The sequence below is a fragment of the Armatimonas rosea genome, assembly GCF_014202505.1.
Taxonomy (GTDB): Bacteria; Armatimonadota; Armatimonadia; order Armatimonadales; family Armatimonadaceae; genus Armatimonas; species Armatimonas rosea.
In genome coordinates this window covers 1-56,981 of the sequence record NZ_JACHGW010000007.1, presented here as the reverse complement: position 1 = coordinate 56,981, position 56,981 = coordinate 1, and the positions used below count along the sequence as shown (strand labels likewise).

General features: G+C 62.7%; 50 protein-coding genes and 1 pseudogene (1 of these 51 running past the window's edge). 23 read left to right on the top strand and 28 right to left on the bottom strand.

Annotation, left to right across the window (positions count from 1 at the left end; all coding sequences use genetic code 11):
* The 3 genes in view from HNQ39_RS26305 to HNQ39_RS26295 are tightly spaced (at most 16 nt apart) and all read right to left on the bottom strand, a layout consistent with a single transcriptional unit that may run on beyond the window.
* Window positions 1-1,333: the 5' portion of a hypothetical protein gene (locus HNQ39_RS26305; protein ID WP_184203580.1), read on the bottom strand. 68 nt of this gene lie to the left of the window's left edge; 1,333 of the gene's 1,401 nt are visible here — the first part of the coding sequence; it begins with the start codon at window positions 1,331-1,333; its stop codon lies off the left edge, out of view.
* Entirely contained in the window at window positions 1,308-2,813 is a 1,506-nt protein-coding gene (locus HNQ39_RS26300) for an amidohydrolase family protein (protein ID WP_184203579.1), read from the bottom strand. Before HNQ39_RS26300 ends, HNQ39_RS26305 begins: the two co-directional genes overlap by 26 nt.
* A gap of 16 nt (window positions 2,814-2,829) precedes the next feature.
* On the bottom strand, window positions 2,830-3,759 hold the full coding sequence (locus tag HNQ39_RS26295) for a S66 peptidase family protein (RefSeq protein ID WP_184203578.1): 930 nt from the start codon (window positions 3,757-3,759) through the stop codon (window positions 2,830-2,832).
* 36 nt (window positions 3,760-3,795) lie between these two features.
* On the opposite strand from HNQ39_RS26295, the gene HNQ39_RS26290 reads away from it, so the two are divergent.
* Complete coding sequence (locus HNQ39_RS26290; RefSeq protein ID WP_184203577.1) at window positions 3,796-4,566, top strand: creatininase family protein; 771 nt, start codon at window positions 3,796-3,798, stop codon at window positions 4,564-4,566.
* A gap of 65 nt (window positions 4,567-4,631) precedes the next feature.
* Window positions 4,632-5,075, top strand: coding sequence for a hypothetical protein (locus tag HNQ39_RS26285; RefSeq protein WP_184203576.1), 444 nt, complete (start codon window positions 4,632-4,634; stop codon window positions 5,073-5,075).
* A 48-nt stretch (window positions 5,076-5,123) separates the two neighbouring features.
* Here the strand turns inward: HNQ39_RS26285 and HNQ39_RS26280 are convergent, their stop codons facing one another.
* The 6 genes from HNQ39_RS26280 to HNQ39_RS26255 all read right to left on the bottom strand — a co-directional run bounded on the left by HNQ39_RS26280 (window position 5,124) and on the right by HNQ39_RS26255 (window position 8,880).
* Window positions 5,124-5,552, bottom strand: coding sequence for an EamA family transporter (locus tag HNQ39_RS26280; protein ID WP_184203575.1), 429 nt, complete (start codon window positions 5,550-5,552; stop codon window positions 5,124-5,126).
* A gap of 3 nt (window positions 5,553-5,555) precedes the next feature.
* Window positions 5,556-6,554, bottom strand: a complete 999-nt coding sequence (locus HNQ39_RS26275) for an ROK family protein (protein WP_184203574.1) — start codon at window positions 6,552-6,554, stop codon at window positions 5,556-5,558.
* 48 nt (window positions 6,555-6,602) lie between these two features.
* Window positions 6,603-6,776 carry a hypothetical protein gene (locus HNQ39_RS26270; protein WP_184203573.1) on the bottom strand — a complete coding sequence of 58 codons (174 nt, stop codon included), beginning with the start codon at window positions 6,774-6,776 and terminating at the stop codon, window positions 6,603-6,605.
* A gap of 23 nt (window positions 6,777-6,799) precedes the next feature.
* A complete protein-coding gene (locus tag HNQ39_RS26265) occupies window positions 6,800-7,813 on the bottom strand; it encodes a Gfo/Idh/MocA family protein (protein WP_184203572.1) in 1,014 nt (337 codons plus the stop codon).
* A gap of 88 nt (window positions 7,814-7,901) precedes the next feature.
* On the bottom strand, window positions 7,902-8,369 hold the full coding sequence (locus tag HNQ39_RS26260) for a PilZ domain-containing protein (protein WP_184203571.1): 468 nt from the start codon (window positions 8,367-8,369) through the stop codon (window positions 7,902-7,904).
* 16 nt (window positions 8,370-8,385) lie between these two features.
* Window positions 8,386-8,880, bottom strand: a complete 495-nt coding sequence (locus HNQ39_RS26255; protein ID WP_184203570.1) for a GNAT family N-acetyltransferase — start codon at window positions 8,878-8,880, stop codon at window positions 8,386-8,388.
* A 237-nt stretch (window positions 8,881-9,117) separates the two neighbouring features.
* Between HNQ39_RS26255 and HNQ39_RS26250 the strand changes: the two genes are divergently transcribed.
* From HNQ39_RS26250 to HNQ39_RS26180, 15 genes and pseudogenes are all read left to right on the top strand, one after another.
* Window positions 9,118-13,758, top strand: a complete 4,641-nt coding sequence (locus HNQ39_RS26250) for an FtsX-like permease family protein (RefSeq protein WP_184203569.1) — start codon at window positions 9,118-9,120, stop codon at window positions 13,756-13,758.
* A 13-nt stretch (window positions 13,759-13,771) separates the two neighbouring features.
* Window positions 13,772-15,841: an OPT family oligopeptide transporter gene (locus HNQ39_RS26245; RefSeq protein WP_184203568.1), complete on the top strand. Its 2,070-nt coding sequence runs from the start codon at window positions 13,772-13,774 to the stop codon at window positions 15,839-15,841.
* 6 nt (window positions 15,842-15,847) lie between these two features.
* Window positions 15,848-16,831, top strand: a complete 984-nt coding sequence (locus HNQ39_RS26240; RefSeq protein ID WP_184203567.1) for a hypothetical protein — start codon at window positions 15,848-15,850, stop codon at window positions 16,829-16,831.
* Complete coding sequence (locus HNQ39_RS26235) at window positions 16,828-17,253, top strand: PqqD family protein (RefSeq protein WP_184203566.1); 426 nt, start codon at window positions 16,828-16,830, stop codon at window positions 17,251-17,253. Before HNQ39_RS26240 ends, HNQ39_RS26235 begins: the two co-directional genes overlap by 4 nt.
* Complete coding sequence (locus HNQ39_RS26230; protein ID WP_184203565.1) at window positions 17,250-17,885, top strand: ABC transporter permease; 636 nt, start codon at window positions 17,250-17,252, stop codon at window positions 17,883-17,885. Before HNQ39_RS26235 ends, HNQ39_RS26230 begins: the two co-directional genes overlap by 4 nt.
* Window positions 17,886-17,897: 12 nt before the next feature.
* Entirely contained in the window at window positions 17,898-18,653 is a 756-nt protein-coding gene (locus tag HNQ39_RS26225) for an ABC transporter ATP-binding protein (RefSeq protein ID WP_184203564.1), read from the top strand.
* Between the two features lie 23 nt (window positions 18,654-18,676).
* Complete coding sequence (locus HNQ39_RS26220) at window positions 18,677-20,113, top strand: M28 family peptidase (RefSeq protein ID WP_184203563.1); 1,437 nt, start codon at window positions 18,677-18,679, stop codon at window positions 20,111-20,113.
* Window positions 20,114-20,155: 42 nt separating this feature from the next.
* On the top strand, window positions 20,156-20,905 hold the full coding sequence (locus HNQ39_RS26215; RefSeq protein WP_184203562.1) for a glycoside hydrolase family 16 protein: 750 nt from the start codon (window positions 20,156-20,158) through the stop codon (window positions 20,903-20,905).
* Window positions 20,902-21,936, top strand: coding sequence for a methionine synthase (locus HNQ39_RS26210; RefSeq protein WP_184203561.1), 1,035 nt, complete (start codon window positions 20,902-20,904; stop codon window positions 21,934-21,936). The genes HNQ39_RS26215 and HNQ39_RS26210 overlap by 4 nt, the downstream gene beginning before the upstream one ends.
* Before the next feature lie 4 nt (window positions 21,937-21,940).
* Window positions 21,941-22,498 carry a Uma2 family endonuclease gene (locus tag HNQ39_RS26205; RefSeq protein ID WP_184203560.1) on the top strand — a complete coding sequence of 186 codons (558 nt, stop codon included), beginning with the start codon at window positions 21,941-21,943 and terminating at the stop codon, window positions 22,496-22,498.
* A pseudogene (locus tag HNQ39_RS26200) lies at window positions 22,495-23,199 on the top strand (pseudouridine synthase); the annotation flags it as partial. The gene HNQ39_RS26205 and the pseudogene HNQ39_RS26200, both read left to right, overlap by 4 nt.
* Window positions 23,200-23,239: 40 nt before the next feature.
* Window positions 23,240-23,605 carry a cyclic-di-AMP receptor gene (locus HNQ39_RS30750; RefSeq protein ID WP_343075989.1) on the top strand — a complete coding sequence of 122 codons (366 nt, stop codon included), beginning with the start codon at window positions 23,240-23,242 and terminating at the stop codon, window positions 23,603-23,605.
* 4 nt (window positions 23,606-23,609) lie between these two features.
* The gene (locus HNQ39_RS26190; RefSeq protein ID WP_184203558.1) at window positions 23,610-25,475 is read left to right on the top strand and encodes a hypothetical protein; all 1,866 of its coding nucleotides are present in this window, start codon (window positions 23,610-23,612) and stop codon (window positions 25,473-25,475) included.
* A gap of 9 nt (window positions 25,476-25,484) precedes the next feature.
* Entirely contained in the window at window positions 25,485-26,444 is a 960-nt protein-coding gene (locus tag HNQ39_RS26185) for an acetylxylan esterase (RefSeq protein WP_184203557.1), read from the top strand.
* Between the two features lie 9 nt (window positions 26,445-26,453).
* Entirely contained in the window at window positions 26,454-27,311 is an 858-nt protein-coding gene (locus HNQ39_RS26180; protein WP_184203556.1) for a sugar phosphate isomerase/epimerase family protein, read from the top strand.
* Window positions 27,312-27,448: 137 nt separating this feature from the next.
* Here the strand turns inward: HNQ39_RS26180 and HNQ39_RS26175 are convergent, their stop codons facing one another.
* From HNQ39_RS26175 to HNQ39_RS26105, 15 genes are all read right to left on the bottom strand, one after another.
* Complete coding sequence (locus tag HNQ39_RS26175) at window positions 27,449-28,189, bottom strand: phytanoyl-CoA dioxygenase family protein (RefSeq protein WP_184203555.1); 741 nt, start codon at window positions 28,187-28,189, stop codon at window positions 27,449-27,451.
* A complete protein-coding gene (locus HNQ39_RS26170) occupies window positions 28,167-29,213 on the bottom strand; it encodes a hypothetical protein (protein ID WP_184203554.1) in 1,047 nt (348 codons plus the stop codon). The genes HNQ39_RS26175 and HNQ39_RS26170 overlap by 23 nt, the downstream gene beginning before the upstream one ends.
* A gap of 102 nt (window positions 29,214-29,315) precedes the next feature.
* Window positions 29,316-30,200 (bottom strand): PEP-CTERM sorting domain-containing protein, encoded by an 885-nt coding sequence (locus HNQ39_RS26165; protein ID WP_184203553.1) that lies wholly within the window; start codon window positions 30,198-30,200, stop codon window positions 29,316-29,318.
* A gap of 82 nt (window positions 30,201-30,282) precedes the next feature.
* Window positions 30,283-30,933 carry a response regulator gene (locus HNQ39_RS26160; protein WP_184203552.1) on the bottom strand — a complete coding sequence of 217 codons (651 nt, stop codon included), beginning with the start codon at window positions 30,931-30,933 and terminating at the stop codon, window positions 30,283-30,285.
* 1 nt (window position 30,934) lies between these two features.
* Window positions 30,935-32,626 carry a GAF domain-containing sensor histidine kinase gene (locus HNQ39_RS26155; protein ID WP_184203551.1) on the bottom strand — a complete coding sequence of 564 codons (1,692 nt, stop codon included), beginning with the start codon at window positions 32,624-32,626 and terminating at the stop codon, window positions 30,935-30,937.
* Between the two features lie 5 nt (window positions 32,627-32,631).
* Window positions 32,632-34,575: a sodium/solute symporter gene (locus tag HNQ39_RS26150; protein WP_184203550.1), complete on the bottom strand. Its 1,944-nt coding sequence runs from the start codon at window positions 34,573-34,575 to the stop codon at window positions 32,632-32,634.
* Window positions 34,572-34,853 (bottom strand): DUF485 domain-containing protein, encoded by a 282-nt coding sequence (locus HNQ39_RS26145; RefSeq protein ID WP_184203549.1) that lies wholly within the window; start codon window positions 34,851-34,853, stop codon window positions 34,572-34,574. Before HNQ39_RS26145 ends, HNQ39_RS26150 begins: the two co-directional genes overlap by 4 nt.
* Before the next feature lie 55 nt (window positions 34,854-34,908).
* Entirely contained in the window at window positions 34,909-36,720 is a 1,812-nt protein-coding gene (locus HNQ39_RS26140) for a hypothetical protein (RefSeq protein WP_184203548.1), read from the bottom strand.
* Between the two features lie 28 nt (window positions 36,721-36,748).
* Window positions 36,749-37,534, bottom strand: coding sequence for a hypothetical protein (locus HNQ39_RS26135; protein ID WP_184203547.1), 786 nt, complete (start codon window positions 37,532-37,534; stop codon window positions 36,749-36,751).
* A complete protein-coding gene (locus HNQ39_RS26130) occupies window positions 37,531-41,739 on the bottom strand; it encodes an amidohydrolase family protein (RefSeq protein ID WP_184203546.1) in 4,209 nt (1,402 codons plus the stop codon). The genes HNQ39_RS26135 and HNQ39_RS26130 overlap by 4 nt, the downstream gene beginning before the upstream one ends.
* An 85-nt stretch (window positions 41,740-41,824) precedes the next feature.
* A complete protein-coding gene (locus HNQ39_RS26125) occupies window positions 41,825-42,985 on the bottom strand; it encodes a hypothetical protein (RefSeq protein ID WP_184203545.1) in 1,161 nt (386 codons plus the stop codon).
* Between the two features lie 40 nt (window positions 42,986-43,025).
* Window positions 43,026-43,568, bottom strand: coding sequence for a c-type cytochrome (locus HNQ39_RS26120; protein WP_184203544.1), 543 nt, complete (start codon window positions 43,566-43,568; stop codon window positions 43,026-43,028).
* Window positions 43,552-44,700, bottom strand: coding sequence for a PQQ-dependent sugar dehydrogenase (locus HNQ39_RS26115; protein ID WP_184203543.1), 1,149 nt, complete (start codon window positions 44,698-44,700; stop codon window positions 43,552-43,554). Before HNQ39_RS26115 ends, HNQ39_RS26120 begins: the two co-directional genes overlap by 17 nt.
* Window positions 44,701-45,131: 431 nt before the next feature.
* Window positions 45,132-46,154: an oxygenase MpaB family protein gene (locus tag HNQ39_RS26110; protein ID WP_184203542.1), complete on the bottom strand. Its 1,023-nt coding sequence runs from the start codon at window positions 46,152-46,154 to the stop codon at window positions 45,132-45,134.
* Between the two features lie 77 nt (window positions 46,155-46,231).
* Entirely contained in the window at window positions 46,232-48,076 is a 1,845-nt protein-coding gene (locus tag HNQ39_RS26105; protein WP_184203541.1) for a transketolase, read from the bottom strand.
* 360 nt (window positions 48,077-48,436) lie between these two features.
* Between HNQ39_RS26105 and HNQ39_RS26100 the strand changes: the two genes are divergently transcribed.
* From HNQ39_RS26100 to HNQ39_RS26085, 4 genes are all read left to right on the top strand, one after another.
* Entirely contained in the window at window positions 48,437-48,823 is a 387-nt protein-coding gene (locus tag HNQ39_RS26100) for an AAA family ATPase (protein WP_184203540.1), read from the top strand.
* Window positions 48,824-49,120: 297 nt separating this feature from the next.
* Window positions 49,121-49,735, top strand: coding sequence for an AAA family ATPase (locus HNQ39_RS26095; protein WP_484476954.1), 615 nt, complete (start codon window positions 49,121-49,123; stop codon window positions 49,733-49,735).
* Window positions 49,732-50,553 (top strand): HNH endonuclease family protein, encoded by an 822-nt coding sequence (locus HNQ39_RS26090; protein WP_184203539.1) that lies wholly within the window; start codon window positions 49,732-49,734, stop codon window positions 50,551-50,553. Before HNQ39_RS26095 ends, HNQ39_RS26090 begins: the two co-directional genes overlap by 4 nt.
* A gap of 96 nt (window positions 50,554-50,649) precedes the next feature.
* Window positions 50,650-51,297, top strand: coding sequence for a hypothetical protein (locus HNQ39_RS26085; RefSeq protein WP_184203538.1), 648 nt, complete (start codon window positions 50,650-50,652; stop codon window positions 51,295-51,297).
* A gap of 93 nt (window positions 51,298-51,390) precedes the next feature.
* Here the strand turns inward: HNQ39_RS26085 and HNQ39_RS26080 are convergent, their stop codons facing one another.
* On the bottom strand, window positions 51,391-52,518 hold the full coding sequence (locus HNQ39_RS26080; RefSeq protein ID WP_184203537.1) for a thiolase family protein: 1,128 nt from the start codon (window positions 52,516-52,518) through the stop codon (window positions 51,391-51,393).
* A 32-nt stretch (window positions 52,519-52,550) separates the two neighbouring features.
* Between HNQ39_RS26080 and HNQ39_RS26075 the strand changes: the two genes are divergently transcribed.
* Window positions 52,551-53,612: a serine hydrolase domain-containing protein gene (locus HNQ39_RS26075; protein ID WP_184203536.1), complete on the top strand. Its 1,062-nt coding sequence runs from the start codon at window positions 52,551-52,553 to the stop codon at window positions 53,610-53,612.
* Between the two features lie 166 nt (window positions 53,613-53,778).
* On the top strand, window positions 53,779-54,183 hold the full coding sequence (locus tag HNQ39_RS26070; RefSeq protein ID WP_184203535.1) for a hypothetical protein: 405 nt from the start codon (window positions 53,779-53,781) through the stop codon (window positions 54,181-54,183).
* Between the two features lie 42 nt (window positions 54,184-54,225).
* Here the strand turns inward: HNQ39_RS26070 and HNQ39_RS26065 are convergent, their stop codons facing one another.
* From HNQ39_RS26065 to aroA, 3 genes are read right to left on the bottom strand one after another with little or no spacing between them, the layout of a single operon-like run.
* Window positions 54,226-54,909, bottom strand: coding sequence for a lysophospholipid acyltransferase family protein (locus HNQ39_RS26065; RefSeq protein WP_184203534.1), 684 nt, complete (start codon window positions 54,907-54,909; stop codon window positions 54,226-54,228).
* The gene (gene cmk / locus HNQ39_RS26060; protein WP_184203533.1) at window positions 54,906-55,565 is read right to left on the bottom strand and encodes a (d)CMP kinase; all 660 of its coding nucleotides are present in this window, start codon (window positions 55,563-55,565) and stop codon (window positions 54,906-54,908) included. Before cmk ends, HNQ39_RS26065 begins: the two co-directional genes overlap by 4 nt.
* Window positions 55,550-56,845, bottom strand: a complete 1,296-nt coding sequence (aroA, locus tag HNQ39_RS26055; RefSeq protein WP_221290348.1) for a 3-phosphoshikimate 1-carboxyvinyltransferase — start codon at window positions 56,843-56,845, stop codon at window positions 55,550-55,552. The genes cmk and aroA overlap by 16 nt, the downstream gene beginning before the upstream one ends.
* Window positions 56,846-56,981 lie beyond the last annotated feature (136 nt).

The following is a 56,981-nucleotide window of genomic DNA, read 5'->3' as shown; positions in this document are numbered from 1 at the left end:
CACGTCGCCCGGCATCTAGGTCCAGGACGATATCCTTTTGCGGGTCTCCCCCGTTGTCTTTCCCATCGGGGCCGACGCTGTAGAGAACGGGTGCCTTCCAGTGCAGTGGTTTCCCTGAGAACGGGTCAGTAACCAGCGGGGCACCGGGGAGTGCTTTGAGAGTGTCTGGGTAGGTCCCCTGTTGCTGGCGGTAGTGGCCCAGTGCCAGTGCGAGCGGCAGGAGCTCCTGGTTGAGGCGCATCACCACCAGTTGGGCAGCCACACCGCTGTAGCGCTGGGGATACCAGTAGCCATTAAAGGCCTTGGCACGCCGCTCCTCCGCGGTATCCAGCGCCGCAAGCACCCGCCACTGGGCCGTAAGATCCTTGTCGTTCACGGTGGCGAGTGCGTTCTTTACCTCCCGCCAGTAGCGCAGGTTGATCACCTCCGAGGCATCGGCATAGAGCTTCCACCCCAGCAAGTGATCCAGTCGGTCCAGCTCCCGCCAGAGCGGGTTGTAGTCCAGAAACGGCGCATCGTCCGTTTTGTAAGGCTTGGTTCGGCTCTGGCGTGCATCGGCTTGTTCTTTGATGCACTGCACCCACCAGGCCCGCTTCAGGATGCCCACAGGCGGCTCCCAGGCCCGCAGCGCCTCTTCGCACACCGGCTGCAGCGTGGGCTCACGCGACGCCAGCTCGTAGAGGGCATTGGCGACGAGCCCCGCATGGTAGCCTCGGAGCTGCCAGACCAGTAGTCCAGGTTCCTCGGTGAGGTGCCGCGTGAGGTGCTCGACACGGGCGAGGTTGCTCAATTTCTCCGTAGGATTTTTCAGGGCACGTCCCTGCACCAGCAAAAGCCGGGCGAGCCGATCACAGCCCATCAGTACCTCCCGCCGCTGCTTCCACTCGTCGTCGGTGAGGTCGGTGTCCCAGCCAAAGTTGCAGTGTGGTCGGAGGACACCCTGGAGCGTGAGCGCCAGCGCGGGCTGGGCAGCGCGGACGAGTTTTGAAAGGCGCTTGGTATCGCTGGCACTCAGGGCCGTGCTCCGGCCCAGTGCCCGCTGAATTGTTGCACGGTCTTCCGGTGTCCACTCGGGCAGGACATTCACCGCCTCCCGGTAGAGCAGCGCGGCGTTCTCGGCGGGGAGGAGTGGGGGGCGCTTGGGGAGCTCGGCCATCTTCCGGGGGAGCCCTGCATGGCTTGCGCGCTCGCGCTCGTCGGGGAGAGTCAGGGCGAGCTTGGGCAGGCGGCTATCGCGCTCCGCCATCAGAGCCAGCACCCATGCCGTGGTTCCGAGCGCGGCAACCACGAGCAAGCCAAGCGCGCCTCTAGCCCACTTTCTGGCCCGCGACATAGACCTGCTCCGCTTTCAGAGTGAGGAGGTTCTCCGGGCTCGGGGGCGCGGAGAGAGCGACAAAGTCCGCAAGATAGCCTGGTGCGATCCGGCCCAGCTGGTGGTCGTTGTGGAGGCTATAGTGACTCCCGACCGTGTAGTCGTAGAGGGCTTCGTCCACGGTCAAGCCCCCCTCGGGGCTCCACGGATGGCGATTGACCGCGGCGTGGAGGCATAAAAAGGCATCGAGCTTCTCCACAGGGCAGTCCGACCCCAGCGCGAGGGGAATCCCCGCAGCGCGCATGGCGGCGAAGGGGTAGGCATGACGTGCTCGCTCCGCCCCGATCCGCTCCCCGGTCCAGGTGTCGGAGGTCACAAACTGCGGCTGGATCGCGGCGATAACCTTCTTTTGGGCCATCCGTGCCTGCAGATCGGGGGGCAGGATCGACGTGTGCTCGATGCGGTGACGGTGGAAGGCATTGTCTTCGTCGCCGAGGGCAAACTCAATCGCATCGAGGCTCTCGCGCACGGCCTGGTCTCCAATGGCATGGATCACAATCTGGAAGCCCTTTTTCTGGAGCTCGGCGCAGCGCTGCTTGAGGACCTCGGGGTCGTAGATGCGGGTCCCGCACTCGCCGGTCGCGTCGTAGGGCTCGGCCATGAGGGCGGTGTAGGCCCCCAGGGAGCCATCGGAGAAGAACTTCGCCCCGCCCAGCTTGAGCCAGGAGTCGCCAAAGGTCGTGCCGATCCCGTGGGCATGGAGCGTGTCGCAGCTCGCCTGAGGGGGCATCCCCGTGACCCGGATCGGGAGCTGTCCCCGCCGATGAAGGCGTGCGTATGCCCCGAGCTGCTCGGGCGTGTCAAGAAGTGTCCCCACACTGGTAATCCCACTCGCAAGCGCCACCTGGGCCGCGTGAAGCACGGCCTCCTCGCCCTCCGCCTCGGTCAGCGGGGGGACGAGCTGATAAAACGGGGTGATCGCGGTCTCGGTGTAGAGGCCCGTCTCCGGGTCGCCCGCCCTGCGCTCGGCGTCGGTGACCAGCGCCAGCGCCGCGGAGTTCACCACCATGGCATGGCCACAGATGCGGGTCAGCAGGAGCGGTCGTGTGGGCGAGAGCGCATCGAGCTCCTCTCGGGTGGGAAAGCGCCCCTCGGCCAGCTTGCTCTGGTCAAAGCCACGTGCGAGCAAGAAAGGGCCGTCGTAGCGGGCGGCGTGGTCGGCGAGCTTGGCGAAGAGCTCGCCCAAGGAGGCAACTCCCATCACATCCGCGGTTCGCAGGAGCCCCGCGCCGTACATGTAGAGGTGCAGGTGGGAGTCGCAGAAGCCAGGGACCAGGGTCTTTCCCCCGAGATCGACCCGCTCTGCATCCGGCCCCGCATAGGCAAGTGCGTCGGCGCTGCTCCCGACAAAGGCGAACGCACCCTCACGCACCACAAACGCCTCAGCGCGGGCGCTGGGAGTGGTCATCGTGTGGACAGTGGCATTAAAGTAGACAGTCACGTAGGGATTGTACCCCTTAGCGCGTGATCGTCAGCGTGCTCTTCGGTGCATGCAGTGTCGCCGTCACGCCCATTGGAAGTGTGAAGCGGCGGGGAATGTGGCCGTAGACAAAGCCGGAGACCACGCCGACTTGCTCTGGGGCGGCTTCGAGAGCGAGCTCGGGAACTCCATGGAGCAGCACGGCATCGCGCTCGTCCTTGAAGCCATTAAACGAGCCGATGAGGATGCCTGCCAGCCTCTCCAGGACGCCTGCGAGCCGGAGCTGGTTGAGCGCTCGGTCGACGGCGTAGAGCTCCTCGTAGACATCCTCGATCAAGAGCAGCCCTCCGGTCATGTCCGGGACATAGGGCGTGGCGATCAGCGACTCTAGCAGGCTCAGGCAGACCGGGAAGAGCGGCCCGGTGAGGGTGGATGCGCCGCGGTGGACAAGCAGCGGGGCATCGGTGGGCTGGGTGAAGACCGGATCGCTCTGGGTGACGGCCTGGAAGAAGCTCGCCTCCGAGAACGGGTCTAGGGTATCCTCGCCAAAGCCATCGCCCGCCGTGGCCATGATCCCTGAGTACGACACGACGCCCTTGCTCGCCAGCGCGAGGTTGAGCGCCGTGATATCCGAGTAGCCCACCAGCGGCTTGGGATCGGCACAGAGCGCCTCGTAGTCGAGCCCATCGAGCAGCTTCCCCGCCCCGTAGCCCCCACGGGCCGCCAGGATCAGGTCGATCTCCGGGTTGCGAATCAGCCCGTTAAGATCGTCGAGGCGCTGGGCTTCGGTGCCCGCGAGGTAGTCGAGGCGCGGGTGATGAGCCGTCGCATGGGGCGCGACCACGACCTTGTAGCCACGCTTTTCGAGGGCTTGCGCGCCACGCTCGACCGCGCCCTCCGGGGACGGCCCCGCGGGGGAGCAGATACCAATGGTGCCACCGGGGCGAAGAGGACGTGGCCAGTTCATAGAGGAATTGTACCCCGCTTTGGTGAACAGGCCGCCATGCAACTTGGCACAAAAACCTGGACCGAGATCCCCGGGCTCACCGAGCGGGTCGTGGTCTGTCCCATTGGCGCACTGGAGCAGCATGGGCACCACCTCCCCCTCCTCACGGACTCGTTTATCGGCGGCGAGATCGCGCGACGAGTCGAGGCAGCAACCGAGGAGATTGCCCTCTTCACCCCCATGCTCTGGGTCGGGGCGAGCCACCACCACCTGAGCTTCCCCGGGACGGTTAGCCTCTCGCAAGCGACCTACCGTGCCGTGATCGAGGACATGGCGGAGAGCCTGATCTCGGCGGGGTTTCGCAAGCTATTTTTCCTCAACTCCCACTCGGGCAATATCGTCCCCACCCAGTCCGCTTTGCTCGAAGTTCAGCTCCGCTACCAAGAGACGCTGCCCGAGCTCTATCTCTCGGTGGGCTCCTGGTTCGAGCTCGCCCTCCCCGAGCTAGCGGCCCTGGGGCTGGTGCAGAAGAAGGTGATCCATGCCTGTGAGTGGGAGACCAGTGTCATTCAGGTCACCCACCCCGAGCTCGTCAAAGACAGCCGCCCGGCATCACGGCGGGATATCGACTCGGCGTTCTGGAGCCCGGACCACATCAAGAACAATCGTCTGGCGGTCCTCCGCACGATGAAGCAAGGCAGCGAGACCGGCGCATTTGGCTTCCCCGACGACGCCTCGCCAGAGAAAGGCGAGCTTCTGATCCAGACCGCCACCGACGTAATTGTCAAGTTTGTGAGAGAATACGCAACCTGGCCGACCGTGCCTTAGCATCTCTACAGAACTTTTTCATCTTTTGGCCGTATAACAAGTCCTACAAGGAGTATGAAACTACCATGAAAGCAACCGCACTCGCCCTCGTGGCACTTTTGGCCCTCGTGGCCCCGTCTCTCGCCCAAGGAGGCCCTGGTCGTCCTGGCGGTCCCGGAGGCCCGGGCGGACCGGGAGGCCCTGGTGGACCGGGGGGTGGACGCGGCGGCAACGATCGCATCATCGCCGAGCTTGGGCTCACCGATGCGCAAAAGGCGAAGGTGAAGGCTCTCCAAACCAAGCAGCGCGAAGAGTCGCTTGCACTGCGCAAGAAGCACTTGGAGCAGCTCACGGCCCTCCTGACCCCGGAGCAGAAGAAGAAGCTGGAAGAGGCCCGCAAGAACGCCATGGGCCGCACCTCACGGCCGGGCGGCGGCGCTCCGGGTGGTCCCGGAGGACCTGGTGGCCCCGGGGGCGGCGCTCCCGGGGCCACCGGGGGGGCACCTGGAAAGTCCGGCAAGAAGGGCTAGGAACCTGCAGAGCCCCCTCCTGAGAGTCTCACTCGCGGGAGGGGGCTTTTACTTTGTGGGGCTGTAGAGGGTCAGCAAAACCCCCGCGACAATCAGCAGGCACCCCAGCGCCAGCGGCCAGGTGAGCTTCTCCTTGAGAAAGACCACCGCCAGGATCGCGGCGAGCACAAAGCTGAGCTTGTCGATAGGCGCGACTCGTGAGACAGGGCCAAGTGCCAGGGCTTTAAAGTAGCACAGCCAGGACGCGCCGGTGGCGAGGCCCGAGAGGACAAGAAAGAGAAGGGTCTTTTGGGGAAGCGCGGTCAGCTCTCGTGCCTCGCCGCGGGCCAGCACCAGCCCCCAGGCCGCGACCAGCACGACACTCGTGCGCACCGCCATGGCTAAGTTGGAGGGAATTCCCTGAATACCGACCTTGGCGAGGATCGCGGTCAGCGCGGCGAAGCAGGCTGAGAGAAGCGCCCAGCCTGCCCAGCTCACGGGTTAAACGGCGCTCTCAAGCGCATCGAAGACAAGCCCTGCCCCGCCGTAGATCCCGGCATCGTCGCCCAGCTCCGCCGCGATAATCGGGCAGTCCTTGATGAGCGTGCTGGACGAGTTCGCCCACGCGGTCCGTCGGATCGGCTCAAAGAGAAGCTCGCCTGCACCCGAGACGCCGCCCCCGATCACGATCTTCTCCGGGTTGAGGAGCATCACCACAGACGTCACCCCAAGACCAATGTAGTAGCCGGTCTCTTCCAGCACCTCCCGCGCGACCGCATCGCCTTCGTTGGCAGCATCGGCGATATCTTTGGGGGTGATTCGGTGCCAGTCGTAGGCACAGCGTTCCGCCAGCACACTCGGTCGTCCCTGGCACAGTTTGCGGGAGGCACGCTCGCAGATCGCCGCGATCTGGGCCATGGACTCCAGGCTCCCGTAGGCAGCCGCCCCGCCCCGGTCTCCCGCCGCGATAATAATGTGCCCCAGCTCACCCGCACCGCCCGTGAAGCCGGTCCAGAGCTTGCCGTCCAGGATCAGCCCGCCACCAACACCCGTCCCAAGGGTAAACATCACCATGGTCCGCGTGCCGCGCCCCGCGCCAAAGCGGAACTCGCCCATGGCCGCGACATTGGCATCGTTGCCCATCAGAACGGGAAGCGCAGTCGCCTCCGCAATGGGATCGCCCAGGGAGATATTCCGGTAGGGAAAGCCATCCTCGTAGAAGTTCGGAGCCCAGAGAACCTTCTTGCCCGTGGGGTCGATATGGCCCGGCACTCCAATGCCAAGCCCCCCGATCTCGGCCCGGCTGACGCCCGCCTCAGAGATGGCTTCGTCAACGGCTTGTTTGATCTGTGCAACCGTGCGCGTCGCGCCCTCCAGCGCCAGCGACGGGCGTTTCCCGTGGCCAAGCATCTTGCCTTCGCGATCTAGTACCGCCGCGCGAATGTTGGTGCCACCCAGATCCGCTCCCACCACATAGCGGGCTTCCCGATTCCAACTCAACGTGTCCTACCTCCCAAAATCATCGGGTCAGTATAGCACGTCCAACCGTTATTTTCCGCTGGTGAGGGCATCGTTTTCCTGGACACGTTTCTGGGAATCTTTCTGGATCGCATCGGCCTGGTCGATCGTCCGGCGTGCGGTTGCCGTGGCTTCCTGGGGGGTCGCCTCACGCTCACAGCCACAGAGGGCTCCCAGAAGAAGAAGGAGTACGAGATACTTCATACCCCTATCTTCGGCGCGAGAGCCTATTTTCGGTAGCGTGAGCCCATCACGGCCTCGGTGGCGCGGCGGGCGATCCGGGTCACCCGGAGGCCCTCGCGCGCCGACGGCAGCGAGCCGAGCTTGCCGGTGTGGAGGGCATCGCGCCAAGCGGCGTACATCCCGTGGAAGTCCTTCTCGCTCGCGCCAGGGAGCTGGAGGGTTCCCTGGGAGTTGCGGACCTCAAAGAACCAGCCATCACGGACATAGCGGATGAGGCCATCGGTGCCGATCAGCTCGTAGGTGAAGAGATCGTAGGGGTTCTGTGCGGTGTGGGTGTAGGAGTAGCTAATCTCGACACAGGTGTGGCACTGGTTGGCATGGTCCATGTGGAGCCACATGTGCCCGGGGGCATCGTGCTCCTCGATCCAGGCGGCGGCGGCTTGCTGGCGCACGAGCTCCGAGCCGCTCCACCAGAGCGCGAGATCGATCTGGTGCACGCCGCAGTCCACCATCGGGCCGCCCTCTTCAAAGCGCCCGATGCGCCGCGCCGATTCGTAGTGGTTGCCGTGGTTATCGCGCTCCCACTTGCCGTGCAGGTTCCAGACATAGATCAGGCGCATCGCCCGGATATCGCCGATCCAGCGCTCCTCGACCATCTGCTTGATCTTCTGGGCGACCGGGCTAAACCGATAGCAGAGCGCGGTGGCGAAGAGAATCCCCGCCCCCTCGGCGATCCCGATCATCTGCTCGATCTCGGTCTCGGTCATGGCGAGGGGCTTCTCACAGAGCACGTGCAGGCCGTGGTTGGCCGCGCCGCGTAGGTTCTCCAGATGGTAGGGAGCCGGCGACGTGATCGTGACCGCATCGAGCCCACTGCGGTAGAACGCCTCGGCATCGGTGAAGGCCTGCGCCTCGGGGTAGCGTCCCGCCAGCCGCGCGAGTGCCTCGGGGTTGGGGTCGTAGAGCGCGGCCAGCGTCAGGCCATCGGTCTGGGCGACCGCGTGGGAGTGGCCGTAGTCGGCGACCACGCCGCAGCCCATGAGTCCAATTCGTTTCATGTTCTTCCTACCCCCTAGCCCCCGCCAAGCGGGGGGACAAAGAGGAAATTCCTTGTATTCCCCCCGCTTGGCGGGGGTTAGGGGGCTATTAGCTCACCGCGTGCCGTGCCAGGAGCGCATCGATCAGCCCCCCCGACCAGTTCTCACGCTCGTCTTCGTCGCGGAACTCAAAGCGAATCCCCGCACGACCGTCGTTGTCTTTCCACATCACATCGCACAGCACGAGCACGGCCTGCGACGCCGGAGCCTTGAGCCGGGCGGGCGTGGGGCCATCGGCGAAGGCAGGTAGGACGTTGAGCCGAGCACCGCCCACTCCCATGTCCAGCACATCGGCGGTCCTCCAGCCGTTGCTATCGTGGAGCTCCAGGGTCACGCCCTCGGGAATCGGCCAGCGGCGGAACTCCCGGCGGCGTGCGCCCTGCTGGTCGGCCTTGGGGCGGCGAAACGGCTCGGCGGCGCGCAGGCGCTCCAGCAAGGCCATGGCCTCGTCCTGTCGGCGCAGGATCGCCTCGACATCGTCGGGGATCTCAAACTCTTCTTCGTCTTCAAATGGCATGGTTGTATTATCGTCTCTAGCGGGCAGCTTCTTCACCATCGGCGTCCAGCATGTCCACGTAGACACCAGGCTCCGAGCCGGGGATCACCGTGGCACCGCAGCACTTCTCGTAGAAGGCGACCGGCCCGGCCCCGGCAATTATACCGTAGCCGTAGCCCAGCTCTTTGAGTCCATGGAGCGCGGCAAGCAAGAGCGCCGCCCCCACTCCCCGGCCACGAAAGGTAGGATCGACCCCGGTGGGGCCGAAAAAGCCGCGCATGGTCGCATCGACGCAGGCAAAGCCGATCACCCGTTTCTCGTGGATGGCGATCCAGCAGGTGATGGGCTGGCGGGCAAAGCCCGCCTCGGTCTCGTCGGCCCAGCCCTCGGAGAACGTCTTGGCGATAAAGCGTCGGGTACGGGAGAGATCGAAGGGAAAGGCGCGGCGCACGACAATCCCCTCGGCGCGCAGGCGGGCGAGTTCCTCGTCCACCGAAGGCAGCTTGTAGAGCGGCACGAGTAAGTCAGGCATGGACGATTGTACCTGGTATGAGCCAGGCATTGAAATACCCGTCTCGGGGAAGGGAGCGTCCCGGGGACGCGGGAGAGGCTGGGAGTTTATGCGTCCTCGGGACGCTCCTTGCCTTCTGCCGGGTATTTCAATGCACGGCAGGATATTGCCTCGGTTGCGGCGAAATGCGTTAACGTGCTATTATCACGGCGAATCCCCCCAACGAACTTGGGGGAGGTGGTACGAAGGAACTCCTCGATGATGACTCTTGCGCGCTTTGTTCGTCAGGCGACTTTTCTGCTGACGGCGCTCGTCGCAGTCTCTTCGTCGGTCCGGGCTGCAGTGGACCCGGCTCTGGCGGACAAGTACAAGGCCCTGGCGGCGAGTGTGGACAACACAGCGCTGGCGCAGACCATACGTGAGCTCTCCAGTAATGGCTCGCGTGTCGTGGGCTACCCCGGAGAGCGCAAGGCCGCCGAGTATGTCGAGCGCGAGTTCAAGAGCCTCTTTGGGGACTCTGCGGTCACCTCCGAGAGCTTCACCGCCACCGTCCCGATGGACAAGGGCGCCCGACTGGAGGCCAATGGCAAGACCTACCCGCTCTACTGCATCTGGCCCAACTTAGTGCGCACCAGCCAGCTCCCCGAAGAAGGGTTGAGCGGGCCGCTGATCTACGCCGGCAACGGACTCTTGGGTGCCTTCAACGGCAAGGATGTCGAGGGCTCGATTGTCCTCGTAGACTTCAACTCCGGCACCGACTGGCTCAACGCGCCGCGCCTCGGGGCCAAGGCCGTGATCTTTATCGAGCCCGACAAGACCATGCGCGGAGAGGCTGAGGCCAAGTTTGTCTCGATCCCTCTCTCCATCCCCCGCTTCTACATCAAGAAGAGCGATGCTGCCGCGCTCCAGGCCCTCGCGCTCTCCCGCAAGAGCCTCACCGCCAGCCTCCACGCCGACATGAAGTGGGAGCGGGTGCAGGCCAAGAACTTCCTGGGAGTCCTCCCCGGCCAGAGCAAAGACCCCAAGATCGCCAAGCAGATTATTGTCGTTCAGAGCTACTACGATGCCATGTCCGTGGTCCCCGGGATCGCCCCTGGTGCCGAGCAGGCGGGTGGGCTTGCGGGCCTGCTCCAGACCGCGCGGACGTTTAAGAAGCTCGGGCATGAGCGCACGATCTGGTTTCTGGCGACCTCGGGGCACTGCCTCGGGCTGCAAGGCGTGCGCGAGTTTCTGGACAACCACATCGACGACTGGCAAGTCCCGGGGCCGTTTGCCAAGCTCTTTGGGCAGGCGAAGGACCCCAAGGACCCGATCTATCTCTGGGTTGGCCTCGATCTCTCCAGCCAGACCCGTGCGCTGGGAATCTTCTACAAAGCCCACCTGATCAATGTGCGTGAGGACACCCAGAACCTCTTCTCCGATATCGCACGTGTGGCCCGTGAGAACAACGATAAGGTCGCCGAGACCCTCGGCTACGATGCCAAGAAGCGCTTCTCGGATGGGGTCAACCCGGTCGATGGCAAGAGCTGGCGCAACTTTATCCCCGGCAAGCCCGCCTTTGACTCCGAAATAGTGGGGATGGCCGGCGGCTTTGGGGTCACATTCTCCTCCATCGACGACTCCCGCAACCAGGTCGACACCCCGTTTGACACGCTGGAGAAAGTCAATATCGCCAACCTCGCGCTCCAGCTCAAGACCTTTGTTTGTCTGCTGCAGCACTATGTCAACGACCCCAACGACCAGAACGCTGATCCCAAGAAGCAGATTCCGCTCTACAAGACCTGCCAGTGGACCCGTATGGGCCTGCGCTCGGGCTTTGCCACCCTCAAGGGGCGTGTGCGTGAGTTCGAGCCCCGCCGCTCGCTGGTCCCCACCGACCCAGTAGACCGCGCGCTGGTTGTGGTTCCCAGCAACGCCAACACCAAGAGCTTTATCGGGGTGCGTGGCAACTTCATCCAGATGGTGGGCGACGACGAAGGCGGCTTCAAGGGCAAAGAGGGCAAGGCGAGCTTTGCCTTCAAGGGCATGCCTCCCACCACGGCAGACAACCAGGAGCACCGGATCGAGGCCTACCGCCTCGACCCCAAGACAGGTGATCTGGACTACGCCCCGGATAAAGGGGTCACCGGCGCAGCCTATCCCAGCACCTTCCGCATTACCACGGGCGAGAAAGAGGTCCTCTCGGTAGTCTTCCCGTGTGTGGCGACCAATATCTTCGACCTCGTGGACCAGCAGGCGCTTCGCACCCTCTCCACGATGACGATCTACGATGGCATCTCCAACGGCGAGCCGCGCCAGTTTGGCTATGCCCTCTCCAAGCCCGAGCCCGGTGTCAGCTATGTCGAGGACACCGCCGTCATCTTTGCCCGCCGCGGCGATGAGTACAGCATGGGCCAGGAGAAGAACGCCGCCACCAACAAGCTGCGCCAGTTCAAGATCATCATGGGCTCCGGCCCCGCCGCCACCCGCTTCCTCCTGATCAACTCCACCGAGAAGAACCCCGAGGGCGAGGGCTATGTGATGGGCGCGGGCAAGGGAGAGGACGCCATTGAGTCGTCGCGCTCGTCGGCGATTATCCACACCGCGCTCAATGTCGCCAAGGACATGTGGAAGCTCGATGACTTCCGCATCCAGCGCCTGATTACCAACAATATTCGCAACCGCGGGATCGAGGGGCTCCACGCCAACGCCAAGGAGTTTATCGACAAGGCAGAGGCCGCGCTCGCCGCCAAGGACTACCAGAGCTTCGATACCTACTCCCGCGCCGCCTGGGGCTACGAGAGCCGCGCCTACCCGGATGTCACCAAGACCCAGCAGGACGTGGTCAATGGCGTGATCTTCTACCTGGCGCTGATGATCCCCTTTGCCTACTTCCTAGAGCGCCTGCTCTTTGGCTTCTCGGACCTCAAGCGCCAGCTGGGCGGGGTGTTCTTGATCTTCTTGGGCATCTTTGGCATCTTCGCCCTGATCCACCCGGCCTTTCGCATCACCCTGAACGCGGGGATCATCCTGCTGGCCTTTATCATGATGGCCCTCTCGGTGCTGGTGACCGTCTTGGTGTGGCAGAAGTTCGAGCAACAGCTCAAGCAGCAGTCCAAGGAGACCCAGGGAACGCACTCTCTCGATGCGGGCAAGGGCTCGATTGCCATCGCCGCTTTTGCACTGGGCGTCGCCAACATGCGCCGTCGCTCAACCCGCACGATCCTAACCTGCGCGACCCTGATTTTGCTGACCTTCACGGTTCTGGCCTTCACGTCGATTGTCCAGGAGCTACGCTTCAACCAGGTCCCCGCGCCGGGCAAGCCGCTCTACAATGGGATCCTCCTGCGAGACCCGAACTGGAACGCGCTCCAGCAGGTGGCCTACCGCCTGCTCGACGATGAGTTTGGCAAGACCCGCCTGGTGGCTCCGCGCGGCTGGTTCCTGGGGACGCAGCCCGGGGAGCAGACCTTCCTCACCCTCAAGCGTGCCGACCGTGAGTTTGGTGCCAAGGGCGCGGTCGGGCTCTCGGCCAACGAGGCCAAGGTCACCCATGCCGCCGATGCCCTGGCCGCCGGCCGCTGGTTCGCTCCCGGCGACACGCTGGTGATGATCCTGCCCCGGAAAGTCGCGGACAACCTGCGCATCACGGACTCAGATGTGAGCAATGCGTCGGCGAAGGTGAGCTTCTCCGGGCAAGACTACACGGTGATTGGTATCTTGGATCAGGACAAGTTCAAGCAGATCCTCGACCACGACCAGGAGCCGCTCACGCCGGTCGACTTTGTGCAGATGCAGCAGCTCCAGAAGCAGGGCAAGACCGATAGCTCCAGCGGCTTCCAGCAGTATCTCCACCTCGACAGCGACGTCATCTTCTTTGTCCCCTACCAGACCCTCATCAACCTGGGCGGCGACCTGCGCTCCGTGGCGATCGGCTACGGCGACGACGAGAGCGCGGTGGTCAAGGAGCTCAAAGAGAACCTGATGAAGCGCTTCGACATGAACCTCTACGCGGCCTCCGAGAAGCTCGGGGAGAAGCCGGGCAAGATCGAGCGGTTCTCGTCGGTGGGCGCGACCAAGGGCGAGGACTTTGGGACGATCCTGATCCCGATTCTGATCGCGGCGCTGATTGTCCTCAACACGATGCTGGGCTCGGTCTTTGAGCGTGTGAAAGAAATTCACATTTTTAGCTCGATTGGGCTCTCGCCGGCCAATATTGGGACGCTATTCATGGCGGAGGCGCTGGTCTACGCCATCCTGGGCTCGGTCTCGGGCTACGTCTTGGGCCAGGGCATCAGCAAGCTCCTCTCCACCTTCCACCTCATGCAGGGCCTCTCCCTGAACTTCTCGTCGGTGAGCGCCGTGCTCTCCACCCTCGTGGTGGTAGCGGTGGTGCTGCTCTCGACCCTCTGGCCGGCCAAGAAGGCATCCGAGGTCGCGAGCCCGTCGAGCAGCCGCACCTGGTCCGTGCCCGAGCCCGTGGGCGATGACTGGCAGCTCCAGCTCCCCTTCGCCGTGACAGGAAACCAGGCAGTGGGTGTCAATGGCTTCCTCGCCGAGTGGTTCCAGAGCTACGAGGGCTACTCGGTCGGGGACTTCATCACCGAGGGCATCACGCGAGAGACCTTCGAGACCCCCAACGGCACCGCCTATAGAATCGGCTGTAAGGCATGGCTAGCGCCTTTTGACCTGGGTGTCTCCCAGATGATTCGGCTTGAGACCCTGCCCACCGACTTCGAGGATGTCTTCGACCTGAAGCTCACCCTCCACCGGGTCTCGGGCGATGTCTCCAACTGGAAGCGTGTCAACCGGCGCTTCCTCAACACCCTGCGCAAGCAGTTCCTGGTCTGGCGCACCCTGACCGCCGCGGATCGTGAGCGCTACCTCACCGAGACCGAGTTCACGAGCGTGGAGGCGTAAAATGGCAAACGAAATGGAAGAGAACAACCACAGCGCCCGCGAGGCCCACCCCTCCGAGGAGGTCGCAACGCCTCGCCACAGCGACCACGAAGACCATAGTGTCTCCGACAGCCGCGACTTTATCGAGGCGGAGTCCGAGGGCGATGACAACACGTTTGAGGAGGGCTTCACGGGCAAGACGATCCTCGGCTCGATCTTTGTGAGCCTGATCATGACCGCCGGTGCGATCTACCTTGGGCTGGTTGCGGGCTCGGGGCTCGGGGCGGCGTCGCAGTGGGTAACCATTGTGCTGTTTGCCGAGATCGCGCGCCGCTCGTTCTTGCCACTCAAGCGCCAAGAGATCTTCCTGCTGTACTACGTCGCCGGCGGCCTTGCGGCCGTCGCAGGGGCGGACCGTGGCATCTCAGGAGGGCCGTTTGGCTGGCTGATCTGGAACCAGTACTACATCCAGAGCCCACAGGCCGCCTCGATCGCCAAGGAGATTCCCTGGTTCTCGACGCCCCAGCCCGGCTCTGCCGCGCTCGACCAGCGCAGCTTCTTCCATCCTGCGTGGTGGGGGCCAATCGGGGTCATGATGGTGCACCAGACCCTGGAGCGCCTCTCTTGGCTTCCGGCAGGCTATATTCTCTTCCGTGCCACCAGTGATGTCGAGCGCCTCCCCTTCCCCCTGGCCTCCGTCGCCGCTTCCGGGGCGACCGCGCTCGCCGAGGCCGGAAGCAAAGAGGACTCCTGGCGCTGGCGCATCTTCTCCACCGGGACCGTGATTGGGCTGATCTTTGGCGCGATCTACACCGCCATCCCGATCCTGACCGGAACCGCGTTTGGTAAGGCCGTCACCCTTATCCCGATTCCGTTTATTGACTTCATGTCGTCCACGGAGAACCTTCTTCCCGCTGCGCCCGTGGGCTACTCGGGCGACCTGGGCAAGATTCTCACCGGCTTTGTCCTGCCCTTTGAGATGGTCTTTGCTAGCTTTATCTCGTCGGTGATCTGCCAGATTGGGCTCAACCCAGTGCTCTACCACCAGGGGATTCTCAAGCAGTGGCATCCGGGAACCGAGTCCATTGAGACGCGTGTCGTCAACCACTTTGACTTCTGGCTCTCGGCGGGTGTGGGCATCCAGCTCGCGATTGCCTTTATCGGGATCTATATCATTGTCAAGGGCTCGATCGAGGCCTCGCGTGGGCTGAAGCGCGAGACTCGGGGTGCCTGGCACGAGGTCCCGGCAGGCCGCGGCGATAAAGCAGGCTGGTGGAAGATTGCGCTGGGTATCTGGCTGGTGGCGACTGTCGCCTATATCGCCTTCACCCACTACCTGATCCCCGCGTTCCCGGTCTGGCTCCTACTGGGCTATGGGCTTCTCCTGACCCCACTCAACTCCTATGTAGCGGCCCGTATGTTTGGGCTTACCAGCCAAGACGCCCAGTTCCCGTTTGTTAAAGAGCTGACCGTGATGGAGTCGGGGTACAAGAAGATCGATGTCTGGTTTGCCCCCCTGCCCATCCACGACTACGGCTCTCTGGCCCAGCGCTTCCGTGAGGTCGAGCTCACCAAGACCAAGTTCACGTCGATTCTCAAGGCCGAGGCCCTGATGTTCCCGCTGATCATGCTCGGGGGCTTTATGTACTGGTCGTTTATCTGGGGCACGAGCCAGATTCCGTCCAGCCAGTATCCCTTCGCCCAGCGCATGTGGCCCTTGATCGCCTCGCAGCAGGCGATCTGGAACCAGATCAATAAGTCCGGCGGCGCGGCTTGGGTGCTGGACTCGATCAAGCCGGCCTTCATCGTGGGCGGCGGCGTGGCGACCCTGGCCCTCTACGGGATCATGTATGTCGCCAAGCTCCCGATGCTGGCCTTCTACGGCGCGGCCGGGGGTGCCAATGCGCTTCCCGCCGACACGATCCCGACCTTTGTGGGTGCCTGTCTGGGTAAGTACTACTTTGCCAAGCGCTACGGGGTCGAGAAGTGGCGCAACTACGCCCCGGTTCTGCTCGCGGGCTTTGCCTGTGGCACGGGCCTGATCTCCATGGCCGCGATTGCGCTCGCGCTGATCGCCAAGGCGGTCCAGCCGCTTCCCTTCTAGATGCTCATGACTGCAGCCCCCGTTAAAGACACTCCGAGAGAGGCGCGACGACAGACCAGGCTTCTGGGCTGGCAGGGCTTTACCCTGTCTGTCCCGGAGGGCTGGGAGCTCTCGGGGTTCTCGGGGAGCTTCGACGAGGGCTACCTGCGGGTCGATGACGGCCGGGAGCAGGGCCTTGAGCTCAAGTGGGCGACCGAGCCGAAGAAGACTAAGAAGCCTCTCGATGTGGAGGTGCGCGCCGAGTCCTATCTGGCCTCCCTGAGCCGGGCGGCAAAGAAGAAAAAGCTAGAGTTTGAGAGCGAGCTCACCCCGCTTCCTCGTGGCGTGCAGCGCACGGAGCGCACGGGCTTTGGGTTTAAGTGGACTGGGGATAAGAAAGCCTTTGGCGCGCTCTGGCACTGCAAAGAGACCCGACGCGTGGTGATCGCCCAGGTGATTGGGGACCGGAGCGGGCGCAAGGGGCTCGCGGGGGTTGCGGAGAGCATCCTGGCGTCTATCGAGAACCGTGATGCCGAGCCTGGTTGGCGGCTCTGGTCGCTCTTTGACCTGACCTTGGAGCTCCCCAGCCGCTACCAGCTCGCCAGCCAGCAGCTGATGAATGTCTACCTGCGCCTCTCGCTGGCCGATGGGATGGACAAGATCGGGATCGAGCAGTGGGCGGTCGCCAATGTGGCACGCCGCGATGCCTACCTCGACTCTTGGGTGGAGGCCAACGCCAAGGGCGACCTGACCCAAGCCCGCTCCCAAGTGGAGGAGGCAAGCGTCCAAGGCCACGAGGCGATCGCCCTGGACGGCGGACTTGCCTTCGGTCAGCCCTGGGTGCAGGCCTTCCGCGATCTGATGAGCCTCCATGTTCCTGCGACACGCTTCTCGGCGCGGGCGTGGCACTGTGAGCCCTCCAACAAGATCTACCTCGTGCAGAGCCTTCGCCCACGCCGCGCCACCGACCCGGTCGAGGAGATTGTCGCCCGGATGAGGTGCCACGTATGAGCGTGATCGGCCAGCTCCGCGCTGTCATCGAGCAGAAGAAGAACCGTCCCAGCCGGATGCAGGTCCTGACCGCACGGCCGGTGCGCCACCCGCTGATCGCCTGGTCGCGCGAGCCCACCCGCCAGGAGGGCCTACCCGAGCTGGTGCTGGTGCGGGTTCCTCGCCGCCAAGACCGCTGGGGCAACTTTATCGCCAAGTGGTTCAAGCTCCCGGATGACAAGAAGATCGAGCTGGACCAGATCGGCTCCGATGTCTGGGAGCTGTGCGATGGCACTCATAGTGTGGAGAGTATTGCCAGCCGCATTAGCAAGAGCTACCAGCTGAATAAGCGTCAGGCGGAGGCATCGGTGACTGCGTACTTGAAGATGCTGGCGGATCGGCGGCTGATCGGCCTACAGACGGGGACGACCAAGAAAAAATGAGCAACACCACAGACCATAGCAAGAGTGGCATCAAGCGGGGGGTTCAGCTCCCCTTCAAGAAGGCCTTTGAGTTCGCGCTCAACACGATCAAGATTCGCTTCTGGCGCTCGATGATCACCGCCGGGGGCGTCTTTTTAGGAATCGCCTTTTTAGCGTCGGTGCTGACCGGCAAGGCGGTGGCGGGGCCCAATGTCGCCGCCGATGAGGCCGCGCGCAGCAACTGGCTGGTGGGGCTCTCGCTCCTGGTGTGCGCTGTGGGAATCACCAACGCGATGCTGATGAGTGTCACCGAGCGCTTCCGTGAGATCGGGACGATGAAGTGTCTGGGCGCGCTGGAGCAGTTCGTGGTGAAGATCTTCCTGATCGAGGCCGCGCTCATGGGCGCGATTGCCTCGTCGCTGGGCTATCTCATCGGGACTCTCCTGATGATTGTCACCAAGTACTTCTCCTACAACCCTAAGACCGCCTTCCACGGCGAGACCTGGAGCGGTGCCTACACCGGCGCAGACTTTGGGCTGAACCTTGTGCTGTGTGTGGGAATTGGGATTGTCCTGACCATGCTAGCCACTCTTTTCCCGGCGATCACCGCCTCGCGCATCCCCCCCGCCGCGGCGCTACGAAGCGATGTTTAGAGCACAAAAACTATGAGCAACGAAACCACCAACGAATCCGGCAAGATCGAGTATGTCGTCCGTGCCAAGGACCTGACCAAAGAGTTTGTGATGGGCAATGAAGTAACCCGCGCGCTCAAGGGAATCTCCATCGACATCAAGCGCGGCGAGTACATCTCGATCATCGGCCCCTCGGGCTCGGGCAAGTCGACTTTCTTCAACATGATCGGCGGCCTGGACCGGCCCAACAGCGGCTCGGTCTTTATCAACGATGTGGACATGGCGCAGCTCGATGCGACCGAGCTGGCGTTTCTTCGCTGTCACACGATTGGGTATATCTTCCAGACCTTTAACCTGATCCCGGTGATGACCGCGCTGGAGAATGTCACCCTACCGACCGTCTTTGCGGGAATGCCCAGCGAAGACGGTGTCAAGCGCGGGATGGAGCTCCTGGACACGGTCGGGCTGGGGCACCGCTACCACCACAAGCCGGGGCAGCTCTCCGGTGGCCAGCAGCAGCGTGTCGCGATTGCCCGCGCCCTTGCCAACAATCCCTCGATTATCCTCGCCGACGAGCCTACGGGAAACCTGGACCAGAATACGGGAACGGAGATTATCGCGCTCCTCCGCCGCTTGAACCAGGAGCACAATGTCACGATCATTACCGCGACCCATGACCCGAAGATGATCCGAGTCTCGGACCGGGCGGTGATCATTCGTGATGGCCTGATCGACAAGATTCAGGACCGATCGGATATCGAATCGGAATTTACAAACGACGGTCACTAACGACCTACGGACACGAAATCAATATGCTCTTTCTTCTTGCCCCCGCTCTTGCTCTCGTCCAGCCCGCCGCCAAGCCGGTAGACCTCCACACCGCACGGCTGGTCGGGGAGAAGGCAATCACTCAGGAGCTCCTGCGCGACTACCTGACCTTTATCGCCTCCGATGCCCTCCAAGGCCGCGATACGCCGTCGCCGGGCCTGGATGCTGCGGCGCAGTTTCTCGCCTTCAACCTCAAGCGCTTCGGGGTCAAGCCCGGCGGGGACAACGGGACCTACTTCCAAAAAATCCCCATGGTCAAGAACGGCTTCGACGAGGCCAAGTCCAGCGTGGTCGTGGGCGACAAGACCCTGCGCTACGGCGAGTCGTTCGCCATCGACCGGGGCAATGGCAGTGCAAGCGGCACGCTGGTCTTTGTCGAAAAAGAGCTGGGCACCACTGATGTGAAGGGGAAGGTTGTCTGGCTGGGCGTGGAGGCCGAGAGCAGTGTCAATGATGCCCTAGAAGCGGGTGCCGTGGCCGTGCTCAAGACCATCACCAGCCAGAACTGGAGCCGGCGTGCACAGTTCATGAGCCGACGTGGCGGGGGCGGCTGGCGCATGGAGCGCACCCCCACCCCCGATCCCGCCACCGCGCCCCCCGTCCTGAGCGTGAGCCCCGATGCCAGTGCCGCCCTCCAAGCAGGCGTGGGCAAGGAGATCACGGTGAGCGCTCTGGCAAAGCTCGACCGCATCTTTACGCAGAATGTGGTCGGGATTGTCGAGGGCGCTGACCCCAAGCTCAAGAGCGAGTATGTCGCGATCGGGGCGCACTACGACCACGTGGGCGTGGGAACCGGCCCCGGCGATGTGATCTTCAACGGCGCCGATGACGACGGCTCCGGCACGACTGCGGTCCTGGCTATCGCCGATGCGGCCTCGAAGGCGCGCCCGAAGCGCTCGCTGATCTTTGTCTGGCACGCCGGTGAGGAAAAAGGCCTCTGGGGCTCGTCGTACTTCACCGACACGCCCACGGTCCCGATTGGCCAGATCACCGCGCAGCTCAATATCGACATGATCGGCCGCAGCCGCCCCGAGGGCGACACGAAGCCCGCCAACAAGACGCTCTCAGGCCCCAACGCGATCTACGTGATCGGGACGACCATGATGAGCACGGAGCTGGGGAGCATTATTCACAGCACCAACGCTCAGTACCTCAAGCTCACCTACGATCCACAGTACGACTCCCCCAACGACCCGAACCGCTTCTTCTTCCGTAGCGACCACTACAACTACGCCCGCAAAGGCATCCCGATCTGCTTCTGGTTCGACGGCGTCCACGAGGACTACCACCAAGTCGGGGACGAAGTAAGTAAGATCGACTTCGCGAAGATGGAGAAGATCGCGCGTACCGTCTTCCTCACCGCGGTCAATGTCGCCAACCTCCCGCAGCGTCCCAAGGTAGACAAACCGCTCAATCGCTAAGTGCCCGTCCCCCGCCCGACGGGGGCGGGGGAAAGGGACTATATGTATAAGCTAGTCTGGGCCGATGAGTTTGATAAACCCGGCCCTCCCGACCCGAAGAACTGGAAGCTTGAGCACGGCTTTGTCCGCAACGAGGAGCACCAGTTTTATCAAGAGCAGAACGCCTGGTGCGAGAACGGCCACCTGATCATCGAGGGGCGCCGCGAGAAAGTCAAGAACCCCGCCTTTAAGCCTGGCAGTAAGAACTGGCGCGAGAATCGGGAGTTTGCGGAGTACACGGCGGCCAGTCTGACATCGTCGGGGTTGCAGAGCTTTCAGTACGGGCGCTTCGAGATGAAGGCCCGGATTGACACACAGCTCGGGCTCTGGCCGGCGTTCTGGACCCTCGGCAACGACGGCGAGTGGCCCAGCAATGGCGAGGTGGACATTATGGAGTTCTACCGCGGCCAGCTCCTTGCCAATGTGGCCTGGGGAACCAAGCAGCGCTGGAATGCCAAGTGGGCCAGCACCAAGACTCCCCTGCCGTCGCTGGGGAAAGACTGGGCGAAGAAGTTCCATGTCTGGCGCTTGGACTGGGATGAAACCGCCCTGGAGATCTTTGTGGACGGGCGCTCGCTCAACCGTGTGGAGTTATCAAAAGCAACCAACCCCGATGGAAAGTGCCCCTTCAAACAACCGCACTACTTGCTTTTAAATCTTGCCATCGGCGGCCAGAACGGCGGAGACCCGGCGCATTCTTCTTTCCCGACCCGCTACGAGATCGACTACGTCCGCGTCTATCAAAAATCATGAAAACTATTCCCCTGCGTACCACTGTCATCGGCAGCTACCCCTTCCCCGGCTGGCTGGAGTTTGCCGCCGCGAACCTCGATCAGTTCGGCCCCGACGATCTCGCGGAGCTTCAGGAAGATGCGGTGATCGCGGCGCTCCACGATCAAACGTCCGCCGGTCTCGATGTCATCACCGACGGCGAGCAGACGCGCCTGGACTTTAACCTGAGCTTCTACGGCTACATCCAGGGAATCGAGCTGGAGAGTGCGCCGCCGCGCCGCTTTGGTCCACCCGCCCACGATCAGCGCGGAAAGCACCCGATTGTCGAAGCGCTCAGCGCACCCAAGGGGCTGGGGGCGGTGGACGAGTTCAAGCGCTTGCAAAAACTGGCACGCGGGTCCGCGACCTTAAAAGCCTCGGTGCCGGGGCCGTACACGCTCTCCGGGAGATTACTGCCCGGCGCGATCTATGCCGACCGGTGGGCGATCACCGAGGCGCTGCTTCCCTTGGTACAGGCGGAGCTAGTCGCACTTGTTGAGGCAGGGTGTATAGAAATCACGGTGGATGAGCCATCGATGAGCTGCTACGCCCATAAAGAAGACCCCGAGCGCTTTGTCGAGATCTTCAACCGCACGGTCGCGCCGATTGTGGGCAAGTGCCATCTTTCCACCCATCTCTGCTTTGGCAACTATAAGGCCCGCGCGGTCGGGCCGCGCCAGTACGCCCCGATGTTTCCCGCGTTTTTAGGGTTTAGCGCCGACGAGATCCATGTCGAGATGGCGAGCCGGGAGTTTGCGGAGCTGGAGATTCTCACCCAGATCGCGGAGGCGGGAAAGATCGCGGCGGTGGGGATTATCGATGTCAAGAGCTACTACATCGAGACGCCCGACGATGTCGCAAGCCGTGTCCGGCGCTGTTTGCAGCACGCCCCAGCGGAGCAGCTCGCCTTTGCCCCCGACTGTGGCCTCTCACAGACCGCGCGCTGGGCGGCAAAGCGCAAGCTCGCCAATATGGTCGCGGGTGTGGAAATCGTCCGAAGCGCGATACGATAGAGGCATGGAAACGCTAGCCCTCCCACGCCGCCTGCCCCTGACACGTGCTCAGGTGCGCTTGCTGGTCGATGGCGGCTTAGTCGTTCCCGGGACCTCGGAGTACATCCACGGAGACCTACTGGAGAAGATGCCGCAAAACCCACGCCATGTCCACGCCACCAAGCGGGTTCGGCGGGCGCTGGAGCAGCTCTTTGGCTGGGAGTTTGTGGGATCACAGGCACCGATCCAGGTAAGTGAAGATAGTGACCCTGAACCCGATGCCTTTGTGCTCAATCAGCCCACCGAGAGCTTCTCGGAGACCCCGACCGCCGCGGATTGCGTTCTTGTTGTCGAAGTCTCGGATGCCACGCTGGGCTGGGACAAAAATATTAAACTCCGGCTCTATGCTCTCGCACATATTGACGAGTACTGGATCGTTGATGTCGCACACCGGCGCTTGCTGGTTCACCGCACCCCACAGGGAGAGGACTACCTTGATATTCGCACCTACACCGAGACCGAGCAGGTCGCGCCGCTCTCCCGCCCGAGTGCACCCCTTACGGTTAGCGAGCTCTTGCCATGAGTGAGCAACCAACGAGTCCCACGACCGTTCGTCTTCAGAAAGCCATCGCGGATGCGGGGGCGGCTTCGCGCCGCCGCGCCGAGGAGCTGATCAAGGGCGGGCGTGTGAAGGTAGATGGCATCGTGGTGACGGAGATGGGGGTCCAGGTCGATCCTACCAAGCAGAAGATCCAGGTCGATGGGAAGGCACTCAAAGAGATCGGCAAGCGGCACTATGTCGCGCTGCACAAGCCGGAGGGCTATGTCTCGACGGTCAGCGATCCGCATGCGCAGAAGAAAGTCGTCGATCTGGTAGAGATTCCCGGTGCCAAGCTCAAGCCCGCCGGGCGGCTCGACGCCGACTCCGAGGGCCTGATCCTGCTCTCCGACGATGGCGATTTTATCTACAAGGTCACGCACCCCAGCATGAGCCTGGGCAAGACCTATATCGTGACCGTGGAGGGCTCGCCCGACTCGGACACGCTCAGTCGGCTGGCGCGGGGGCTCTCGCTGGCGGGCGAGACACGCAAGACCGCCAAGGCGCAGGTGACCAAGCTGGGACGGTCCAGCAAGGGCTACACGCGATTGGAGATGATTATCCACGAGGGCCGCAACCGCCAGATCCGTCGCATGATGGACACGGTCGGGCATCCCGTGGTACGGCTGGTGCGGGTCCAAGTCGGCCCCGTGCTGATTGGAAATCTTGAGCCTGGGCAGTGGCGAGAGCTCACGCGCTGGGAAATTGAGGCCATCATGGCGTATAATGGCCCCGAAGTCAAGGGAGAGGATTCTACACAAAGTGAAACTAGTAATCGCCGTCGTCCACGACCGGGACCGGGGAAAGATCAGCGAAAGTCTGCTCAGGAACGGGTTCAAGTTTACAAAGATCGGCTCAACGGGGGGCTTCCTTCGGGAGGGCAACATAACGTTGCTGATTGGGGCCGACGACAAGGACGTGGAAAGAGTGCTCGGCCTGATCAACGAGGCGAGCAAAAGCCGTAAGCAGTATGTCAATGTCCTGCCGCCCGATGCCGGGCCGGTGGGCACGTTTATCCCCTCCCCCGTCGAGGTTGAGGTAGGTGGGGCAATCGCCTGGGTAGTGGACGTCGAGCGCTTCGAAAGATTTTAAGCCCGTGGCTGTCGAGGTAGTTGGGGTCAGTGTGACGCCCCATGTGTCGGTGCAGACGCTGAAGTTCTTCCGCCCTGTCCCTCCCTCACCAGGTGCGCTGGTGCGCCTGATTGTCCGCGGCGACTCCCCCTTCCGCCGGCCCGACTTGCTTATCGAGGGCGAGAACCCGGCGGAGCGACTCGCCAGTGGGAGCTGGGGCTGGTGCGACTTTCCGCACGATGCCCCCGATGCCGCGGTTCAAGTCGTTCCCGGCCAGCTCACGGTCCTGACGTTCAACCAGCTCACCGCGCTCCCCGAGTCGGTGACGCTTCAGTGGGACGAAGACCAGCCCGGGGTGCGTGTGCCTCTGAAGCCGAGCGAGCAGACAATTGCCGCGGCGACCTTTCTCGGGGAGGGAGTCCAGCCCGACAGACTCATCCTGCATCTGGAAAATCGCGCAAAGGCCCAGGTTCGTGTCGAGTCCGTGCGTCTCTGGCTGCCCGCCGATCCGAAGTTCCCCAACCGCTTCTCTCCAACACCGCCGCTCGCCCCCGACATGCGCACTCTTCCCGCCCACGACTTCTGTGCCCTGACACTAGAGACCGGCAAACTCCCACTCACCTACTGCCTGATCGAGGTCAAGCTCAGCACCGGCTTCCTCTGGGCACACCAGCGGATCAAGCGTGAGGCGTTCGATATCTCGGGCGGCTGGGTGGGCGAGAAGTACCTCACCGACGAGCCGTATCTCCAGGCGCTGAAGAAAGTCCATATCAACGCCGCCCATATCCCGCTTGTCCCCGGCTACTCGGACACGGCGCTCAGTGAGAAGTATCCGCTCAAGCACTTCCACGCCTGCCAGCCCCTTGCGAGCTACGACAACGAGCGCGTCTTGCCGAAAGTGCACGCGGTCGAGTTTCTCGGTGAGCCGCAGTACGGCGGGCGCAAGGGCCCAACGGCACCCCAGGAGGTCTGGAGTAAGCTCGCGCCCTTTGCGACGAGCCGCCTCGCCACGACAGTCACCTGGAGCGACCCGCGCTACTGGTGCCGCTACGCCGGGATCTCAGACTTTCCCCACTACGATGCCTACCGGGTCTGTGCCCCCGCCACGGACTCCTGGCGCGGCTACGACTGGCCGGGCGGTGTGAAGATCGCGTGGGGCGCGCCACTGGAGACTATCGGGGAGCTGTGCCGAAGCCTGCGGGAGTGCTACAAGCCCGCTCCGACCGCGTACTGGTCGCAAGGCCCCCACGATGACTGGAACGGCTGGCGGCCCCGCGGTGCCCCGACGCCCGACGAGCTGCGCCTGCAAGCCTACCACGCGCTCGCCAGCCGCATCACGAGCCTCTACTGGTTCAATCTCAAGCCCATTTCGTGGGTCAAGTTTCCGGACACGTTCCCCGAGATGCAGCGCATCGGCCGCGAGATTCGCCTCCTGGAGCCGTTCTATCTGGAGGGGGCCGCGACTCACTTTGCCGCCACCAAGGACAAGTGGGAGCTCTCCGTGATCGCCTCGTCCCGCGGCGCCCTCTGCTTCGCCTGCGACACCGCCTACACGCCCGAGCTGGAGAAGAAGGTCTTTGTCTTTGGGGCGCCCCGCGCCGCGGTCTTTGCCTTCCCCTTGCCTGGCTACCTCCAAAAGCCCGCCGAGGTCGTCCGTGTAGACGCCGACGGTGTCACGTCTGTTGTCTGGAAGGCCACCAAGACCGGCATTGAGGTCCGCGACACCCAGCACAAAGTCGCGATCTATGTTGCCTCACGGCAGAAGGGCCTTGCGGAGCGCCTGGAGCGCCGCCGCCAAGAGCTACTCGCCGACGAGGCACGCTTTGCAATCGACCCCAGTGAGCGCCCCGCCGACCGCGAGACGCTCCGTCAAATCTCTGAGAAAAAGTGAGTTTTTACCATGCCACAGGTAGACATGCCGCTGGAGCGGCTCTATGCGTATGAGGGGCGCAACCCGCGCCCGGCGGACTTCGATGCGTTCTGGGACAAGGCGCTCGCGGAGCTGGACGGCCACGATCCGCAGGTAGAGCTGATCCCCCACACGCTCAAGACACACCACGCCGAGTGCTTCCATCTCTGGTTCACAGGGATCGGTGGCGCACGGGTCTATGCCAAGTACCTACGGCCCAAGCAGGCGACGACGCCCCACCCTGCGATTGTCGAGTTCCATGGCTACTCCGGCCACTCGGGCGACTGGGTAGGCAAGCTGCCCTATGTGGCGCAGGGATTCTCGATTGCCTCGCTAGACTGCCGCGGCCAGGGTGGGAAATCCGAGGACGTGGGCGGGGTGAAGGGCAACACGCTGCGGGGGCATATCATCCGCGGCCTCGCCGATAGCCCGGAGAAGCTCTACTACCGCAATGTCTATCTCGACACGGCGCTACTGGCCCGGATCGTGATGGGCTTCGACGAAGTCGATGCGAGCCGTGTGGGCGCACTCGGGGGCTCGCAGGGCGGCGGCTTGACCCTGGCCTGTGCGTCGCTCACCCCCACTCTCAAGAAAGCCGCCCCCACCTTCCCGTTCTTGTGCGACTACAAGCGTGTCTGGGAGATGGACCTCGCCAAGGGTGCCTACGAGGAGCTCGCCACGTTTTTCCGCAACTTCGACCCACGCCACGAGCAAGAGGACCTCTGGTGGGAGCGCCTGGGCTACATCGACAACCAGCACCTCGCGCCGCGCATTCAAGCCGAGGTGCTCATGCCGGTGGGCCTGATGGACACGATCTGCCCGCCCAGCACGCAGTTTGCGGCCTACAACAAGATCACCAGCAAGAAAAACCTCGTGATCTACCCCGACTTCGGGCACGAGGGACTCCCCGGCTGCTCGGATATTGTGTTTGACTTTATGAGTGATCTCTAGGAGAAGTAAATGATTCAGGTTGGATTTCGGATTCCGGGGGCGCTAGGGCGCATCCCCTTCGCAGAGCTGGCGGCCTGGGCCGCAGAGAACGGCTTTGGCTCGATCGACTTAGGCTCGCCGAGCCCGGAGAATGTCGCGGCGCTCAAGGCCAATGGGCTGGGGCTGGGAACCTGCGATCTCGGCGGCACGCGTGACCTGCTCTCCACCGACGAAGCAGTGCAGAAGAAGGGCATCGAGGCCTGTAGCGCGGGGCTGGAGGCGATGGCAGCACAGGGCTTTACCAAGGCCTTTACGACCTTCAACCCGCCCGATAGCACCCAGAGCCGCCGGGTGAGCCTGGAAAACTGGAGCAAGAGCTTCCCCGAGGTGGCAAAAGTGGCCGCGCGGCTTGGCGTGCGAATCGCGGTGGAGGGCTGGCCGGGGCCCAACAACAACGCGCTAGGTGTCACTCCCGAGACCCTGCGCGCCATGTTTGCGGTGGTCCCCGGCGACGAGTTTGGGATCAACTACGACCCAAGCCACCTCGTGCGTATCGGCGTGGACTACCAGCGCTTCCTGCGGGAGTTCGGGGGCCGCGCGATCCATGCCCACGGCAAGGACACGCAGCTCGACGGCGACGGTGCCTATCTCTACGGCAACCTTGGCCCCAGCCTCGACCGCCCGGTCCACTGCGGCGGCGGCGACTGGCGCTACTGCATCCCCGGTGAGGGCGTGGTCAACTGGGCCTGGGTCCTGGGCGAGCTCCAGCGCCACGGCTTCGACGATACCATCGCCATTGAGCTGGAGGACTTCCGCTACAACGGCAGTGTCGAGGGCGACAAGCTCGGGCTGATCCGCGCCAAGGCCAACCTCACGCCGTATCTGTAATCGCCCAGTCGAATTGGGCGTCTGCAATGGCGTCGTTCCTCCGCCGCAAAGCCCGTGCCGGGCTGGGGACAGCATTGGTAGCCCGGCACGGGCTTTGCGGCCGAAGGCTATTGCAGACGCCGATTTCCAATCGGCGATCAGTGGCGGAAGGGGAAGTGCTCCCCTTCCACGTACACAGGCCGCTCTCGGTAGTCATTAACACCGGGGACGGCTTGGCCGCGGAGCAAGAACGGCGCACCAATCGGCTTGGTGATGCGCGTGCTGGTCGGGATGTAGCGAATGGTCAGGCCACAGCGGCGCTTATCCGACGTGTTGGCATCGCTTCCGTGGATGAGATTGGGGTGGTGCACCGAGACATCCCCCGCCTTGAGGATCACATCGACTGTGGAGCGCTCGTCCACCCCCGCAATCCCCGACGAGAGCACGTTCTCGACACTGGTGTCCTTGACGTGCTCCTGGAATGCCAGCGTGTGGGTCCCTGGGATCACTCTCAGGCAGCCGTTCTCGGGTGTCGAGTCGTCCACCGCCAGCCAGAGAGTCACCACCTCACAGGGATCGAGCGGCCAGTAGCTGCCATCCTGGTGCCACAGCACCGGCAGGCCGTCGTGGGGCGGCTTGGCAAAGTAGTGGCTGGCAAAGAGCGCGATATTGGGCCCGATAAACCTCTCCGCGATATCCAGCAGCCGCTCATCCGCCACCAGACGCACCCAGAACGGGTCGTTGAGCACCAGAAACCAGTCCAGCTTCTCGGGCCGTATATCGGGGTGTTTCTTCTGTAGCCACTCCACATGCGCACTCGCCTCGCGGATTAGCTCCGCATCGAGCACATCGCGGAAGATCGCATAACCGTCTTTTTCATACTGCTCCATCGCATCCATAGTCCATTATCCTATCTCGTAGTTTTGAATCCCGGGCCACCGCCCGCACAATTGCATTGGCATCATCCATCAAGCGCTTCTGGTCTTTTTCGGTGAGGCGAGGGTTTAGTGCTGCCCCGAGACGGCGAATCCAGCGGGTGGAGAGGGCTTCTTCGTGCAGATACCAGCCCGAGAGACAGGCCGCACGTGCCAGGGTACCCACCAGCCCATTTTTCCACCGGCTGCTCTCCGCAATCAAGCCCGGCTTCAGGTTCTCGGGAGTGTCCGACCGCAGGAGCAAGATATCCCAGTCTCCCGTGAGTACCAGCACGTCTAGGGGAACCGCTACCTTACACAGTGTCATTGCCCATCCCTGGCCCGATTCTCTTGCAGTTCCAAAGGGAGGTCTGGTCGGTTCAGCCATGTAGAGTTGGAGCAGCTCCTGGATCCACTTGCTCTCGGAAGCGGTCAGCGGATTGGGATCGAGGACCAGGTTGTTTTTCGGAAGCTGGGGAGGCATAGTTTTGATCTTGTGATGGGTCGCAAGCCAGCCCGGAACCAGCCCCCAGGAATGTAGCTCGGTGAGGTTGGCTTTTCCCCCGACCGGGATGCTTTGTAGCTCTTGGCGCACTTGCTCCTCGGTTGCTTCCCCAAAGAGAGTGACATGGAGTCGGGCGGCCTCGCGCACCTGCGGGATCGAATGGCGGGTGAGGATCTCTAAAATCGTCGCCGGAGAGTCGGTGCGCCGGGTCATGCGCAGCAGGGTCAGCTCGGCGGCCTGCTCGGCGAGTGTCGGGTTCTCTAGAAAGAGTAGCGAAAGTGCAGGGTTGTCGGCAAGTGAGCTTGAGAGCTGTCCGAAGCACTGCTTGGCAAGGTGCGGCGTGAGGTTCGGGTTCTTGGCAATCGTGTGCTGAATGCGGGTCGCAGCGCTCCCCCCCAGCGGGAACGTGAAGCTCCCGATCTCAATCCAGAGTGCCTCCAGCTCCGCACCACTCGTCGTAGGATCACTTGCTTTTGCGAGATAGTCTGCCTCGGTCATCGCCATTCTTGCGACATTCTAGCAGAAAAAGCCCGCCCCAAAGCCCCCGGTTTCTTCATAGCTCGGGAGCCCGGAACGGGCTTTGCGGCCAAGGGCCACTGCAGACGCCTATTTCAATCGGCGGCGACGGCAACGAATCAGGGTGAGCGTCCCTCCCAGCGCGAGGAAGGCGAGTGTCCCTGGCTCCGGTGCGCTGGTCGAAGCCGCAGCGACGGGCTCACCGTAGATAAAGTCATCCGCGACCACGACATCCTGGCCGGCACCGGGGTTGTCGGCGGGACCGAGGGCGGTCGTTCCCTGGGTGATGCGGACTCGGGAGATCGTCGCGGAGCCAAAAGAGACCCCGATAAACGAGAGGCCAAGGTTCTGGACGGGAGCGCTAAAGGTGCCTAGGGAGACGTTGTTCTTATCGAAGTACTGGATCGTGGTCGCCCCCACCGTGTCCACATCGGTGAAGACTGAGCCAAAGCCGCTCACGAGCGCGGGCGTGCTTCCGGGGAGAACCGGCCCTGTCAGCGGAACAAAGAAGGTCACATCGTAGACATTGCTCCCCAGCGACGTGAAGAGCTTCTGGGGGGTAAAGGTGGTGAAGGTACTAGCGTAGGTATCGTTGAGGTTATTGAAGCGCACCCCTGCACCGTTGGTCCCACCGAGGTTGGTGCTGTCGCCATCGCTTACCATAAATCCCGTCACGCCGGCGGTCGGGACCAGCTGGAGACCACGCTGGGAGTTCTGGTTGAAGAAGTTGGCGTTGAGCGTGTTGGGCGCGGAGAACCCGATCGGAACCGCGTCCCAGTTGATCTCGCGGCGGCCATCGGAGCCGGCGTGGGCATTGATCCCATTATTGGCTCCCCCGAGGTCGGCGCGGAAGTCGTTGACTGTGGAGAGGATCGCGGCCGCATTGGCTCCGCTGGCGGAGCGGACGGTCTGTGCCTGTGCGAGGGTAGGCAGGGCGACAAGAGTAGCAACGAGTGTGGTGGTTGAGAGACGCATTAGTTTTCCCTTTCGAAGTAACTGTAAAGAGAATAGCGCCTTTCTTGGAGGCTAACCCCGGCTAAAAGTCAGTGCCTCCCTCCTAACTTTGGTTAGGGTTGACCAGCCCGTTTCGGATCGCCAGCAGGGTCGCCTCGGTGCGGCTGGCCACATCAAGCTTGCTAAAGATCGTGCTGACATAGCCCTTCACCGTCCCCAGAGTGAGGCCGAGGGTCGCGGCGATCTCTTTATTGCTCCGCCCTTCCGCGAGCGCCTTGAGCACATCGCGCTCGCGCTCCGTGAGGGAATCGAGCGGCGTGGCTTGCTTGCGCGGGTTGAGCTGCTGCATCAAGTGAGACTGTACGACCGGGTGCAGGGTTGGGCGGCCCTCGGCGGCGGCGCGGATGGCGGCGAGCAGCTCGTGGCGAAGCACATCCTTGAGGAGATAGCCGGTCGCTCCGGCTTGGAGGGCTCCTCGAATCTTCTCATCCTCGGCAAAGCTCGTCAGCACGACAATCCGTGCGGGGTGGCCCACCGCCTTGAGCTGCTGGATCACCGCGACCCCATCGCCATCGGGGAGCATCATGTCCAGCAGGATCACATCTGGCTGGAGCGCGTTTGCCTGCGCAACCGCCTGCGCGACCGAGCCCGCCTGCCCCGCGATCACGATCTCCTCGGCCTCTTCCAGCAGGAGGGTCAGCCCCTCGCGCACCAGCTCGTGGTCATCTACAATCAGTAAACGAATCTCGTCCATCTCACGCAACCCTTACCGTTATCCGAGTCCCTGCCCCTAAGCGAGAGTCAATTGTCAGTGTCCCCCCCAGCTTCACCACGCGCTCTTGCATCGTCGAGAGCCCCATCCCACTGCCATCGGCGCGCGGTGCTGTCGGGGTGCGCGTGTCGAAGCCGCAGCCATCGTCCTGGATGACCAGCCGAGTCGTGCCACGGCTCAGTGTTGAGAGAGTGACACTCACCTGCCGCGCCTGCGCGTGCTTGCGTGCATTGGCAACCGCTTCCTGAATAATTCGGTAGAGAGCGTGCTCTACCACAAAAGTGGCGGGCCGGTAGCGCTGAACCTTGAGCACGACCGGCGTGCTCTCATCGCTCGTTGCCGCAAGGTGCGCCTCCAGTGCAGCAACGAGTCCCTTGGTCTCCAAGAGCTCCCGACCGGTCGGCTGGGGCACCGGGGGACGCAGCTCGGCCAGCAGTGCGCGCATCTCTGAGAGGGCGGTCTGGCTGAGCTCCACCAGGCGTCCCACCCGCCGCTCGCCCTCGTCGGGGTTGCGCTTCCAGGCAGCGGCCGTCGTCTGGGCGATCAGGGTCATCGTGAAGAGGAGCTGGGTCACGGAGTCGTGCAGGTCGCGTGCGATCCGCTGGCGCTCCTCGAAGATCGCCATCTGCTGTCCTTGGGTCGCGACCCGCTCTTGTTGCAGGCGGCTGTCCAAGGCGCTGGCGAGCTGCTGGGCCGTGATCTCGAAGGGGTGGAGCTCGACCGGTGTCCAGTCGTGGATTTGAGAGTGGCTCAGGATCACGTGCCCAAGGCGCTCCGCCCCAGCCACTCGGAGCGGGATCAGGGCGAGGGCAGGCCGCCCCGACTCGGCTTGGATGCGCCGTAGCGTCTCGGGGACCCGTTGGTCCGTGTGGACATCGGGAATCGCAAGCGTCTCCCCCCGGTCCAGTGCTTCGTCGAGGGCATCGCGGTGGTAGGGATAGTGGTGAGGAGTCAGGTCCAGACCGTCTTGAGGGGTCCAGCGCCCCAATACCTCGACCGTCCCCACCTCTGTGCTCTCCCGCAGATAGCGTGTCACCGTGCAGGCAAAGCGTCCTCCACGGGTCACCAGGTTGAGGTAGGCGGCCACCAGCTCACGGGTCGTGTGGGCGGTGCCGATCTGTGTGCTCGTGGCATAGAGCAGCTCCATCTCCTCAAGGGCATGCTCCGAGGCGGCGTAGAGGCGTGCGTTCTCGATCGCGATCGCGGCGTGTCGTGCAAAGAGGGTCAGGGTCTCGACATCGCGCTGGTCGAACTGGCGACTCTGGCGCGTGGCATCGGTGCCGATCCCAAAGAAGCCAATCATCTTCTCGCGCCACCAGATCGGAATGCCGATCACCGCATTGGCACTCAGACTCGGCTGGGTCGTGCTCTCCAGCTCACCGTAGCGCCCTAGGACCAGCGGCTCGCCGGTGGCAAAGACCTTACCGGCAAGCCCCACACCGCGTGGCATCTCCGCGCCCAGCTCGCTCTCCGGCATCTGCCAGATCGCCTCGGTGCGCACCAGCTCCCGGCGCTCGTCCACCAGGCCGATCGTCCCGTTATCCGCCCCGATCAGCTCGCAGGCGTGGCGGACGATCCGGGTCAGCAGCGGGCGGAGGTTCAGCTCGCTGCTGATCGACTCGATCACCGCGCGCAGGACCTCTTGCTGCCGGAGGAGCGCCTCGACCGTTTCCATCTGCGCTAGTGCGCCCCAGCGGAGTCCTCGATATAGTCGCGGCTATGGCCTAGCTCCTCGGGTGCGTGCAGGCGGAGCATCTTCACATCGGCATCGGCCGGGATTTGACTTGCGGTCGCCTTTGAGACAAAGAACATCAGGAGCATCGAGAGCGGGACGCCCCAGATCGCTGGCTGCTCACAGAGGCTCTTGACCAAGGGATCGTCGATGGTGATGATTTTCTTGTCCGAGAGCATGAAGGCGATGATCGCAAAGAGCGAGCACAGTCCTCCACCGAGCATCCCCGCGGCGGCCCCCGGCATGGTCAGACCGCGCCACCACGCCCCCAGCAGAAGAAGCGGGAAGTAGCTGGCGGCGGCAATCGCGAAGGCCCAGCCGACCAGCATCGCGATATCGAAGGTCTCCACCAGCAGCCCTAGCCCCATGGCAATGACGCCAAAGATCACCGCGGCGATCTTAAACATCTTGATGCGCTCGTCGGGGGTGGCCTTGGGCTTGAGGATCTTGCCGTAGATATCGTGGGCGAGGGCACCGCTCATCGAGACCAGGAGGCCAGAGAACGTGGACATAAACGCCGCGAACGCGCCCGCACTGGTGATCCCGGAGAGAATATCGCCCCAGACTCCCCCGATTGCCTTGGGGAGCGCGATCACCACCGCATCGGTCTTATTGTTGGCATAGAGCGATGGTAGATCCGTGCGGCCTAGGGCTCCCCAGATCGGGGTGAAGAAGTAGAACGCGCCAATTAGCACCATCACCCAGAACGTGGTTGCCTTCGCGCTCCGGCCATCGGGGTTGGTGTAGAAGCGCACCAGGATATGGGGCAGCCCCGCCGTCCCACAGATCAGCGCGATGATCAGCGAGTAGGTGTAGAGCAGCGGAAAGCCGTGCTTGCTGGTCAGCGTGCCAAAAGGCAGGCCCCACTTGGCGTTATTCTGCGTATTGGGAACAAAGCTCCCCGCGGCCAGAACCGCCTCGGTGGGCTTGGCAAACTCCAGCTTGGGCGCGGTCTTGACCGGCTTGCCGTCTTTGAGGACCGGCACACCGCCCTTGGTGACGATCAGTGGCAGAATCGTCACTGTGGTTCCGGCGGGAATGGGGCCCTCGACCTTGGGAAGAACGGCGAGGCTCGCATCGAGCTTGTCCTCGCCCGCCTCGGGCTTGCGCGCGGTGCTGATCTTGTCGATCTCGGTCTCTTTGGTGAAGGTGATCGTGGTCTCGGACGCGGCGGAGAAGCTCACGGCGTTGGCGGGGGCCTTGTCTTTTCCTACAAACTTCAGAGTCGTGTCCTTGGTGACCTTGGGGATTCCCTTGGGCTCCAGGGTCGAGGCGGAGAGCTTGGCGTTGTAGCCACCGTAGACCGCCATGAGCACGAACACCGGGACGGAGATCGCAAAGAGCTTGACCCAGTACTGGAACGCTTGGACAAAGGTAATGCCCTTCATCCCACCAAGGGCGACGTTGAACGTGATCACGGAGCCGACCACCACAATCCCGACCCAGTACGGCCAGTTCATGATGGTGCCCATGGTCACCCCCGCGCCCTTCATCTGCGGCATGGTGTAGAAGAACCCGATAAAGAGCACGAAGCTCACCGCGATCTTGCGGAACAGCGGCGAGTCGAAGCGTCCCTCAGCGAAGTCGGGGATGGTGTAGGCCCCGAAGCGGCGCAGAGGACCCGCGATAAAGAGTAGCAGGAGCAAGTAGCCCGCGGCGTAGCCGACCGGGTACCAGAGGGCATCGTAGCCGTTCTTGAGGATGAGCCCGGCGACTCCCATAAAGCTCGCTGCGGAGAGGTACTCCCCGGAGATCGCCGAGGCGTTCATCCCCACGGAGACCTGGCGCCCGGCGACGAAAAAGTCCGACGCAGACTGGGCGCGCTTGGTGGCGACAATGCCCAGGACGACGGTCGCGACCGTCACGAGGATGACAAAAAGCAGAGGAATCAATGGAGGTTCTCCTTCAGGTTCTCATGCACAATCGCCTCTTCCAGAGCGTTGGAGCGCTGGATAAAATAGGCCGAGAGCCCCCACGTAATTGGGTAGAACAGGACACCGAGGATGAGCCAGGTCAGAGAGAACCCACCCACATTGGTCGCGGCCAGCGCTGGAGCATAGAGGTTCACAAGCGGCAGGAGAAAGATTATCCCCAGAAACACCGCAGCCACACGCAGGCTCAGCCCTGCCTGCCGGCGCATCACCGAGCGCAACAATTCCTTGTCGTTCATGCCTGGCAGGTTCACCGGGACAGGCCAAAATTCCTGCCCCGGCGGGAAATCCCCCCTAGCGCAGGTCGAGTGCGGAGGCTGCTTGGCGCAGGGCGGCGAGCCGTTTCTCCAGAGCGGGCTTACCACTCAGCGGTATCGGGGCCTCCTCCAGATAGGGCATGGGCGAGTTAGCGGCCAACGCGGTGAGCGCTCCCTCGGCGGCACGTAGGTTCCGGGTCTGTGCCAGCGTGAGCCGATCGGCCTCCAGGAGCTTCTTGCGCTGGACCTGCGGCAGGACAAAGAAGAGTGCCCCAAGCGCGAGAAAGGGCACGGTAGAGACTACCGTCCTCCACGGCTCGACGGTGCTCCCCAGCCCAAATAGGCGGAGCTGGAAGGGCAGTACCACCAGAAAGGAGATGGGAAGGACCAGCAAGAGCATCCGGGCGGGAGGACTGCTCTTTTGGGCGACCGCCTCGCGCAAGACAATAAAATCAAGCTGCTCGGCCGTGAGGATATCGCGCAGCCGCTGTGAGACCGTCAGTTTCCCAGAGAGGAGCGTGACGGTGGGAGTCGTACGGCCGGTAGCACTCTGGTCCACCAGAACCTCGCGAACGGGCACTCCCCCCGCCGAGGTGAGCCGCAGGAGGCGCTCACTCAGGACGCCGTCTTCCACAGGCGGAGTGGTCACCGACTTGAGCTGATCGCGGTGCAGGTACTGGATAAGCAACGAGCCGCCCTTGAGAATCACGAGCCCGATCATCGGCAGATAGCGCGCTACGGAGCGGGGCATGGGGATAAACTGAGAGCTCAGGATGATCGCGAGCCCCAGTACCATCGGGATCAGCGAGAGCCGAAAGATTCGCATCCGGACTTCTTTGACCCGCTCCGCCTCGGCCACGACCTCGGGGGGGAGCTCTGCCTTGATGTCGTCGTTGCCAAAGAGCTGCTTCTCCCGCTTGTTGGCGAAGGGCAGGATAAACATCATGCTCAGCGGTCCGATCATGAGAAGCGGTCCCAGTGTTCCCGAGAGGCTATTCGTACCAAACCAGAGGTCGATGAGCTGCTGTATCTGGGTTGTGCGTATGAACCAGAGGGCAAAGGGAACATGGAGGGCGATGCCCCCAACGGTCGGGTACACCGCGAACTTCATGTAGAGCGAGCGGCGGCGCTCTAGAGGGATATGGCTTGCCTGCCCTACCCAGAGCGCCGAGAGGAGTCCCAGGATGCCGATAACGGGCACAAACAAGAGAAACCCTGCCACGAGCGCGGGTGCCAAGGGATCGAGCGCCACTGTGACACGCGCCTCACGCTCCAGAGGCTCCTGCGAGATATCCCACCAAAGGAACTTCTCCCCCGTAATATCTGGCTTGCGCTCCGTGCCCCCGAGGCGTAGCTGAGCGTAGCGGGGCACGGCGAGCAGGGCGTGTGGCTTATAGCCCGCCTGCTCCAGCCCTCGAACCAGCACTCCTACCGAAACGGTGCTCTCCGCTGTTGTTGCTCCCAGCTTTCCTTGGGTGCTATGGAGCTGTGCCGCATGGAACTCGTCGTCATCGGCATAGGTTACCTGCCCCTGGTCAAGCCCCTCGTTTTTGGTCGTGTGGGCAACCTGGCTGAGGGCCTCGGCGAGCTTCTTTGCAGGGACACTGGTTCTTCCCAGCACGCGTACATCGGTGTAGGCACCTCCCTGGCGCACCAACACATAGACATCCTGATCGGTTGCTAGCGTGTCCGGGAGGCGAAGGCCACGCTCTCCCAGCCGCTCAAAAGCACCCCGCGTCTTTCGATCTGCAATTGTCTGCTGAGACTCCACCACAGCATGGGTCTGTGCATGCACTACCGAGGCAACCCACCAGAGACAAAGGACGATACCAAGAGCTCGTCGCAACATTCTGCTACCTCCTACAAGAGGTACTGTACTACAGCGGCGACGATTTTTGCAAGAGGTCCTTGGTGGCACGCTCCGCGAGGGTGAGCGCCTCACCGACGGGCACACTGGTGCGCAGGCGCGTTGCGACTCCGGTTAGCGTCAGGTGGAGCGTGAAGAGGTAGAGGAACCGGTCGCTGGCAAGAGCGATAGCCGTGGTCAAGGGGCTGGGGTTGAGGCGGCGGAACTGCCACTCACAGACCAGCTCACGACGGGCGGGGAAGTGGTCGCAGGCTTCATTCACACGTGCACAGCTCTCCAGATCGTCCTTGCGGCAGAGCACCACGGTTCCCCCCTGGCCAATCGCTGGCATAAACAGCTCCGGCGCAAAGATCTCCGTCGCCGCTTCTGCCAGCCCGAGACGCGAGAGATCGGCGTAGCCTGTGACCAGCGCAACCACATCGCCTTGATCTAGCGCGGTGAGCTGAGCCTCCAGCGGGCCATCCAGAACGACACACTGTAAATCGGGGCGCAGTAGCGTGAGCTGTGTCAGCTGGAGAAGCGTGCTCAATCCCACACGCGCCCCCTCTGGCAGGTGCTCGATTCCCCCGATTCCGGGTGCAACCAGTGCCTCACGGATATCGCCGCGCTCACAGAATGCGGCGGGCTCTAGATCGTCGGGGAGGTGCTCCGCTGAGAGTGCGGCGGCCTCGGCCTCGCCGGCCCGGACGGCGGCGGCAGGATCGGGGCAGGCGAGCACGCGTGCTCCTCCCAAGAGCTCCCCGATCCAGGCCCCGCGCCACGCCCCAAGGGCATCATCGTGTACGGCTATCGTCATTTGGTTTTCGGTCGTGCCCGCCAGCGCTCGTAGAGGCCGGACTGCTTGCTGGAGAGACTCACGGGCTTTCCTGCCACAAAGGCCTGGCGCACCTGGGTCATGACCTCCAGGATATCACCATTGGTCACCACCAAGTTGGCATCTTTCCCAGGCTCGATACTCCCCAAGCGGTCTCCCGCCCCGAGAATCTGCGCCGCGCCCAGGGTGATGGACTTGAGCGCCTCGTCGCGGGTGAGGCCAAAGGCGGCCGCCATCGCGGCGTGCTGGGCGAGGTTGCGGCTCTTGTCGCCCTCACTGGCCGGCGGTGTTGTGATGGCAAAGCGCACCCCGGCCTTGGCAAGGCGCGCCGGCAGGGTGAAGGCATCGTCGTAGGGCGCATCTAAGCGGCGCGGCAGGGAGAGCGTGGGTCCGAGGATCACGGGGACATTCTCTTTGACGAGTAGTTCGGCGCACTCATCGGCCTCGCCCGCGCCCACAATCACGAGCTTAAAGCCCTCTTTCTTTGCCCAGCGAACCGCGGTCTCGATCTCCTTCTTGCGGTCGGCGCGGATATAGGCCGGCACGGCCCCTTCCAGGACGGGGAGCATCGCCTCGAACTTCGGGTCGCGGTCGTGGCGGGGTGCGCCGGTCTTCTCAGCATCGCGGGCCACCTTGTAGCGCCGTGCCTGCTCCAGAAAATCGGTGACCGGCTGTAGGGGGTCGGCCGTCCCCGCTCCTCCGCTCGCGGGGGTCAGGGGGCCACCCGGACCACGCCGCCCCGGGCCGGGGACAGCAGGCGGCTGGGCTGAGCCCGCACGGTCGGCATCGTCGAGGTGCTCCTCCTCGCCAAAGCGCCGCCCACCGCCGCCGCCACCGGGCAGTGTCGCGAGCAAGCCCGCCAGAGGATTGAGGGTCAGCTCCTCCCAGGTCCAGCCATCGAGGTTGATGAGCGCCCCCATCCCGGAGAGTGTCCCCCCCTGCGGCGCGACCAAGGCGCTCAGAATCCCCTCGGCACGGGCCACCTTGATCGCCTCAGAGTCCGGGTTGATGACGTGGGCGATAAAGAGCTCGGGCTGGTAGGTGCCCTGCTCCTGGTTGTCCTGGGTCTCTCGCCGCGAGTCGATCTCGTAGGTTCCCAGGCTGGTATTCGCATCGATCAGACCGGGGTAGATATGCATCCCCGTTACATTGATCACGTTCCAGAGACCACCGGGGACGCTGACCCCCTTCCGCGGCCCCACTTGGACAATCTGGCCCTTGTCTATCAAGATAAAGCCATCCTCAATATCTGCACCACTTACCGTATGGATCGTCCCTCCCAGCAGTGCGATTGGCTTATCCGTCTCTGCCGAAAGCTGCGCAACCGGCGTCCCCTGCACCCGCGCTCGGGCAGGAAGCTGTGGGAGTGCGTTGGGTCTCGCCGGCGTGGCCTTCTCCGGCTCGCTCGTGGGGCGGGGGCTTGCGGGCGGCGTTGTGGTGCCAGCCAGCTCCTTGGTGAGCCGCGCTTTCTCTTCTTCCAGCTCCTTGCGGGCGGCGAGGTCGGCCTGGCGGTCGAAGAGGAGCTTGCCATCCACGAAGGTCTTCTCGGGCATCGAGAGCGGGGAGAGCGGGTCGCCGGACCATAGCACAAGGTCGGCGTCTTTTCCGATCTCTAGGGAGCCGGTTAGCTTGTCGATATGGAGCTGCTTGGCGGGGTTGATGGTCACCAGCTTGAGCGCCTCCGCGGGTGACAGGCTCCCCCAACGGACGGCCTTGGCAGCCTCGGTGTTGAGGCGACGAGCCAGCTCGTTGGAGTCGGAGTTCAAGGAGACATTCACGCCGCGCTCGGTCATGAGGGCAGCGTTCCAGGGGATGGCATCGTAGGCCTCGAGCTTGTAGCCCCACCAGTCGGTGAAGGTCGAGCCGCCCGCGCCGTGCTTGGCGATCTCATCGGCGACCTTGTAGCCCTCCAGGACATGCTGGAAGGTGGCGATCTTAATGCCAAACTCATCCGCGAGACGGATCAGCATCAGGATCTCGCTGGCGACATAGCTATGGCAGTGGACCAGGCGCTTGCCCTCTAGGATCTCCACAATCGCATCGAGCTGGAGGTCGCGGCGGGTGTGCTCGGGGTCGGCCTTGCGCTTGGCGGCGTAGTCGCGCGCCTCGATAAACTTGGCACGAATCACCCGCTCGACCCCCATGCGGCTGCTTGGGTAGCGCGGGCTGCCATCGCGGGGGAAGCCGCCGTTGGAGCGAGTCGGGTTCTCCCCGAGCGCGAACTTGATTCCCTGCGGCGCGCTGTCGATCAGCAGATCGTCGGCGCTGTCCACGCCCCAGCGCCACTTCACGACCGCGTTCTGCCCCCCAATCGCATTGGCCGAGCCGTGCAGAATATTGGCCGCTGTGGTCCCCCCCGCGAGCTGCCGGTAGATATTGACATCGTCGGGGTTGAGCACATCGGCGATCCGCACCTCCGCCGTGACAATGTTGCTGCCCTCATTGACACTTCCCGCAACAGCCGTGTGCGAGTGGGCATCGATCATGCCGGGCGTGACATGTTTACCACGCCCCTCGACCTCAACCGTCCCACTGGGAACCTTCAGGTCCTTGCCAATCGCTGCGAGCTTGCCGTCGCGCACCAGCACATCGGTCTCCTTGAGAATCCCGGCGGCGGCGCTGGTCCAGACAGTCGCGTTGCGGAGCACGAAGCTCTTCGATGCCAGAGCGGGAGGCGTGGGAGGAACCTGCCCCGCCCCCACTTTGGAGAGCACAAACGGCTTCTCTTCCTGCGCGGCTCCCGCACCGGTCGGGGCCGCAGGCGCTTGGGCGGGCTTGCCTTCCAGGGCCGCGATTGCCTGCTCAACCGTCACGCCGGCGGGCAGGAACGGCTTGGCAGCCTCCGGGTCGGCTTTGAGAAACTGGAGTGCCATCTCGGGTGTCACCCCAGGCGGCAGGCTCTTCTTGATATCCACAGCAGGCGCTGCAGCCGCCGCAACGCGCGCTCCCCCCGCCGTCGCGGCACCGGGAGCAGAGAGCACGACCGGCTTGCCGTCGATAAAGACATGCGCCAGCTTGGCCTTGGGGGCAAAGAGCGAGTCCCCCTCCACCACGACCACATTCGCCAGCTTGCCCGGCTCCAGGGTTCCGGTCTGCTTCTCGATTCCAAGCAGCTTGGCGGGCGAGAGCGTGAGCGCGGTGAGTGCCTGCTCCTCGGTGAGCCCGGCGGCGATTAGCTTGCGGGTGTTCTTGAGCAGGTCGGCGGGAGTATTGGTGGTCAGCGCAAAGGGCACCCCGAGCCTCGCCAGCGCGGTGGCGGCGGTCGGGGCGAGGGCACGGGCACGCAGGCTCTGGAGGGTCTCGGTCGACGGCTCTCCGGGAGTGGTTGTCGGCGCGGCGGGCAGGTCGGCAGAGAGAAAGACACTCGCGTGGGCATCCTTGAGCTTCTGCGCCACCGCATAGGCCTCCGTGCCACCATCGATGATAGGTGTCAGTCCAAACTCCTTGCAGAGCTTCAGGGCGCGCTCGATCTCTCGGGCACCGGTGGCCTTGATGATCAGTGGGAGCTTCTTCTCCACCACGGGCTGGAGCGCCTGCATCGTGCGGGTCGGGGTTCCCTTGCCGCCCTTGAACTGGGCATCGTAGAGCGCCTGGCGGGTCGCGGCGAGCTGGCCCATGAGCGAGCCGGGGTACTCCCCAAAGCTCCCGCGCTCAAAGGAGAGGTGCATCCCGGTCGCCGATTTTAGGATCAGCTCATTGACCTTGTCGGACTCGCTGAGGCTAATCGCCGCACTGGTTCCCTGGATCAGCCCCGTCATCGGAGCCGTCAGGGCGATTCCAAACCCGGCTTGGCGGTACGGTTTGATCGCCTCCAGATCGGGCTTGAAGAGCAGGGCGGCGGTGTTCTCCGCCTGGATCGCGGCGATAGGATAGCGGTCGCCCCGGTCGGACTTTACCGCCTCCGTGGGCATTCCCAGGCGGGTCGAGGCATTGATCAGCCCCGGATAGAGAGTTAGCCCCTTCCCCGAGATCACCTTGGCATCGCTGGGAACCTTGACCCTCTCCCCCACCGACTCGATCCGCCCATCGCGCAGCACGAGAGTGCCGGAGGCGATCACCTTCCCGGGAGCGGTGACAATCTTGGCATCGGTGATCGCGTAGACACTGGGCGCTCCGGGGTCGTTGCCCTGGGCGTGGGCGGCGGCGGCAAGGCTGACAGTCAGGATAAGTGCAGTGGATTTTCGCATGAGAGGGCTTCCCAAATAAAAAAGGGGCTGGCGGTGTCTCCGCCAGCCCCGGCATTTCTGCCCGGTATTCTACCTGATCTTGGCGCTATTTGATGGGGCCAACCACAAAAGCCCCCACATGGCCGCCCTTGATCCCGGTGCCCACGACATAGCCCTTGTTGTTGATTCCACGGGCCTGCACCAGGGTCCAGCCCTCACCGCCGTCGATCACGTCGTTGAGGTCGATCACCTTACCGCCGCTCCAGACCGCCGCGTGCGCCTGACCGTCGGCCGTCTCGATGATCCCAGCGACCTGGTTGCTGTCGTTGATTCCCAGCGCAAGACCCTGGCGGTCACCGGGAACGGCGAGGAAGCCCGTCTTGCCACTGATCCAGCCCACGGGCTTGACCAGCTTGTCCTCAGTCACGCCCGCCCCGACAAAGACATCCTTGGCATTGGCCGACATCGGAATCGCCATCTGGAGGCCCTCCGGTGACGGTAGCGCCCCGATTCGTCCGTTCTTAAACGCAGCGGGAACCGGCCCATTCTTGCCGACCGTCAGCCCAACCAGGGTTCCTGCGGCATTGCCGGACTGGGGAACAAACTCCCCGATCGACTTGCCATCCCCTGGCTTGGCCCACTGCATCCCTGAGAAGCCATTGTCGAGGGGGCCAAAGAGACCGGTCTCGGCAAGGGCAGACTGGGCACCGGCTGTGAAGCCACCGCGCATCGCGCTTACCGTGGCATTGGCGCGGCGCTGGCGCTGGAGGAGAAACGCGCTCTGCTGGTTGTCAAAGGCAAGCCCTGCGGCGACACTACTGCCACTGATCGTGGTCGCCATGGTCTCCCGCTTACCACTGGTCAGGACGCCCGGCTTATTGCCCGACCAGACCGTCCCCCGAATATGCTCCTCGTTGCCGATAATGCCCACGGCCTCGCCCTTGGCATTGATCCCCGCGGCGGCGCTGAAGGGAACTCCCTTGGGCAGGGGCAAGAGCTCCCCACGACGGCCACGGACAATAAATGCCCGCACTTCATTGTCACCAAACGCCGTACCCACCACCTCGTTCTTATCGTTGATGGCGATACCCATGCTTCCGGTCAGCTCTAGGGGACCGACTTGCTGCACCTCTAGCTTCTCGTCACCGGGGGGCGGAAGGGTGCGCTGGGAGCGGCTCACGAGCTGCGCCGGCAAGAGTAGGGCCGCGGTCACCGCCGCAGTCATGAGCCCGGTTCGCGCGAGCTCAGAAACAACACGCTTATTCATGGAAAGATTCCTCCTAAGAACTCAAGACAGAGAAAATTCACTATTGGTTGCAAGAATGCGAGTGTGCCGCTTTTTGCGGGTCGAGCCGGGTCTCGGCACCTTTGAGTCGCGCCAGAATCAGCACCGTACCCGCGCCCTCCAGCGTGGAACTCCAGGTAAAACCCGTGCGCTTGACGAGCTGTGGTTTCCCGGCAACTGTCACGCTGACTGTCGCCCCTTTGGTCGCCTCGCCCCGCAGCTCGGTCTTGGTTCGGGCCGTCACCGCAACAAAGGGCTCGTGCTTGATAATGGCCCGGTGGTAGGCGGTCTGGGCCTCAAGCTCTACCGTGGTCAGCTCGACCTGTCCCTGGTTATCGGCCATGTCCTGGACGGCTTTATAGAGCTGGGCATCGGTCTTGCCCTTGCCCAGGTCCGGGCCGTAGAAGCTCCCGTTAGGGCCGTGGCAGCGTGCACACGCCTGCTCGTAGACCGTGATCGGGCCACGCGCCAGGGGCTTTACACCTCCCCCCTGCCCCCCTCCGGCAAGCGAAGGGGGAAGTGCCACCAGCGCCAGAGCAAGCCAGGCGCTACTTCTTGCCCACATAGCGAATCCGGTAGACCTTGCCACCCGCATCGTCGGAGAAGAGGATCGAGCCATCGGGTGCCTCGACACAGTCCACCGGGCGCGCCAGTGCCTTGCCATCGGCTCCCATGGTCTTGACAATGGGCAGGATGCCGTAGGGTAGGCCTGTCTCTTTGTCGAAGCAGACACGGTCCACGGAGTAGCCCACCTTCAGGGTTGCGTTCGACGAGCCATGGTGCGCCACAAAGAGATCGCCGGTGTGGTCCACGGGGAACTGCTTTTTCGTGTTGGTCACGAAGCAAAACGAGTTGCTCGCGGCGTGGGCGGGGAAGTTCCAGGCCGGCGGTGTGGTCTTGGCGGCGAGAGCCAGAATATCGGGGCGGTCCTTGAACTCCAGGCGGGGAAAGCCGTAGCCGGGGATAAACGGGTGGCCGTAGAACTTGCCCTGGTCGTAGCGGTTGAGCTCATCGGGCGGGTTGAGGTTGGTGATGGGCAGGTTTCCCTTGCTCTCCCCAAACGGTGCCCCCATGTTGTCCGAGCCATGGTCCACGCCCCAGACCTCCTGGGTGCCGGGCCGCAGGCGCAGCTTCTCGGTGTTGCGAATTCCCCCGCTCCAGAGGGTCTTGCCGGAGCCGTCTTTGTTGAACTTGAAGACCTTCTCGCGCTCGCTGCCCTCCATCAGGTCCGATGCGTTCTCTTTGTCACCAATCGACGTAAAGATCGCGTCCGCAGTCACGAGAAGCGAGCGCCACCAGTGACCGCCCCCCAGCGGTAGCTTTCCCTCTTCGATCACGGTGATATCTTCGTCGGCCTTGCCATCACCGTCTTTGTCGCGGGCCTTGGAGATCGCCCCGGACTCGGAATACCAGAGCCAGCCGCCCTCAAAGCAGAGCCCGTGCACCGTGGGCTTATCGGTCAGAAACGTCGTCTTGGTCTCGTAGAAGCCGTCCTTGTTCTTGTCCTTGAAGGCATAGACCTCGCCCGCACGGGGCTCGGAGATATAGAGCGTGCCATCGTCGCCGAACTCCATAAAGCGCGCCGACGGCAGCACCGCCGCAACCGTGACCTGATAGCCGGGGCGCACCCAGAACGCGGGCGCCGCAGGAGGCGCTTGTCCGATCAGGAGCGCCAGAGAGAGCAGAGAAGTTACCATGCCCTCTCCTTCGCTTTCAGCCGGGTAAACTCCTGCGTGGAGGAAGAGAAACTTGGAGTGGACCCGTACTATCGCAGCCGACGGCACCTGGCTCTGTGAGCACATCGACTCGCAGGGCAACCCCGCCCCCGCATCGGTGCTCAACATCGCCGCGCTGGAGAATGTCTACCACTCCCCCTCCAACTCCCGCGGCGAGCTCGTCTGCCCCGGCTGCGGCACGCTCTGGCGCGGCTGGCCCAAGCAGCGCCAGGTCAAGTTCTATATCGAATCGCCCCTCGGCAACGTCTCCCCCTACCAGCGTGCCCATCGCACCGATATCGACACACTGATCGCCCAGGTCTGGAAGCGTTTTGCCGGGCTCCAGGTCACCCAGTATCAGTATGTCTGGCCCGCCGATGACGATGGGATCTGGTGGTTTCGCTTGCCCGGGATCACCCGACAGAAGGATGTCCAGCTGGAAACCGCCGATGGAATGCTCCCGTTCTATGTAGACCAGCGTAAGCTAACGACCATGGAAGAAGCGGTCGGACGGGTCTGCAACCTGCTAAAAAAGATTCAGGCAACCTCGCAACCTCACGCTGGGCAAAGCGGATAAGCTGCGCGAGAGCGTCTTTTTCTAGCCCGAGTGCTTCGCTGAGGCCCGGCGAGAGCGCGATCATCCCCAGAAGTGCCTGCGCGGCAAAGGGAATCAGCTTATCGACTGTTGCTTTTTCCGGGACGGGGCCGCCCGGCTTTGTCGCGAGCATCGTGGCGAGGAAGCGGACGTGCCCACCGAGGAGCGTGGGAATCCCCTCCGGGCGCGGCGTGCTAGACGGCAGGTACTGGGCCTGCCGGAGCGCGACAACCTGCTCCCGCGCGACAGCATACGAGAGGGGCAACAGCTCCCGGTCCAGCCCCATGCCATAGCCCAGCACCGACCAGTAGTGGAGCCAGGCATCTAGGTCTTTTTCGTCTTTGGCGGGATCGACGAGTTTCCGGGTGATCAGTGCCTCAACCGGCCACCACGCAAAGGTGTAGAGGACAAAGGCAAAGGCTTGCTGGTTCATCGGCAGGCGCTCGCGCGGGTCCCACCGCACCGCCCCGCGTACAGACTCTCCAACTTGCCGATGAAGCTCGCCTAAAGAAACCGCCTCACGGTAGTTGTTCTTCAGAAACTCGTCGCGGCTGGTGAAGCGGGCCATGACACGGTTCATCAGCGCCACGGTCTCTTGCATCCGCGCGGTGAAGTCCTTGGGAAGGCGCTCGGTCTGCATCAAGATCGGGGCGATATCCCGCGCGGCAAAGGTGGCAGCCAGCGACGAGGTCCCGAGCACTTGCTGGATAAAGGCACTGTGCCGCTTCTGAAAGTCACCGGCCCGCTGGAGCTGCTCGAAGTCGAGCCACGATGGCGGCGTTTTTCGGGGCGTGATGGGACGCGTCCTTGCCTGCGCGAGGGCGGCTTGTTTGGGTGTCATGGTAGGGATTCTACCTAAAAAAACAAAGCCGCCCGCTGCCTTGCGGCAACGGACGGCGTAGAGTGGAGCGCCTAGGACTAGCCCTTGACGACCTTGATGATCGCGTGGGAGTCGATTCCGTAGGCGGCCAAGAGCTCGTCGGGCTTTCCGGAGCGCGGCATCTGCGGGATCGCCAGGTGCGAGAACTTCTTAGGCGCCACACAGTTCTTGGTGAGGGTTGCGGCAACCACATCGCCCAAGCCGCCCTCCGGCCAGTGGTCCTCGACCACGATCAGGTGCTCGGTCTCGGTGGCGGCCTTGAGGATCGCGGCCTCATCCACGGGCTTGATCGAGTAGAGGTCGATCACACGGATGTTGATCCCCTCTGAGGCGAGCGTGTCGGCGGCCTGGAGCGCTTCGATCAGGGTGATTCCCGCAGCGATCACGGTAGCCGTGGTGCCCTCGCGCAGGGTCTTGCTCCCGCCGATCTCGAAGGTCTCGGTGGCGGGGTAGATCACGGCGGTGGCCTCGCGGGTGGCGCGGAGATAGGCGATCCCATCGTAGTCGGCCATGAGGCTCATCAGGTGGGCGCAGCTGACCGCATCCGACGGATAGAGCACGGTCGAGCCGTGGATCGAGCGCATCATCGCCAGGTCCTCCAGCGCCATCTGGCTCGCGCCGTCCTCGCCAATCGAGACACCGGCGTGGGTTCCGACCAGGCGGAGCTTGGCACCCGAGATCGCGCCCATGCGGATCTGGTCGTAGGCGCGGCAGAAGAACGCGGCAAAGGTCGCGGCGAAGGTGTTCTTGTTCTGGACATCGAGCCCCTGCGCCACCCCGACCATCACCTGCTCGGCGATATAGACCTGGAACAGGCGCTCCGGGGCGACCTTCCCCAGGCTCTCGGTGTAGGTGGAGTTGCCGACCTCGGCATCGACCGCGAACAGATTGCCACGGGACTTGCCCAGCGCGGCCAGCGTGTCGCCATAGGCCTTGCGGACGGCCACTTTCGTGCCCACTTCATAGCTCGGGAGCACAAGAGGCGCATCGCCGGTGAACGGGGCGGGCGTCAGGTCCTCAGGGAGCTGCGGCTTGACGGTGTAGCCCGCGATGGGACCAGCCTGTGCCAGCTCCGCAAGCGCCTTCTCGGCCTCGTCAGGCTTGAGCGCCTTGCCGTGCCAGCCGGGCGCACCCGCTAGCCAGCTGACGCCGCCGCCCTTCTCGGTCTTGGCCAGGATACAGACGGGCGAGCCGGTGTGCTTCACTGCCTCGGCATACGCTTCGTCGATCTCAGCGACATTGTGGCCATCGACAATCAGCACCTTCCAGCCAAACGCGGAGACGCGCGCGGCGTAGGTTGCCATGTCATGCCCCAGAGCGGTCTCCCCGCGCTGGCCGAGCTTGTTGACATCGACAATGGCGATCAGGTTGTCGAGCCCCTGCTCGCTGGCGACCATGAGCGCCTCGTAGTTGGAGCCCTCGGCCATCTCGGAGTCGCCCAGCAGACACCAGACCTTGTAGGGGAGCTTCTCGATGTGCTTGCCGGCAATGGCAACCCCCACCGCGATCGCCAGCCCCTGCCCCAGCGAGCCGGTGGCGGCGTCGATATGGGGAATGATCGGGGTCGGGTGGCCTTCGTAGATCGAGCCAAACTTGCGCAGGGAGAGCAGGTCCTCATCGGTGATCGCCTCGGCAGCGCGGTACATGGCGTAGAGCACCGGGCAGGCGTGGCCCTTGGAGAAGATCAGGTGGTCGTTGTTGGGGTGCTCGGGGTTGTTGTAGTCGTAGCGCTGGTACTTGGCTTGGAGCACGGCCATCAGGTCGGCGGCACTCATCCCGGAGGTCGGGTGACCGCTCCCGGCGGCGGTGGTACAGCGGATAGAGTCCGCACGGAGCTGGCGGGCAAGGTCGTTGAAGAGCTGAAGTTCGTTGGCGTCGGCCATGTCGTTTTTTAAGTGTCCTTTAGATTTCGGAAATATCCTGGGCTATTGTATCGCATTGTGCCCATGGGAAGGTTATGGAATTCGCGCGGGACGGGCGCACGGCGCACGAGCCGGGCATGAGCCAGGATGGTAAACGTCCGGCTATGGGGCGCATTCGCGTGGACGGAGATCGTCCCGCTATGGGGCGCGTTCGCGCCGCCTCCTCGTTCCTCGTCGGTACGGGGTGGGTGTTCGTGGCGTCGGGGCCTCCCGTCAAACGAACCTGCGAAGCGCGGCGGCTTGCCCGCCCTATAGCCGGACGTTCACCGTCCCGGACATGGCGACGCCCACACGAAACGCCGTACCCGGTATAATTCCCTCATGCACATTCGCCGCATTGAGATCGAGAATATCCGCGCCATCAAGCACCTAATTTGGGAGTTGCCCGAAGAACAAAACGGCGCAGGATGGCATGTTATTCTCGGCGATAATGGCAGTGGAAAGACAAGTTTTATTAGAAGCATCGCATATTCTTTGTTAAGTCCCTCGGAGCGAAGCCGCCTCCCCATGTCAGGATTTCAACTGCGCAACAAAAAGTCTGCACAATCAAAGTTAGTTGTCCGCGTTGAAGCTGACCCCCAAAATGATTTCTATGAGAACTTTACGGACGAAGGATACTTTTTCGAATCACAGACATCAATTTTAGACGGATCAGAGGTATTCCTATTTTTCCATGACGCACATAACTCTCAAACAATACCTATATAGAAGGAAAACCACGACACCAAAAGAATTCAAGGATGGTTTTCAATATCTTTTGGCCCTGAGAGGGGGTTTTCCGGATCACAAAATTTTCAAAGTACCGTTATTGAAGATTATCCTCAGGTATATCGTCATGCACAGGCGTATTCAGAACTAATAGGACTAACCAAGCCTTTGCCTTGGCTCCAGAAACTCCGCTTTGAGCAATTTGAAAACCATAAAGACTCTGGCAAAACTTTAGAAAAAGTCCTTGAATTTGTCAATCAAACCGAATTTCTAGCTCATGACACAAAAATAATTGATGTGACCTCAAAAGAGGTGGTTATAGAAGACGCTAATAACAATCAAATCAATGTTGAGGAGATGTCAGATGGGTATCGGTCGGTGTTGTCTTTGACGTTTGAGCTGATCCGGCAGTTGGTGGATTGCTTTGGGGTGGACAAGGTCTTCGACCCGGAGGATGCGACGAAGATTATTGCGCCGGGGGTGGTACAGATTGATGAAGTGGACGCGCACCTGCACCCGACTTGGCAACATCGGATTGGGGAGTGGTTTACGACCCATTTTCCTAATATCCAATTCATCGTGACTACCCACTCGCCGATTATTTGTCAGGCAGCGGATACGGTCTTCAAGCTCCCGACTCCAGGGACGGATGAGGTTGGGGAGTTTGTGACGGGGAACAATCTCCTGCGGCTGAAGTACGGAAGCGTGTCTGAGGCGTACGGAACCGGGGTGTTTGGGGTTGGCGTCGAGCGCTCCGAGGAGGCGAAGGGGCTCCTTGAGGAGCTGGCGGCGCTGAATATCAAGGAGCTGGACGACGATCTGACAGATGAGGAGATCGAGCGTCAGGAGTTTCTCCGGGGACTCTTCCCCAGTAGCGCGAGTGTCGGACTGTCTCGGAGACGTGCCCGATGATCCGGCTGGACGAGGGAATCGCGCCGGATAGAGCGACCCTGGATGCGCTCAACCGCTACCAACAAGAAGTGACCGATTCAGGGGAATACCCGGAGCAGGTTGCCAAGGCAAAAGAGCGCTTCTCGGCCTACAACAAGAAAAGCAATGCAGTCTTTAGTGCGGTAAAGGCCGCGCTCACGGCGATGTGTAGCGGGGCGCGGCGCTGTTGCTACTGCGAAGATGCCCCCGCCGATGAGGTCGAGCATATCTGGCCGAAGGACCTCTACCCCGAGCGCGTGTTTCTCTGGGAAAACTACCTCTATGCCTGCGGCCCCTGCAATGGACCCAAGAGCAATGGCTTCGCTGTCTTCCACCAAGGGGTACTCCAGAGTGTGGCGCGGAAAAAAGACGATCCCCTTGAGCCGCCTGTCTTCGGTGACCCCGCGCTGATCGACCCACGACAGGAAGACCCGCTGGAGTATCTGATTCTCGATCTGCGAACGTGGCAGTTTGGCGCACCCCACCCCACCGGAACACGAGAAGAGCAGCGTGCACGCTACACCTGGGAGCTACTCCACCTCAATGACCGTGACTATCTCCTCCAAGCCCGTGAGGAAGCTTACGAGAGCTATCTTGCGCTACTGGAGAAGTATATTATCCGGCGAGACACAGGTGGAGAGATAAAAGCAACCCTTCGCGCACTTCGCCGTCGGAGCCACCCAACGGTATGGCGAGAGATGCAGCGACAGTGGGATAAATACGACGAACTACGGGCACTATTCGAGCAAGCACCAGAAGCACGGGATATTAACTTCCTAAGAACAACAGACACGGCTTGATTATTGACAGACAGAATTCAATTTTTCACAGACACCTCTTGAAATCTACAGACTGGCTATGTTAAAATAATGACATCATCTACGGGAGATTTTAACATGGCAGTTTCTGATCTTGAGAACATCATCTCACTCTTGAATCGCTGGGAGACACACTGGAGCGATGTCAATGCGGCTTTAGGGGCTTCGGAGCTGATCTTAGCGCCGGGGTTCACCGTGGCGAGCCTTGCGGAGGAGCGCGCCGCCTTTATCGCCGATGAGCAGCAGATACAGGCCGCCGAGAACCCGGCCCAAGGCGCTGCAACCGAGCGAGACGCGCTCAAAAAAGCACTCCGTACCCGGATTTCTCAGCTACGCGCGGCGGTACAGGGCATGTTGCCGGGGACGCGCTATGTCGGGATGCTCCCCCTCCTACCTGCCACCAACGCGGGGGAAGGTATCTTCCTCAAGGCACTCGAAGACAGCAGCCAGCTCTGGGCCACCATCAACAGCGACACGAGCCTGAGTGAGTTTGTCCCGCTCACCCTGCCAGTGGGCTACTCCCAGGCGCAGTTTGCCACGGACACCGCGACCCTTCGGGGGTACTACCAGAGCGCGACACAGAACCGGGAGCATGCTCGCACGCTCCGAGGAGCACGGGCGGCGCGGCGCAAAGCATTGCTTGCGCGTCTGACACAGTACCGCAAGGTGCTGGTGGCCCGACTGCCCGCAGGCCACCCGCTCCTGGGGACGATGCCCCAGGGCTAGCCCAGAACCCACCCGCTTCGTTCCTCGGCACCCTCCCTTGCGGCAAGGGAGGGATGGGGTGGGTTCAGCCGGGTGGGTTCGAGCGGGACAGGCTCAGAGAAACTCAAACAGCCCAGCGGCCCCCATTCCCAGCGCGGCGCACATCGTCACCATGCCGTAGCGAGCGCCACGTCGGGGGGCTTCGTGGAGGAGCGTGACCGTCTGGCGGGCACCCGTGGCCCCGAGGGGGTGGCCCAGCGCAATTGCGCCCCCGTTCACATTGACCTTGTTCCAGTCGAGGGGAAAATGCCGCTGGCTGGCGAGCGCTTGGGCGGCGAAGGCCTCGTTGAACTCAATCAGGTCGATCTGGTCAAGGGTAATGCCTGTGCGCTCTAGGAGCTTGGGGATCGCGGCGGCGGGGGCGATTCCGAAGTGCACCGGGTCCACGGCGGCGGTGGCGTAGCCGACAAAGCGAGCGAGAGGTGTTAGGCCATGCTCACGGGCGAGCGCCTCGGTGGTGAGCAAGACGGCGGCGGCACCATCGCTGCGCTGGCTGGCATTGCCGGCGGTGATGACTCCGCCAAAGGGTGTTTTTAGGCCCGCGAGTCCTTCCAGCGTGGTCTCGGCGCGGATGCCTTCGTCACGGTTAACGAGGGGGCCATCGGGAAGGGTGATCGGGATAATCTCGGTGTCGAACTTTCCGGCGGCCTGGGCGGCGGCGGCGCGCTGCTGGCTCTGGAGAGCGAGGGAGTCGCACTGGGCGCGGGTGATCCCCTCCTCTACCGCCACACGCTCCACCGCCTCCCCCATTCCCAGCCAGGTCTCGGCAGGGAGGGACTCGTTGGGGCGCAGCGACTCGCTCATAAACGGCGCACGGGTCATGCTCTCGACACCGCCTGCGAGGATAAAGCTAGCCTGGCCCGTGGCGAGCTTGGCTGCTGCCGTGGCAATCGCCTCCAGCCCCGACGCGCAGAACCGATTGAGGGTCAGACCGGCGACACTCTCCGGGAGCCCGGCACGGAGCGCGGCGACGCGGGCAACGTCCATCCCCTGCTCCAGCTCCGGGGTCGCACAGCCCAAGATCACATCGTCGATGAGGGCAAGCGAAAACTGAGGGACGCGCTCCAAGACGCCCCGGAGCACGGCGGCGGCGAGATCGTCGGGGCGTAGGTCTCGAAAGCTGCCTTTGGGGGACTTGGCGATAGCGGAGCGTCCCGCCGCAACAATCACAACACTGTTCATATTTCGGATTGTACCTCGGTACAATGACGTTTATGCCGACAAATCGCTTTCACGCCGCCGCCGCCCTCGTTGAGGAGGCCGTAGAGAAAAAAGGGGTCCCGGGTGCCGTCTTGGTGATCCTCCACAAAGGCGAGGTTGCTCACCGCCAGTGCTGGGGCTACGCAGGCCTGCGCCCCGAGAAGCGCCCCCTGACCTGCGAGACGCTCTTCGACCTGGCATCGCTCACCAAGCCCATCGCCACCGGCAGTGCGCTGGCGCTGCTCTTGGAGGAGGGAAAGGTCACGCTCGACGATCCCATGGAGCGCTATCTGCCGGCGTTTGCGGCTCGTCCGGGGATCACCGTGCGGCACCTGGCGACCCACTGCGCGGGGATTCCGGCGGGCGGGGCCTATGCCAACCGTAATGTCACCCTCTCGGAGATCGTCGAGGAGATCGCCCGCTCGCGTAAGATGGCCGAGATTGGCACGAAGTTTATTTACTCCGACTACTCCGCGATCTCGCTGGGAGCGCTGGTCGAGCGTGTGACGGGGCAGCGCCTCGATCTCTTCTGCCGGGAGCGTGTCTTTGCCCCCCTCGGCATGAACGACACCACCTACCGTCCCGGCGTCCGCCTCGCGCCGCGCTGCGCCTCAACCGCGGCGGGCGACGATACCCCAGGGAGCCGTGGCTGGGTCCATGACCCGACCGCCTCCTCGCTCCAGCACACGGGCTGTGTCAGTGGAAACGCGGGACTATTCTCCAATGGGGACGATCTGGCACGCTACGCCCAGCTGATGCTCCGTAGGGGCAAGGGACTGCTTCGCCCCGAGACGGTTCAGCTCATGACAACGCCCCAGTCTCCGCTCAGCGGCCCCGATGGCCAGCGGGGAGTGCTTTGGGATATCGGCAGTGCCTATGCTATCCGTGGTGAGTTCCTAGAGGGTTCCTATGGGCATACAGGATTTACAGGTACGTCCATTTGGATCGTCCCACAAGCCGCCACAGCCGTCATATTACTAACGAATGCCGTTCATTCTTCCAATATCACACCGAAAAATGCCGTGATAGCCCTTCGACGGGAACTTTCCACTCAAGTTTGGCATTCTATTCAGTGATGTGCAATGCACTCTTGCCTCTTTAGAAAAGCAGGTCTGGTATACTAAATAGGTAACTGCTTAAGGCAGACTAAAGTGTCTGAGATACAACCTGACACGACGTGACATACCATGAGTCCTACATAGAGCTCTCCAAGGTAGCACGAAGAAAGAAGACGAAACTAAAATGGGACGAAGACCAAAAATAACGACGGACCCCGTCGCAGAAACACCCGAGGTAGCAGCAGCTGCACCCGTTGTTCGCCGCCGCCGCCGCCGCACGGGGGCAATTGACCATGTGGCACAGACCGCTCTGCTTGTCGAGTCGCTCCTCAAGACTCGTGGCGCTCAGGGAGCTTCCCAAGAGGAGCTCCAGAGTGTGATCGCTTGGGCACGTGGTGTCCATGGGGAAGCCGAAGAGCTCAAGACCCTCGTGGGCCGCCCTCGCCGGCAGAAGGCACTCGCCTCTCCAGAGCGCATGGCCGCCTTTGAGCTGAACAAAGCGCTTCTCGACAGCGTCCTTGCCGGGACGATCGGAGTCAATGTCAGCTCCAGCGGAGCGATTGTCTTTATCGACCCTGTCACCGAGTAGCCACACGACAAGGCCCAGCACGATGCTGGGCCTTAATTCTCTTTACGAGCGCTCCATCGGAGGAATGGGAGAGAACACCCCAACACGCTGTGCGGGCTTCCCGCGCCAGGCATCCCGTGTCTTGGCAATCGCCACCATCATCTCCTGGCCAGCTACCTCACGATCCGCGTTCTTCGGGATCGTATAGGGCTCTCCAAAGACAACGGTGATCTTTCCTCGCCGGAGCCCTCCTTTTTTGCTCAGCACCCCTTGTGCTCCCTTCACAAAGACCGGGACAACAGGGCAGCCCGTCTTCATGGCAAAGGTCGCGGCGCCCGCCTCAGGCTCCCCGAGCTCTTCCTCCGAGTCCTGCCGCGTCCCTTCCGGGAAGATACAGACCACCCGGCCCGTCTTTAGGAAGCCCAGTGCCGCCTTTACCGCCGACATATCCGCCTCTCCCCGCTTGACCGGGAAGCCATCGACTCCTCGAAGCAACCAGTTCAGGACTTTATTCTTAAAGAGCTCCGCCTTCCCCATAAAGACCACACGACGCGGGCTGACATTGCCGATCGCGACGGGATCAAGGTACGACGTGTGGTTGCTGACATAGAGGACAGGGCCTTCTTTTGGGACATTCTCTGCGCCTTGGATATAGAAGGTCGCCCATGGCCGCAAAAGTACCAGAGTTCCACGTTTTAAGATCCAATAGGTATCGGTAGGTGGCTTCGTCGCTTTTTCTTCACTCATGACATTACTTTACCCGCAAGCTCCACAACAATCTCCTCAATCGTCCTGCCATCGGTCAGGAGCGTAATCGCATCGGCGGCCGCCTTGAGCGGCGAGGTCTCCCGTGTCTGGTCCCGCTCATCGCGCTCACGCTGCTCGGCGAGAACGGTCTCAAAATCAATGATCTCCCCTCGTGCCTCGAGCTCGGCAAAGCGCCGCCGGGCCCGCTCCTCCGGGGACGCCGTCAAGAACACCTTGAGCTCAGCGTGTGGAAAGACCACCGTTCCGATATCCCGCCCCTCCATCACCACACCGCCGCCCGCCCCAAGTGCCTGCTGGAGCCGAACCAGTGCGGCCCGCACTCCGGGAACCGCAGCCACCTTCGAGGCAAGCTGTGAAACCTCAGGAGTACGAATGGCACGTGTCACGTCTTCCCCTGCCAGCAGGACCTTCTGAGGCTCCCCGATACCAGCGGGATCAAAGAGAATCTCCGCCGTCTCTGCCAGCGGTGTCGCAAGCTCCGGCTCAACCGCCCCACGCAGCGCGAGCAGTGCCACACAGCGGTACATCGCCCCAGAGTCCAGGTAGATATAGCCCAAGCGATCTGCCAGCAAGCGTGCGACAGTCGACTTACCTGCCCCGGCTGGCCCATCAATAGCGACTACCCAGCGGCGCATAGCTCCTCCAGTCGGGTAAAAAACGCCGGGAATGTCTTGGCGACACAGCCAGGATTTTCAATAACGACACCCGGGGACCGCAGTCCCGTAATGGCAAACGCCATCGCCATCCGGTGGTCATCGTAGGTTTGAATTGTCGCCGGGAGCAGATCGGTAGCCGGATAGACTGTCAGACCATCAGGCCTCTCCTCCACCCTAACCCCTAGGCGCTGTAGCTCGGTCGTCACAGCGGCCAGACGATCTGTCTCCTTGTGGCGAATATGTGCCACGTTCTCAATAACGGTTGGAGAGTCGGCAAATGGTGCGATCGCAGCCAGAGTCATGACAGTATCCGAGATGGCATTCATATCCACAACAACGCCACGGAGCTGTTGAGGCCCTCGGAGTTCAAGGAAACCATCACCTTCAAGAACGTCGCACCCCATCTGCTCAAGCACCTTCACAAAGGCCACATCGCCTTGCAATGCCGCCAGCGACAGATGGGGAACGCGCACACAGCCACCAGTAACCGCGGCAGCGGCAAAGAAATACGATGCCGCAGACGCATCGGGCTCAATAGAGTACTGACCCGGCGACTGAAGAGTCTGCCCACCTGGGATCCGGTAGGTCCGTCCTGTTTCATCTACCTCGATCTCCCCCCCAAACTGGCGAACCATCGCGACTGTCATCTCAATATAGGGTGCCGAGAGAATGGGTCCCTCAAGATGAACGATGGTCTCCCCAGATGCACAGGGCGCTGCCAGGAGAAGTCCTGAGAGAAACTGACTAGACGCATCGGCTCGAATCGTGGTACAGCCACCATGCAGTCCACGCGCATGAATAGTCAGCGGGGGGCACCCTGTTGGGCAAACGACCTCGACCCCTAGCATCGTCAGAGCTTGAACAAGATCCTGAATCGGTCGCTCCCGCATTCGGGCCACTCCATCCAGGTGGTACTCCCCCTGCCCAAGGGCAGCAAGAGGGCTAATAAACCGCGCCGTTGTCCCTGAATTTCCCACAAAGAGCTCCGCAGACTTTGAAGGAACCTCACCGCCTTGCCCTAAAACCTCAATAGTCTCCCGAGCGGCATCGATTTCCAGCTGAAAGCCAAGCGCGGTCAAACAGTCCTCCATCCGTTGGGTATCGTCCGCAAAAAGCGCCCCCTGCAACGTCGTTGTTCCCTCAGCAAGAGCCGCCAACGCAAGGGCGCGATTTGTAATACTCTTGCTACCAGGCAACAAAACACTCGCGGTGAACGGTTTAGAGAGAGGCGAAATAGGGAGAAACGGAGGGTAGATCACGTACTCCAGAATACCATAAAATCCCAATCAGACAAAATCAAAAAGGGCCTCGCCTCTCCCTACGATATTCGTAGAGAAAGACAAGGCCCTCACATAAATTCTGGCGTCGCGCTATTTTCCCAAAGGCTTATGCCCC

What these genes read in the sequence shown, in the direction of transcription:
- HNQ39_RS26295 (WP_184203578.1), bottom strand. Translation starts at nt 3,759, where the DNA reads ATGAACTGGCCACGTCCTCTTCGCCCCGGTGGCACCATTGGTATCTGC.
- HNQ39_RS26290 (WP_184203577.1), top strand. Translation starts at nt 3,796, where the DNA reads ATGCAACTTGGCACAAAAACCTGGACCGAGATCCCCGGGCTCACCGAG.
- HNQ39_RS26285 (WP_184203576.1), top strand. Translation starts at nt 4,632, where the DNA reads ATGAAAGCAACCGCACTCGCCCTCGTGGCACTTTTGGCCCTCGTGGCC.
- HNQ39_RS26270 (WP_184203573.1), bottom strand. Translation starts at nt 6,776, where the DNA reads ATGAAGTATCTCGTACTCCTTCTTCTTCTGGGAGCCCTCTGTGGCTGT.
- HNQ39_RS26265 (WP_184203572.1), bottom strand. Translation starts at nt 7,813, where the DNA reads ATGAAACGAATTGGACTCATGGGCTGCGGCGTGGTCGCCGACTACGGC.
- HNQ39_RS26260 (WP_184203571.1), bottom strand. Translation starts at nt 8,369, where the DNA reads ATGCCATTTGAAGACGAAGAAGAGTTTGAGATCCCCGACGATGTCGAG.
- HNQ39_RS26255 (WP_184203570.1), bottom strand. Translation starts at nt 8,880, where the DNA reads ATGCCTGACTTACTCGTGCCGCTCTACAAGCTGCCTTCGGTGGACGAG.
- HNQ39_RS26250 (WP_184203569.1), top strand. Translation starts at nt 9,118, where the DNA reads ATGATGACTCTTGCGCGCTTTGTTCGTCAGGCGACTTTTCTGCTGACG.
- HNQ39_RS26245 (WP_184203568.1), top strand. Translation starts at nt 13,772, where the DNA reads ATGGAAGAGAACAACCACAGCGCCCGCGAGGCCCACCCCTCCGAGGAG.
- HNQ39_RS26240 (WP_184203567.1), top strand. Translation starts at nt 15,848, where the DNA reads ATGACTGCAGCCCCCGTTAAAGACACTCCGAGAGAGGCGCGACGACAG.
- HNQ39_RS26235 (WP_184203566.1), top strand. Translation starts at nt 16,828, where the DNA reads ATGAGCGTGATCGGCCAGCTCCGCGCTGTCATCGAGCAGAAGAAGAAC.
- HNQ39_RS26230 (WP_184203565.1), top strand. Translation starts at nt 17,250, where the DNA reads ATGAGCAACACCACAGACCATAGCAAGAGTGGCATCAAGCGGGGGGTT.
- HNQ39_RS26225 (WP_184203564.1), top strand. Translation starts at nt 17,898, where the DNA reads ATGAGCAACGAAACCACCAACGAATCCGGCAAGATCGAGTATGTCGTC.
- HNQ39_RS26220 (WP_184203563.1), top strand. Translation starts at nt 18,677, where the DNA reads ATGCTCTTTCTTCTTGCCCCCGCTCTTGCTCTCGTCCAGCCCGCCGCC.
- HNQ39_RS26215 (WP_184203562.1), top strand. Translation starts at nt 20,156, where the DNA reads ATGTATAAGCTAGTCTGGGCCGATGAGTTTGATAAACCCGGCCCTCCC.
- HNQ39_RS26210 (WP_184203561.1), top strand. Translation starts at nt 20,902, where the DNA reads ATGAAAACTATTCCCCTGCGTACCACTGTCATCGGCAGCTACCCCTTC.
- HNQ39_RS26205 (WP_184203560.1), top strand. Translation starts at nt 21,941, where the DNA reads ATGGAAACGCTAGCCCTCCCACGCCGCCTGCCCCTGACACGTGCTCAG.
- HNQ39_RS30750 (WP_343075989.1), top strand. Translation starts at nt 23,240, where the DNA reads ATGGCCCCGAAGTCAAGGGAGAGGATTCTACACAAAGTGAAACTAGTA.
- HNQ39_RS26185 (WP_184203557.1), top strand. Translation starts at nt 25,485, where the DNA reads ATGCCACAGGTAGACATGCCGCTGGAGCGGCTCTATGCGTATGAGGGG.
- HNQ39_RS26180 (WP_184203556.1), top strand. Translation starts at nt 26,454, where the DNA reads ATGATTCAGGTTGGATTTCGGATTCCGGGGGCGCTAGGGCGCATCCCC.
- HNQ39_RS26175 (WP_184203555.1), bottom strand. Translation starts at nt 28,189, where the DNA reads ATGGATGCGATGGAGCAGTATGAAAAAGACGGTTATGCGATCTTCCGC.
- HNQ39_RS26170 (WP_184203554.1), bottom strand. Translation starts at nt 29,213, where the DNA reads ATGGCGATGACCGAGGCAGACTATCTCGCAAAAGCAAGTGATCCTACG.
- HNQ39_RS26165 (WP_184203553.1), bottom strand. Translation starts at nt 30,200, where the DNA reads ATGCGTCTCTCAACCACCACACTCGTTGCTACTCTTGTCGCCCTGCCT.
- HNQ39_RS26160 (WP_184203552.1), bottom strand. Translation starts at nt 30,933, where the DNA reads ATGGACGAGATTCGTTTACTGATTGTAGATGACCACGAGCTGGTGCGC.
- HNQ39_RS26155 (WP_184203551.1), bottom strand. Translation starts at nt 32,626, where the DNA reads ATGGAAACGGTCGAGGCGCTCCTCCGGCAGCAAGAGGTCCTGCGCGCG.
- HNQ39_RS26145 (WP_184203549.1), bottom strand. Translation starts at nt 34,853, where the DNA reads ATGAACGACAAGGAATTGTTGCGCTCGGTGATGCGCCGGCAGGCAGGG.
- HNQ39_RS26140 (WP_184203548.1), bottom strand. Translation starts at nt 36,720, where the DNA reads ATGTTGCGACGAGCTCTTGGTATCGTCCTTTGTCTCTGGTGGGTTGCC.
- HNQ39_RS26135 (WP_184203547.1), bottom strand. Translation starts at nt 37,534, where the DNA reads ATGACGATAGCCGTACACGATGATGCCCTTGGGGCGTGGCGCGGGGCC.
- HNQ39_RS26130 (WP_184203546.1), bottom strand. Translation starts at nt 41,739, where the DNA reads ATGCGAAAATCCACTGCACTTATCCTGACTGTCAGCCTTGCCGCCGCC.
- HNQ39_RS26125 (WP_184203545.1), bottom strand. Translation starts at nt 42,985, where the DNA reads ATGAATAAGCGTGTTGTTTCTGAGCTCGCGCGAACCGGGCTCATGACT.
- HNQ39_RS26120 (WP_184203544.1), bottom strand. Translation starts at nt 43,568, where the DNA reads ATGTGGGCAAGAAGTAGCGCCTGGCTTGCTCTGGCGCTGGTGGCACTT.
- HNQ39_RS26115 (WP_184203543.1), bottom strand. Translation starts at nt 44,700, where the DNA reads ATGGTAACTTCTCTGCTCTCTCTGGCGCTCCTGATCGGACAAGCGCCT.
- HNQ39_RS26110 (WP_184203542.1), bottom strand. Translation starts at nt 46,154, where the DNA reads ATGACACCCAAACAAGCCGCCCTCGCGCAGGCAAGGACGCGTCCCATC.
- HNQ39_RS26105 (WP_184203541.1), bottom strand. Translation starts at nt 48,076, where the DNA reads ATGGCCGACGCCAACGAACTTCAGCTCTTCAACGACCTTGCCCGCCAG.
- HNQ39_RS26100 (WP_184203540.1), top strand. Translation starts at nt 48,437, where the DNA reads ATGCACATTCGCCGCATTGAGATCGAGAATATCCGCGCCATCAAGCAC.
- HNQ39_RS26090 (WP_184203539.1), top strand. Translation starts at nt 49,732, where the DNA reads ATGATCCGGCTGGACGAGGGAATCGCGCCGGATAGAGCGACCCTGGAT.
- HNQ39_RS26085 (WP_184203538.1), top strand. Translation starts at nt 50,650, where the DNA reads ATGGCAGTTTCTGATCTTGAGAACATCATCTCACTCTTGAATCGCTGG.
- HNQ39_RS26080 (WP_184203537.1), bottom strand. Translation starts at nt 52,518, where the DNA reads ATGAACAGTGTTGTGATTGTTGCGGCGGGACGCTCCGCTATCGCCAAG.
- HNQ39_RS26075 (WP_184203536.1), top strand. Translation starts at nt 52,551, where the DNA reads ATGCCGACAAATCGCTTTCACGCCGCCGCCGCCCTCGTTGAGGAGGCC.
- HNQ39_RS26070 (WP_184203535.1), top strand. Translation starts at nt 53,779, where the DNA reads ATGGGACGAAGACCAAAAATAACGACGGACCCCGTCGCAGAAACACCC.
- HNQ39_RS26065 (WP_184203534.1), bottom strand. Translation starts at nt 54,909, where the DNA reads ATGAGTGAAGAAAAAGCGACGAAGCCACCTACCGATACCTATTGGATC.
- cmk (WP_184203533.1), bottom strand. Translation starts at nt 55,565, where the DNA reads ATGCGCCGCTGGGTAGTCGCTATTGATGGGCCAGCCGGGGCAGGTAAG.